We start from the raw sequence: 46,390 nt of genomic DNA, 5'->3' as shown, positions 1-46,390 counted from the left end.
ACCGACCTGTTCCCCATCATGGAACTGGGCACCTCGGCCAAGATGCTGTCCATCGTGCCGCTGATGGCCGGTGGCGGCATGTACGAAACCGGTGCCGGCGGCTCGGCGCCCAAGCACGTGCAGCAGCTGGTGGAAGAAAACCACCTGCGCTGGGATTCGCTGGGCGAGTTCCTGGCGCTGGCCGTGTCGCTGGAAGACCTGGGCCTCAAGACCGGCAACACCAAGGCCAAGGTTCTGGCCCAAACGCTGGACGCCGCCACGGGCAAGCTCTTGGACAACAACAAGAACCCTTCGCCCAAGACCGGTCAGCTCGACAACCGTGGCAGCCAGTTCTACCTGGCCCTGTACTGGGCACAAGAGCTGGCAGCGCAGACGGACGACGCCGCGCTGGCCAAGCTGTTCGCCCCGCTGGCCAAACAACTGGCCGACAACGAGCAGACCATCGTGGCCGAGCTGGCCGCCGTGCAAGGCGCGCCTGCGGACATCGGCGGCTACTACCAGCCCGACATCGCCAAGCTGGATGCCGTGATGCGCCCCAGCGCCACGCTGAACGCGGCGCTGAAGAGCGTGGCGGCCTAACCTGCTACCGGCGCGGATGAGTGAAGGTTTGGGTCAACTTGCCTGACTATGTACACACCTCAGACACCTCTCATCCATCCGTTCGGGCTGAGCTTGTCGAAGCCAGGGCTTGCCAAGTACGTGCAAGGCTTCGACGGGCTCAGCCCGAACGGGGTTATGGGTGTGAAGTCTGAGGCAGGTCACCCATCAGGCAAAATTGGCCTCTAGCGCTTATTCAACAAGCGATAACAGCTATTAATTCAATAGCACAAATACAAAAGCCCCGCTGCTCTCCAGCGGGGCTTTTGTGTCTCTGGCGCCAGCCTGCCTACGGCCGTTCGCGGTCCGGCACACGGCTGGAGAGTGGCGCAGGCACGTAGGCTGGCAGAAAGGCACAGCCCTTGCCAAACCCCTCCTCGTAGGCCGGGCACTGCTGGGCGATGCCCTCGGGCGTGGGCTTCACGCCTTCATCCACCCAGCGCAGCAGCGCCGCCATCAGCGCGGGATAGGTGGGGTCGCTCAGGTAGCTGTGGCCGCTGTGGCGCGTGAAGGTCTGCACCAGCCGCGCGCTGCTGCCCGCCTTCTCCATCGTGGCCTTGAACTGCGCATCCAGCTCAGCAAAGGCCGTGGGGTCGTCAACGCCCTTCACGGTGAGCACGGGCACGGGGATGTTTCCGGTGGGGTCCGTGTCCTCGCCAAAGCGCGCCACGGCCTGTGGGTCAGCCCGGTAGCGCAGCACGCCTGCATTGAGTGCCGCGTCGTCCGGCGAGCCCTTGTAGGCCACGCCCCGATTGCCAAAAGGGCTGGCCCCGCCAGTGCGGTGCTGCGCCACGTCGCGGAAGTGGAACGTGGCCCAGTTCATGTGGCCCTGGATGGAGCTGGCGGGGATGCGGATCACGTCCACAATGGTCTGGACCTTGCGCTGCTGCTCGGGCGTGCGCTCCGCCGCGGGCTTGTTCAGCGCCAGGCATTCGTTCAGCCGCGCCTGCAGGTCGGCCTGCGCCATGGCCGAGTCGCGCGGCAGGCCGGTGTTGAGCGGGTACTGCACCTCGGTGGGCCGGGGATGGTTGTTGCACAGGTACTGGTAGACCACACGCAGATCGGTGCGGAAGTCATACGAGCGTGTGCCGCCCGCGAGCACGCCGCTGGTCAGCAGCACCGCGTCATACGGGCGCTTGCCATCGGCCGTGCGCTGGAACATCTCTGCCCCCCTGGCCGCCACGCTGGCGCCCCATGATTGGCCGTGCAGGATGGTGCGCTGGGGCTGGGCCACCTGCTGCACAAAAATCTGCCGCAAGCGCTCCGTGTCCTCAGCCGCTGCGCGCACCTCCACCCCACCTTGGCGAAAGCTGCTGCCCGCCCAGGCATAACCCGCGCGCACCATGATGTCCCAGCGCTCCAGGTCCTGCACCGATCGCTCCATCCGGGGCGCCCCCAGCGCCGGGCCGCCGTGGGCATGCAGCACCAGGTGCCGGTTCCACTGGTGGGGCACCGCGATCATGTAGTAGGCCCCGGCCGAGTCCTGGCCCGAGAGGCAGCGGGCGATGGATGTGATGTCTTTGGGGCATGGCGTGGCGGCGGGTGCGGCTTCCGACACCGCCTTGGGCTGGGTCGATACCGGGGCGCAGGCGGCCAGGAAAGCCGTGGCCAGGGCGGCGGCCACCGTCGTCAAGCGCGGCCAGGTGGAATGCGGCTGCAATGCAGTCATAAGGGTCTCCGTTGAATGGGTCATCGTGGGCCGGGCCACGCTGCATCGTAAAAACGGTGTTGCCGTCCGTCAATTGGACAGACCCGGCCCATGGCAACGTCCAAAGTCAGAAACGGAATTCCCAAAGAAAAAGGCTGCCCGGTCGAGCCCCAGGCAGCCTCACGATGCACCCGCGCTGGCCCCGGTAGGGCCAGCAATCAATACATCGCCGCGCTTCAGTTGTTGCCCATGGCAATCCCTTCGCGGCGCGGGTCGGCCCCACCCGCATAGGTGCCCGCGCCGGGGTTGCGTGCCAGCAGGCCCGCGTTGCCGTTGGGCCGCAGGCCATTGAACACCGCGCCGTGCAGGCCGCTGGTGAAGCTGCTGGTCTGCGCCACGGTGTGGCCGCGCGCCTTCAGGCCGTCGCGGATGGCGGCCGTGTCGATCACCGAGCCCGCTTCGATGGACGTGGTGGCGTTGGTCTGCGCGCCGAAGTTGGGCAGATTGATCGCCTGCTGCACGTTCAGGCCCCAGTCCGTCATGCCCAGAATGCTCTTGGCGGTGTACTGGATGATGGCGCTGCCGCCCGGCGAGCCGATCACGCCTTCAACATCACCCGAGGCGGCGTTGAAGATGATGGTGGGCGCCATGGAGCTGCGCGGGCGTTTGCCCGCCTGCACGCTGTTGGCAATGGGGTTGCCCGCTGCATCGGTGGCCGTGAACGAGAAGTCGGTGAGCTGGTTGTTCAGCAAAAAGCCGCGCACCATCTGCAGGCTGCCAAAGCCGTTTTCGATGGTCGTTGTCATGGACACGGCATTGCCTGCGTTGTCGATGATGGACAGGTGTGTGGTCGATGGCAGGGCCAGCGAGTTGTCCTGCCCCTTGGCACCGCTCACCCCCGGCGGCGTGCCCGCCACGGGCGTGCCGATGGTCTTGCTCATGCTGATGAGTTTGGCGCGCTCCTTGAGGTAGTCGGCATTGATCATGCCGGCCTGGGGCACGCTCACGAAGTCGGGGTCGGCCACATACAGCGCGCGGTCGGCGTAGGCCAGGCGGTAGGCCTCGGACACCACGTGCACCGAATCCAGCGTGTTGGGCTTCATGGCTGCCAGGTCAAAACCCTGCAGCAGGCCCAGGGTCTGCAGCACCGCAATGCCGCCCGAGCTGGGCGCGGGCATGCCACACACGCGGTACTGCACGCGGTACACGCCACACACGGGTTCGCGCACCTTGTGGGTGTAGCCGCTCAGGTCATCGAGCGCGAGCTTGCCGGGGTTGGTGGGGTGGCTGCTGACCTTGGCCACGATGTCCTTGGCGATATCGCCCTTGTAGAACACGTCGGCGCCGCCCGCCGCAATGGCTTTGAGCGTGGCCGCGAGTTCCGGATTCTTCAAGACGGTGCCGGTGGCCTTGGCCGTGCCGTCGGCATTGAGAAAGTAGCTGGCGCCGGGCTCGCCCTGGGCCTTGATGCGAGCGGCCGACCCGGCGATGGACACGCTCATGCGCTGCGAGATCGCAAAACCTTCTTCGCTGAGCTTGATGGCGGGCTCGAACAGGTCCTTCCATGGCAGCTTGCCGTGCGCCTTGTGCGCGGCTTCGAGCATGCGCAGCACACCGGGTGTGCCCACCGACAGGCCGCCGTCCACCGCGGTCAGAAAGGCCAGCGGCTTGCCGTCGGCACCGATGAACAAATTGGGCGTGGCCGCCTTGGGGGCCGTCTCACGGCCATCGTAGGCCAGCAGCTTGTTGGCGCCCTTGTCAAAGTGCAGCATGAAGGCGCCGCCACCAATGCCCGACGACTGCGGCTCCACCAGGTTCAGCACCATCTGCACCGCAATGGCGGCGTCCGTGGCCGTGCCGCCCTTGGCAAGGATCTCCACGCCCGCCTTCACGGCCAGCGGGTTGGCGGCAGACACCATGTCCTTGTTGGCATAGCTGATGGCCTTGGGGGTATAGCCCGACGGCGGCTCTGGCGGGACGTATTGCTCCACCGGCTCGGGCATGGCCACTGGAAGGGTGGGGCCGTCGTTGCCGCCACAAGCGGCCAGCACGGCCAAAGCGGCAATGCTCAGGCCCGTGGCGTAGGGATTGCGTCGAAAGACAGAAGCCGTCATGACTGAAACTCCTCACAATAGGACAGGAATAGGGAGAACGGGCCACAGAGGTGCGGCGTGCGGCACACCCCGTACCGCGATGGGAGGCGGGCCGCAGTTTCCGTGCCAGAAATGCCCTTCCAGTATGTGACACAGGCAAGAAAATTGTTTTGCTTTTATGCCCTGGTTGCCGTCGAATAGGAGAAACGATTTCTGCAATTAGCGATGAAACAGAATCTGGATTCCATTGACCGCCAACTGCTGGCCTTGCTGCAGCAGGACGCCGAAACCCCGCTGGCCGAGCTGGCCGACGCGGTGAACCTCTCCAACACCCCCTGCTGGCGGCGCATCCAGTGGCTGCGCGAGAAGGGTTACATCACCCGCCATGTGGCCCTGGTGGACCCGCGCAAGGTCAACGTGGGGGTAACGGTGTTCGTGGCCATCAAAACCAACCAGCACCACCAGCAGTGGTTCGATACCCTGCGCGACGCGGTGATGGACATCTCCGAGATCGTCGAGTTCTATCGCATGAGCGGAGATGTGGACTACCTACTGCGCGTGGTGGTGCCCGACATCCGCGCCTATGACGCGGTCTACAAACGGCTCACGCAGGCCGTTGCGCTGTCGGACGTGAGTTCGAGCTTTGCGATGGAAGAGCTCAAGTTCACCACCGCGCTGCCGCTGAACTACGCGCAGTAGCGGCCGCCGCGCGGAGTCCGCCGCTTCAGTATTTGCCCATGTAGTCGCGCTTGCCCAGCTCCACGCCGTTGTGGCGCGCCAGGGCGTAGGTCGTGTTCACGTGGAAGAAGAACTGCGGCAGGCCGTAGTGCAGCAGGTAGTGTTCGCCCACAAACTGCTTTTCGCGCGGCGTGCCGGGCTGGATGGTGATCTGGCGCGTGGCGGCGTCGGCAAACGCGGCCTCGGGCAGGCTTTCGACAAACGCCAGCACGGTGTTGATGCGTTCATTCAGATCGGCAAAACCGGGGCGCTCGGCGTCGGGGAAAGACGGCACCTCCACCCCTGCCAGGCGCGCCGCAATGCCCTTGGCGAAGTCGCAGGCAATCAGCACCTGGCGCGCCATCGGAAACATGTCGGGGAACAGCCGCGCCTGCAGCAGCGCGTCTGGTTCGATCTTGCGTGCCGTGGCATGGGCCTCGGTCTTGGCCAGGATGTCCTTGAGCGAGCCCAGCATCTGGCGAAAAACGGGGATGCTGGCGTTGTAGATGGAGTGCGTCATGGGTTTTTTAGGGGGGTATGGGGAGCGTTTGGAAGTGAGGAAGCAATGGTGGGCCGTGTAGCCACGGCGATTGCAACACAAGCCCGCCGCGCGCGTTGGGGCGCGCACAAAGCCCCTGGCGCAGCAGTCAGGCGGCCGCCCCCACGGGCCGTGCGGCTGCCCGCGCCGCCACGCCCACACCCACCAGCGCGGCCGACACCACGCTCAGCGCCAGCGTGACGGCCGAGCCGTAGAAGATGCCCGAAGTCATGCCGTGGTCCAGCATAGCGCCAAACACCGGGGCCGCCAGGCAAAAACCCAGGTCCAGGCCCGAATACACGGTGCCATACACGCGCCCCGTGGCGCCGGGCGGCGCGGCGCGCTTGATCAGCATGTCGCGCGAGGGGCCCGCAAGGCCCGTGCCCAGCCCCGCCACCGAGGCCACCACCACTGCCGCCATGCCGGGCAAAAACCCCATGCCCACCGCCACCAGCAGCACGGCAGAGCCCAGCAGGCACACCGAGATGATCTTCTCGAGCCGCTGCACACGCCCCACCAGAAAGCCGCCCACCAGCATGCCTACCGCGCCACACAGCATGTAGCCGGTGACCACCATGGCCGTGATGCTCAGCGGCAGGCCGTACATGGTCTGCAGCGCGGGGCTGGCAAAGCTCTGGATGGCGCTCAATGCGCAGGTGCTCCAGAAGAAGAACGAGAAACACAGCCACACCGAGGGCAGCTTGAGGAAGGCCATGGGGTGCTCGGGCTTGGCCGCCGCGCCACCCTTGTGGGCCTGGTGCGCCCACTCGCCCTGGCGGTCGTCGATGGCGTCGCGGTTCCAGACCATGATGGCCAGCACCGCCAACGCCAGCAGCGCGCCACACAAGCAGGCCGTGCGCCACGAGCCCGTGGCCGTGGCAATGCCCGCCATGAACACCGGCGCCGTGGCCCAGCCCAGGTTGCCGCTGATGCCATGCACCGAAAAGCCATGCCCCAGGCGTGCTGGCGACACGCGCTTGTTCAGGATGGTGAAGTCCACCGGGTGGAAGGGCGCGTTGCCCAGCCCGGCCAGCGCCGCCGCCAGCAACAGCCCGGTATAGCCCTGCGCCGTGCCTGCCGCCAGCCCCGCCGCCGCAAAACTCGACAGCGCAAAAAACATCACCGGCCGCGCACCCACGCGGTCCACCAAAAAGCCCGACAGCGCCTGGCCCACGCCCGAGATCACAAAAAACACCGACACCAGCAGCCCCAGCTCGGAGTAGCTAAAGCCGAACTCGCCGATCAGCCACGGAAACAGCGGCGGCAGCAACATGTGAAAGAAGTGCGAGCTGCCATGGGCCAGGCCGATGAGGCCGATGGTGCGGGCGTCCTGCCGCAAGGGAACGGGACTGGCAGCGTTGGCGGGGGAAGAAAGGGTCATGGGTGGAATCTTAGGCAGATGCGCCTCGGCAGGTTTACGATAGGCAGACAACTTTTGTCGCAAACATGCCAACCCCTGCCACCGAGCACTTTGCCCCCGAGGTCGTGCCCCGCCCAAAACACGGAACGCCGCGTGCGCTGTCGTACGTGGGCTCGCTCACGCCCGAGCTGTTCGTGCCCACCACCGCGCGCCCGGTGCGCGCCAAGCTGCGCTGGCTGGCCGCCGACACCCAGGTCATGCCCCACAGCCACCCCTGGGCGCAGGTGGCGATCTCGACCACGGGCGTGATCCGGCTCACGGTGAGCCACGGCACCTACATCGTGCCGCCCTCGCGCGCGCTGTGGATTCCGCCCGGCGTGGAGCATGCCGTGACCATGGTGGAAGACGCCGATTTGCGCACGCTGTATTTCCACCAGCCGCGCGGCCGGTGCGGGCCTGGCGCGCTGGGCCAGGGCCACCGTGCCAGCGAGGCCACCCAGGCCTGGCGCCAATGCCGGGTGCTGGAGGTGTCCGACCTGCTGCGCGCCCTGGTGCGCGAGATGCCCACCGCACCCGACGGCGGCCCCGCCATCACGCCCGCCGAGCGGCTGCGCGAACAGCACCTGAGCGCCCTGGTGCGCGACGAGCTGGCCCGCGCCGCCGCCGTGAAGCTGGGCGTGGACCTGCCCCAGGACAAGCGCCTGCGCCACCTGTGCGAGGCCGTGCTGGCCGACCCCACGCGCCACGAAACCCTGGCCGACTGGGCGCAGGACACCGGCGCCAGCCCGCGCACCGTGGCCCGGCTGTTCCGCTCGGAACTGGGCAGCACCTTCACCCAATGGCGCCAGCAAGTGATCCTGGCCAAGGCCGTGTCGCTGGCCGCCGGGCGCATGCCCATGGGCCAGATCGCCGCCGAGCTGGGCTACAGCCCCAGTGCCTTCAGCGCCATGGTGCGCAAGTCGGTGGGGCAGCCGCCGGGGCGGTTTTTGGGGCAGCAAGGGGCGTAGCAGCCACCATGCCTGGCCACTTCAAAAATGATAGCTATTGGCGCTTGATATATAAGCGCCAGGCCCTGTTTTCATCGCATTTTTTGGGCTCAAAACGGCCTGCACAGGCATGGCGCGGGCGCGTGAACTCGCGAAAACTCGGGTTTGTCTGTACTTTTGGCCGTCTAAACAGGTTTTACCGCCCGTGGAATAAGCGCAAGCAGCTATTATTCTTGACAAGATCAAGCCGCCATTCCAGCACTGGCAACTTGCGTTGCAGGCAAATATTGGGCACTTTCCGCCCATGCGATGGAATAAATCGGCGCACATGCTGCTCTTGTACGCATGATCCAGACCTCGGAGTCTCGTTACAACCAGTGGGTGCGTGAGCACTACCGCTTCCTGCTGCGCAGTGCCTGGGCACTGACGGGTTCGCGCGCACAGGCCGAGGATGTGGTGCAGGACTGCTTCACCAGCGCCTGGAAAAACCGCAAGCAGCTGCGCGACCCGGCGCTGGCGCGCGCCTGGCTGTTCCAGATCATGCGGCGCCACGCGCTGCGCCACATGGCGCCACCGCCCTTGCAGTCGCTCGACGACGAAACCGCCATCGAGCCAGGCAGCGCCGTGCACGACGACAACAGCCTGGACGACCAGCTCGACGTGGTCAAGGCGCTGGCACGCATCGCCCCCATCCACCGCGAGGTGCTGGTGCTGTTTTATTTTGACGACATGCCCACCGCGCAGATGGCCGAGGCGCTGGAAGTGGCGCCCGGCACCGTGCTGTCGCGCCTGGCGCGGGCCCGCGAGGCGCTCAAGGCCGCGCTGCGGCCCGCGCCGGCATCCTCCCCCCCATCGCCGCACACGGCGCCCAAGCTACGCAGCGTCTGACATATGCCTGATCTTCGCCCTCCCGACAGCAGCTTCGACCTGCGGGCCCGTGCCGAACTGGCGCTGGCCTTCGACCCCGGCGAGCCCCCGCAGCACCTGTTTCGCCACACGCCGCTTCTGGCGCGGCGCGGCGTGCGCGGCAGCCTGGTGGCCTTGCTGCTGGCCGCCACCGGCACCAGCGCCGTGCTGGCCATGCGCCCGCCTGCCCTGGTGCGCGGCGCCATCGAGCACGAGTATTACGAGCGCACCCTGCGCGGCGAGTTCATGGACGCATCCACGCTGCTCCAGCACCTGGGGCTGGGCGATGCGCAGGCCGTGCCGGGCTACCCGCAGCTGATGCGCCCCTGCGACATCAACGGCCACCTGGCCTACCACCTCACCTCGTTTTTCGAAAAAGGCGGCATGGTCACCGTGTTCGCCTTCGACGCCCCCGTCATGCTGCGCGAGGACAGCGGCGGCTGGTGGGGCAATGTGTATTGGCGCGTGATCGCCTCGCGCGATGGCAAGCCCCTGGTGCTGGTGGCGCAAAAGAAAGCCGCGCTGGCCGTGGCGCAAAACGCCTTGGCACCGCCCGCGCAGTAGATAACAACGTAGCAACGCCGCCCCGCCTGGCGACGATCCCTTTCCAACCCTGACTCACTCACCCAAAGGAGACACGATGACCATTGCTTCCCACACCACCATGCCCCGCCGCAGCCTGCTCACCGGCAGCGCTGCCGCACTTGCCGGTGTCGGCCTCGCCACTTGGGGCCGGGGCGCACACGCGCAGGCTGCCGCCGCCAAGCCGCTGCCCGCCGCTGTCAGTTGGAAGAATCCGGCCGACGTCATCGTGCACAGCGCCTCCACCGTGGAGACCAAACGCAGCGCCTTCGGCACGGGTGCCATCACGCCCAGCAACCAGCTTTACCTGCGCAACAACCTGCCAACGCCCGACGCCTCCATCGTTGCCGACCGCGACGCCTGGGAAGTGAACGTGACCGGCGTGAAGAACCCGCGCAAGCTCACGCTGCGCGAGCTCAAGGCCATGGGCCTGGAGACCGTCACCATGGTGCTGCAATGCTCGGGCAACGGCCGCGCCTTCTTCCCCAGCAAGCCCAGCGGAACGCAGTGGACGGTGGGCGCCGCAGGCTGCGTGGTCTGGAGCGGTGTGCCCATGCGCGCCGTGGTCGAGGCGCTGGGCGGTGTGGTCGAAGGCATGCGCTACATGACCAGCACGGGCGGCGAGAAGCTGCCCGACGGCATTGACCCCAAGAGCATCATCGTCGAGCGCTCGGTGGCCGCCGCCGCCCGGCAGGACGCCATGTTGGCCTGGGAGATGAATGGCGAGCCGATTCCACTGGCGCACGGCGGCCCCCTGCGCATGATCGTGCCGGGCTTCCAGGGCGTGAACAACATCAAGTACGTCAAGCAGGTTGCCTTTACCGAGAACGAAAGCGACGCCAAGATCATGTCGCACGGCTACCGCCTGGCGCCCCTGGGCGGCAAGGGCGACCCCAGCATGCCCTCGGTGCAGGAGATGGGCGTCAAGTCCTGGATCAACTCGCCGCTGCCCGAAGACGGCACGCTGACCGCTGGCGGCGTGGTGCAGATCTTCGGCGTGGCCTTTGGCGGCGTGCACGCCGTCAAGGGCGTGGAAGTGTCGATCGACGGCGGCAAAACCTGGCAGCAGGCCCGCTTCATCGGCCCGGACCTGGGCAAGTACGCCTGGCGCCAGTTCGCCCTGGCCGCGCGCCTGCCCGCAGGCAACCACATGCTGGTCAGCCGCGCCACCGACACCGCGGGCAACACGCAGCCCGAGGCGCGCGTTGAAAACCTGCGGGGCTACAACAACACCAGCTGGGCCGACCACGCGGTCACGGTCACCGTGGCCTGAGCAGGCTGGGCGCCCTGGTATGGATTGGCGGCATTCAAAAACATCCATCCGTTCACGCTGAGCTTGTCGAAGCGCCGCGCGAGGCTTCGACGGGCTCAGCCCGAACGGGTTGGATGGATCGAACCCACTCCGGATGAATCGCCAGGGCGCTCAACGTCTTCTCCCCTTCCCTCTCCTTTGCACAGCTGCGCAATCCGCGCATCGTTTGATCATTCTTCTTTTCTCTCCAAAAACAACCATGCACCCCACCCGCCAAGCCCTTCCCCTGTTCCACCGGCTGCGCGTCCTGACGGCGCCCGCACTGCTGCTGACCGCCGGTCTGGCGGGCATGGCGGCCCACGCTGCCGACGACGCCGCCCAAATGGCCCTGGGCAAAAAGCTCTTCACCACCGCCACCCCCGCCTGCGCCATCTGCCACACGCTCAAGGACGCAGGTGCCGAGGGCGCCGTGGGCCCCGTGCTGGACGAACTGCAGCCCGAAGCCAGCCGCGTGGCCAAGGCCCTGCGCGACGGCGTGGGCAGCATGCCGTCCTTCAAATCCAGTTTGACCGAAGCACAGATCGCAGCGCTGGCGCTGTATGTCTCCAAAGCCAGCCGCGGCGGCAAATAGGCAAGCCCCGTTGGTGAACTAGGCGGTGGCCCGGTTCTGAGCTAGGTCCATCGCAAAACGGCCGTGGCCCACGGACCAGTCGGAATAGTCGTTTTCGTGCATGAAGATGAACACATCGGCCGGGGCCACGCCTGCCGTGGCCTGCAGGTTGTGCGCGATGGCGGCGTACAGGGCGCGTTTCATCGCATCGCTGCGCCCGCGCCGCAGCGTGATCTCGACCACCACCACGCGGTCGGAGCGGGCCACGCCGTTGAACGTGGGGCTGCAGGCAAATTCGCCGGGCGCATACCCCGCCACCATGTTGAACAACTCGTCCGGCGGCATGCCGATGCCGTCCACCAGCGCCTGGTGGATGCCTTGCACGATGGCATCGCGCGTGGCAGCAGGGGTGTCGTGGGGGACGTTGGTGCGGATAAAAGGCATGGGCTTCTCCTATGTTCTTTCAAGTTAAATAATTCAATGAGCAGCAAGCTCTACATTTCAGACAAATTTGCCTAGTAGCGCTTTATTGAAAAACGATTGTTGCTATCAATTTGTGATCTGAAAAGCGATGAATTTTCCGCATCTATGTGCCATAAAATCACATAGATGAGCCACCGCCTCCCCCCACTGAGCGCCTTGCGCGCGTTCGAGGCCGCCGCCCGGCTGGGCCGCATGACGGCGGCGGCAGACGAGTTGTCGGTCACGCCCGGCGCCATCAGCCGCCAGGTGCGTCAGTTGGAGCAACACCTGGGCGTGCCCCTGTTTGACGGCAGCAAGGCCCGCCCCACCCTCACCCCGGCAGCGCATGTGCTGCAACCGGTGCTGACCACCGCGTTTGCCCACATCGCCGACGCCGTGCGCGAGATCAGCGACCACAGCCAGGGCCCGCTGGACGTGGCCTGCTTCAGCACCTTCACCGTCAAGTGGCTGATCCCCCGGCTGTTCGACTTCCAGACGCGGCACCCAGGCATCGAGGTGCGCCTGCGCACCACCGACGCCGGCCCGGATGCCCCCCCCCTGCAGGGCGACCTGGCCATCACCGCCGAAGAGGCCACCGAGGCGCAAGGAGCCCACCAGGAACAACGGCGGTTGTTCCCAGAACACCTGGGCCCGGTGCTGAGCCCCGAACTGGCGCAGCAGATGGCGCTGCACCAGCCCGCCGACCTGGCCGACCCGGCCCTGCAGCCCCTGCGCCTGCACACCCGCACGCGGCGCAACGCCTGGGCCATGTGGGGCGCCGCAGCAGGCGCCACCGTGCCGCCACCACCGCAGGCGGCCCCGGAGTTTGAGCATTACTACTTCACGCTGGAGGCCGCCGTGCGCGGGCTGGGCATCGCCATCGCCCCCTGGCATCTGGTGATGGACGACATACAGGCGGGCCGCCTGGTGGCACCGCTGGGGTTTGTGGCCTCGGGCTACGACTACGTGCTGCACCGCCGCGCTGGTGGCCCGCTGCACCGCCTGGATGTGTTCTGTGCCTGGCTGCAGGCACAGGCCGCGGCCACACCGGCACCGCCTACAGCCGCCAAACTACGGTAACAACGGCCCGCACAACCCGGCGGCCGGGGGATGCGCAGGGTAACGTGCCCACTGTTCTGTCCAGGCCCACACCTGCTGCACGCCGTCCACGCCCTCCCCTCCGGCCACGCGGCGCTGCAGGCCGTGGTCTGCGCCGTCCAGCCGCCGCACACAGAAGGGCGCGGTGCGCACCGAGGCCCGCTCTGCAAAACGCGCATAGGCAGCGGCAGGCACCAGCGCATCGTTGCCGCCCCATACCTGCAGCAGAGGCCAGGGGCCGTTGATGAGGGGTTTGGCCACCGGCCAGTTCCACAGGTCGCGCCAGTAGCCCAGGCTGCGCCCTTGCACCACGGTGCTGTCGGGCCGGGTGCCCGCCACCATCTGCGCGAGCGCGGCCCAATCGCCCTCCACCCCCAGGCGGCGGGCTTGCAGCGCACCGGCCTCCTGCGGGTCCAGCCCGCTGGCGGACAGCAGCACCAGGCCCGCCAGGTGCGGCACCTCGGGGGCCAGCGCGGGCAGCAGTTCGGCCCCTTCTGAGATACCGACCAGCCACTGCGGCAGCGCAGGCTGTCCCTGGCGTTGTTGGGCGTCGGCACGCAGGGCCGCACGGGCGTGGGCAAGCCAGGTGGAATGGCGGTCTTGTTGCACAAAGCTGCGCGCGCAATCGGCAGGCGCAGTGCGGGCTTCGGGATCGACCCCAGGTTTGTGCAGCACCAGCACCTGGGCGTGCAGCAGCCCGGCAAAGTAGCGGTCGGCAAACGGCCCCAAGCCCGCGCACCCCGAGCCGGGCACCACGATCACGCGGTAGCGCAGGGGCGCCACGCGCTCGCTGCGCTGCAGGGCCCACAGGCTTGCCCCGCCCTCGCCGGGCAGCGCGATGGGTTGAAAAGCGCTGGTGGGCGCTGTGGGGGTGGTGGACGATTCCGACTCCGTCGTCACGGCGCAACCCGCAAGCCCAACGCCCACCGCTGCGGCCAGCGCCACCCGCCCAGCCCACCGCCGCGCCCCCATGAAAAAGGCCAGCACGGGGCTGGCCTTTAGCGATGGGGCTGCTGTGACGAAACGGTGCGCCACGGCGTGCAACATCGGCGCGCTTCTTACTTGAGGATCAGCACCTGCTCAGGCTGCTGGGGCTGCGGCATGGGCTGGCCGCCTTGCTGGTACACCGCCGGGGGGCGCACGCCGCGCGCCAGGTTGGCATCGCTGTAGCCCAGTTGCATCGCCAACTGCTGGTACACGTCTTGCGCGAGCGACAACGAGGTCTCGCGCATCACCTTGGCGCGGTTGGGGGGGGCGATGTCGCCACGGATCGACAGGATCTTGGTGTCGTTGCCTTCGCCCTGGGCGGAGAACGCGGCCTTGATCTCGTAGGTCTTGGTGTTGATGAGCGAGAAATCGGTGAGCAGTTGCAGGCCGTACTGGCGCGTGGCGCTGGTGGTGCCCTGCAGGGGCGAGAGCGCGTCGGTGAAGTCGATGCTCGACACCACGCCGAACAGCACGTAGTCGGCGCCGTTGAACTCGCCCTTCTTGATGCGGCTGATCACGTCGGCCACCTGGGGCTGCGCCTGGGGCGTGGCCATCTTGCCGCCCTGCACCTGGTTAAGCACCTGCTCGGCCTTGCTGGCCTGGGGCTTGCCCGCGTCAAAGCCCTTGCCCTGGATCAGGCGGAAGTAGGTGCCCTGCAGGATGGCGCCCTTGATGTCGTTGGTGTAGCCACCCAACTCGCGCTGCTCGATGTAGCTGTAGCGGCCCGCCACGTAGGTGCCGCTGGCCTGCTCGGACGCCTGCATGTTGTGGCTGCCCGAGTGCGAGCCCGAACCGCCGTAGGGGCCATGGCTGTAGCCGCCGCTGGCGCTGCCGCCCGCGCTCATCTGGCTGCTGCGCTGGTAGGTGCCCGCCATGAAGTACTCGGACACGCGCTGCGCGTAGGCCAGGTCGGTCACGGCGATCTTGGGCGCCGCGCCCGGCTGCTGTGCCTGGGCGGTGGCGCCCCAGGCCAGGGTGGTGGCCGCGATCACGGCCAGGGCCGTGTGGAGAGTGGTTCTGCGTTGCATGTGATGCTCCTTGTGAGCTAACGGAAAGTCATGAATTCATCGAGCGATGTGCGCCTTCGCCCCTACATCCTTCGAAACTGGCGCGGCCCAAGCCAGCGGCCGCCGTGCAAGGGCCGCCCCGCCGCACTGGCGGCGTCCCCCTTCCCGCGCGCAGCGCGAGAGAAAGGGGGAAGCGGCGCAGCCGCTCAGGGGGTTACCTCTTACTCGTCTTGCGAATCTCTTTTTCGTCCTGCCATTCGATCGTGCCTTCCTGCACGTCAAACAGCTTGAGCGTGAACTTGTAGTACACGTCCTTGGTCGCGTTGTTCTGCTTGACGATGCTGGTCAGCTCGCCCTCCATGGTGTACTTGGCGGCGGTCATCTGGCCGACCTTGGCGGTGGTGCCCTGCTTGTACAGGCCGCTCTGGTTTTGGCGCTGCAGCTCATCCACGCCCTGCTGCATTTCGTTGATGGAGCGCACGAAGCGCACCTTGCCCGACTTGACCAGCGCGGTCTGGATCGAGCTCATCACGTTGGTGGTGTCGATGTACTCGCTGGTCTTGTTCTTCACGGTGGAGATCGTCACCGTGGGGCGGCCCTGGAAGATGCCGGTTTCCAGCAGGCCGCCGGTCATCTTCTCGGCAATCATCTGCAGGTCAGTGGAGCCGAACTCGTTGGTCACCAGCTCGACGGCCTTGGCGTCGCCGTAGTTGACCTGGCGGTCAAAACGCACGGTGGGCGAGGACAGGTTCTGGCAGGCCGTGAGGGCCAGGGTGCTGGCGGCAAAGGCCAGGATGAGCGCGCTGCGCTGGATGCGGTTCTTGGTGGTCATGGTTTTCAACTCCTGATGCGGGTTCGCGTTCGGATCAGTTAGAACTGTTCGGGCTGAGCGCTCCGGCAGGCTCAGCGTGAACGGATGGGTTTTCTCTACGAAGCAATGGCAGCGCTTCAGCGCGGCTCTACGTTCATTTCCAGGCGCAGGTCGACCGCAGCGCTGGTGGGCGCCACGCTCTTGACGGTCTGCTGGCCCAGGCCGAGCACGGTCATCTGCTTCCAGGACTCGCCGTCGCCCACCTGGTTGCCCACGTTGTCCAGCCACTTGAAGCGGTAGAACACGGTGCGGTCGGTGCGGCCCATGTTGGACATGTCGGCCTGCACCACCAGGATGTCGTTCTTGCGCACGATGCGCATCTCGCGCACGGCGATGCTGTTGGCTTCGCCGCGCAGGGCGACCTTGGCGGCCACGGCCAGTGGCGTGGCCGGGTCGTGCGTCTGGGCACCTGCGCCGGCACAGGCGGCCAGCGTCATCAGGGCCGCACACGCCACGGCGGGGATGGTCAGAGGGGAAAAACGGGTACGCATGCCAAAGACTCCTTGGAAATCGTCAAAAAAGGGCCGACTCAGTTCTTGGCGGCCGCCGCAGGCGTGGCCGACGTGGGCTTGACCACGGACTTGGGAACGGTGCGGCTGCGGTTGGTGGCGGTGGTACTGCGTGCAGGCGCTGGCGCTGCGGCGGGCTCTGGCGCTGCAGGCGCCGCGACCACGGGTGCAACCGCGGGCAATTGGCCCAGCATGGCCACGTCACCGATCAGCACGCTGTTGTCATACATGCGCAGCGGCACCAGGGCATATTGGCCGTCGATCTTGATGGGCTGGGGCAGTGCGCGGCCGTTCACGCTGACCACATGCTCGCCGGGCGGCAGATAGCCACGGGCCACATACACGCGTCCGGGCAGCATGCGCCACATGCGGTCATCGGTCTGCTCGGTGGCCACCGAAGCCGCCGCACCAATCAGGCCGCCGATCAGGCCGCCGCGTTTTTGCAGCTCGTTCTGCAGCACGCCCTTGGCCACGGCGCGGGTGATGCTGCGCGTCACCATGCCAGGCATTTCGTCCTTGAGCGCGCGGCGCGCCATCACGTTCACGTCCACCACCTTTTCGAGCTTGAGATGGGAGCCAGCGGCGGAGACGGTGGTCAGCAGCGCATCCCTGGAGGGCTCGATCACGGGGTAGGAAAGGCTGGCCGTGACCACGCCGCTGCTTGTGGGCACGGGGATGGTGAAGGCCTTGGGCTTGCGCGCGGGGGCGTCACCGGCTTCGACGATGAAGAGCACGTCGGTCATGCGCTGGCGGCGCTTCCAGGTGAAGCCCGAGCGGGTATCGAGGCCGCGCAGGCCTTCTTCGAGCACGCCGGTTTCGGGCTTGAGTTCGATGGCCTTGCGGTAGCCAGGCGCAGCCAGGCCGGGCTCGTTGAGCATTTCGTACAGGAAACCGGCCAGGTAGTGGGAGAGGGCGTTCTGGTAGCCGTTCTTGAGGGCCAGCACCTCGGGGTCGTTGAGGGTTTCGACGGGGTAGCCGTTGAGCTCTTTGCCACCCGACGTGGCGCCCTTGGACTTGGCTTCTTCTTCCGCCGCCAGGGTTTCCTTGGCGCGGAACTCGGCAATGATGGCCTCGCGCTCGTGCGTGCGCTTGATGTCCACGCGGGCGTTTTCGAAATCGCCCACGGCCATGCGGTTGAGCGCCAGGCGCGTGGTCACCCACACTTTTTCGTAGTCCTGGCCCTCATAGGTCTTCAGGCGCTCGCTGATCAGCGCGGCGCCCACGGTGCCCATGAGTTTGGATGGATTGGCCTTGGCCGTCTCTTCCCATTCCTTGACCCGGTTGTCGGCCAGCAGGAAGGCGTTGGTGCTGTCGGGGTAGCGGCGGTCCATGCGCAGCAGCTCGCCGCGTTCCATGTTGTACAGCAGGGCCGTCTTCTCTTCTTCGGTCTTGGCCGTGCCTTCGAGTTGCGCGATGGCAGCGGGGATGCCGCCGCTGCGCCCGGCGCTCTGCATGTCGGTGGCCAGCTTGTCGTGGCTTTGCATGGTGGCGCAGCCGGTCAGGGCGGCGCTCAGCGCCAGCGCGCCCAGCAGGCGCGGGCGGAAGACGGACGTTGGGGTGGTGGTCATGGATGCTCCTTGCAGCTCAATCGGTTACGCACCAGAAAACCCCGGCGATGCTCTTGCGCGCAATGGCTGTGCACCATGGGCGCACGGCAGTGAATGCGTACGCCACGGATGCCCTGGCTGCTGTCTGCAGGACGAGAAGGCCGGTCAAGGAAGGCGTTGGCAACACGTGCGCCCCCTCCCGGCGCTTGTGCGTGCGGCTTGCAGCCCCCTGTGGCTGTGAGTTTCTTGGTTGTTTTGTATGGGTTTGTAGCCAAGCCGCAATGTAGCAAAAGCTTGTATCTTTTCTGTAACCGCGCGCATGGGTTCCCATGCATGAATGACACCGTGCGCATGCGTGTACAGGGCTGCGCATGTCAGTTCTCCGCGCTATCGAGCGGCATGCGGTAGAGCCACACGATCCGCCCGCCCGGCGCGCGCAATTGCGCGCTGGGCAGCACGCCCGGAACCGCGAACTCCAGGCTCACCAGCCAGGCGCCCGGCGCGAGTTCGGCCTGGGCCTTGGCGGCGGCGCGGGCCATGCTTTCGGGGCGCTGGAACAAATAAACCATGTGGTAGGGGCTCCAGTCGGCCTTCCACATGTCAGCACGCCGCACCCGCGCCCAGGGGCACCGCAGGGCGCACAGCAGGCGCAGCGGCCAGCTCCATTCCAGCCCTTCCAGTTGCGCGACGGGGTAAGCGTGGCGCAGCGCTTTCAGGCCATCACCCAGGCCACAACCGGCATCAAGCACCCGCGCGCCCAGCGGCAGCGGCGCCTGCACGGCCAGGGCCTGCAGCGCGTGGCGCGGCGTAGGGAACAGCGGCGCATCGCGCCAGGCATTGAGGGGGTAAACCAGCAACAGCAGCGACAAGGGCACCAGCCATGCCCAAGTGGGCAGGCTGGCCGCGCCGAGCAGCGCCAGCGACAAGGGGAAGCCCGCCGCGATCAGCCCGCGCCGCCACCAGCTGCCCCCCAGCACGCTGGCTGCCGTGCCCACCAGGCACGCCACCAGCAAGGCGGCCACCGGTGGCACCGCACGCTGCAGCGCCACAAAAATCAGCCATGCGCAGGCCCACGCCATCAGCGCGGGCAGGGGCCAGGGCATGCGCAAAGCGGTCATCATGTCATCGACATCTCAGCGGTTGAGCAGGCCACGCAAGTCGCACAGGCCAGGCGACAAATTGACGAAGGTCAAAACGCAGCGCGAAGGACTCATGGGGCAGGCTCCAGAGGGTGGACGGATCACCCGGCAAACCTTCATGGACCACAGGGCAGCGTTGCTGCACTGGAGAGGCCTTGCGGTCAACCCGGGTGTGTTGAACGCAGCGCAGTGTAGGCCCCGCGCAGATGCATTTTGCCTGCGTAAGTTACCCGTGGAAACGGCTTGTGTGCGCTATTTCACGCATTGGGCCGCGAGGGGGCCCACAGGCACGGCGGCTGCCCTGCCCTCTCGCCCGGCGTTCAGCCTCCGCCGCGCAAACGTTCGATCAAACCGTTGAGCGCTTCGAGCGATCCGAACTGGATCGCCAGCTCGCCCATGTCTTCCACACGGCCGTGGCGCTTGACGCGTTTTTTCACGCGCACCTCGACCTCGGCCATGAGCAGGTCGGAGAGCTCTTCTTCCACCCGCTTCAAGTCGCGCGACTTTTCCTTCTTGGGCTTTTGGGGCACCAGGCTGAACTCGGCGCCGATCTTCTTGACCAGGGCCTCGGCCTCGCGCACCGACATTTTCTTGGCAGCGATCTGGTTGCCCGCCGTGATCTGTGCGGCCCGGTCCAGCGCCAGCAACGCACGCGCATGGCCCATGTCGATGTCGCCCGCCATCAGCATGGTCTGCACGGGCTCAGCCAGGTTCAAGAGGCGCAGCAGGTTGCTGGCGGCACTGCGCGAGCGGCCCACGGCCTGGGCGGCCAGTTCGTGCGTAAGGCCGAACTCGCGCACCAGGCGCTGCAGGCCCTGGGCTTCTTCGAGCGGGTTCAGGTCTTCGCGCTGGATGTTCTCGATGAGCGCCATGGCGGCGGCCGACTCATCGGGCACGTCGCGCACCAGCACCGGCACCTCGGCCAGCCCCGCCAGGCGCGAGGCCCGAAAGCGCCGCTCACCCGCGATGATTTCGTACTTGCCCGCATGCTCGCCACCCGTGAGGCGGCGCACCAGGATGGGCTGCATGATGCCCTGGACCTTGATGGATTCGGCCAGCTCGTACAGCGCGCCCTCGTCCATGCGCGTGCGCGGCTGGTACACGCCGGGCACCAGTTCGGCCAGCGGCAGGCTGCTGGGCAGCCCGGCCTCGGTGGCCTGGGCCTGTTCCACTTTTTCTGCGACCTTGGGGCCGAGCAAGGCTTCGAGGCCGCGGCCGAGGCCCTTGGGTTTTTTGGTGACCATGGTGTGCTTGCTTTCTCAGGTGGCAGGCTGCGCGTAGCGCGCCAGCCGCTCGTCGAGCGTGCCGGTGTGCAGCTCGAACAGGTGGTTGTCAAAATCGTAGAAGTACAGCGACTGGCCCTCGCCCTCCACGCGCGGGCGTGGTGCACGCACGTCGGCTCCAATGCGTTCAAGGCGCTCGGCGTAATGCGCCAGATCGTCGGCATCCACGGCAAAGGCGGTGTGGCGGTAGCTGCGCTCAGCCGGAGGCTCCCCTTGCATGGCGGCAATCCAGACGCCGCCGAGCACGAAAAACTTCTCCGGCGAGAGCGAGAACGCCTGCGCGGCGCTGTCATACACCTCACGCGCACCCAACCCCTCGCAGAAGAACCGCGCCGCGCGCTCCAGGTCGCGCACGATGAAGGTGATGTGGCTGATGCCGCGCACGGTCATGGTTGAGCAGGGACGTCAGCGCCTTGGGCGACTATCTGCATCAACCAGCCATGCCCCTCATCCCAATCCCCCAGCCCCGATTCGGCATTGATGTGCCCCCGGTCGCCAAGGTCGGTAAAACGCGCGCCCCAGGCCTGGGCAAAGCCCTGGGCCCGTTCGAAGCGGCAATACGGATCGTTGCGGCTGCCCACCAGCAGGGCCGGGAACGGCAGCGGCTGGTGGGCGATGGGTGCCCAGCCGTGGATCTGCGCGGCCAGGTCGGGCTGCTCCACGTCGCCGGGGGCCACCAGCAGCGCGCCCACCACACGGTGGGCGTTGGGCGAGTGCGCTGCCCACCAGGCGGTAAGGATGCAGCCCAGACTGTGCGCCGCCAGCACCACGGGGCCGTCGGCGTCGACCACGGTTTCTTCCAGCCGGGCCGACCAGTCGCCGCGCAGCGGGCGCATCCAGTCGTGCTGCTCCACGCGGTGGTAGGCGTGGCGGACCTCCCACAGGCTTTGCCAGTGGCCGGGGCCGGAGTTCTGCCAACCGGGCAGCAGCAGGATGTTGGAAGCCTTCATTGCTACTAATTTGATAGCTGTTAGCGCTTATCCATCAAGCGCTAGGTGCCATTTTTGCCATGGAAGACGCTGCCGCAGGCATGGTATGCACCCGCTCGACCATCTCCTGCGCGAATTCAACAAAAGCCTGGCTGCCCTTGGCCGATGGGTCGAACACCACACCCGGCAGCCCGTAGCTGGGCGCCTCGGCCAGGCGCACGTTGCGCGGGATCACGCTGTTGAACACCTTGTCGCCAAAGTGGCCCTTGAGCTGGTCGCTGACCTGTTGCTGCAGCGTGATGCGCGGGTCGAACATCACACGCAGCAGGCCGATGATCTGCAGGTCGGCGTTGAGGTTGGCATGCACCTGCTTGATGGTGTTGACCAGGTCGGTCAGCCCCTCGAGCGCGAAGTATTCGCACTGCATGGGCACGATCACGCCGTGCGCGCTGCACAGGCCGTTGAGCGTGAGCATGGAGAGCGACGGCGGGCAGTCGATGAGCACGAAGTCGAAGTCGCCATCGGCCTCGGCCAGCGCGGCTTTCAGGCGCTTTTCGCGGTGCTCCAGCGCCACCAGCTCCACCTCGGCACCCGCCAGCTCGCGGTTGGCGCCCAGCACCCAGTAACCACATTTGTCCGACAGCACGGCCGCCTCTTTGACCGAGGCGGATTCGAGCAGCACGTCATACACCGTCAGATCCAGGCTGCGCTTGTCCACGCCCGAGCCCATGGTGGCATTGCCCTGGGGATCCAGGTCCACCATCAGCACACGCTGGCCGATCTTGGCCAGCCCGGCGGCGAGGTTGACAGTGGTGGTGGTTTTGCCAACGCCACCCTTCTGGTTGGCAACGCAAAAGATTTTGGCCATGAGGATGCAGCAGTCCGTGTTGTTGTTGTCGTTGTTTTAATTGGAGATGGCCAGCTTGATGCCAAAGCCGACGAGGAAGACGCCCGCCACCTTCTCCAGCACGCGGCTGATGCGCGGGTTGGCACGCATGCGCTCGGCCAGGTGGTGCGTGAGCAGCACGGCGACCAGGCCGTAGATGAAAGTCAGCGCCGCCACGGTGGCCGCCATCACGCCAAAGGTCAGCAGCCCCTGGTGGCGGGCCGGGTCCACAAACAGCGGGAAGAACGCCATGTAGAACACGATGGCCTTGGGGTTGAGCAAGGTGATCAGCCCCGCCTGCTTGAAATAGTGGCGCGGCTCAATGTTCAGAATGGGTTGCGCGCCAGGCTTGGCCGTGAGCATCTTGAACCCCAGCCAGGCCAGGTAGGCCGCGCCCAGCCACTGCACCGCATGGAAGGCCGTGGGGTAGGTGGCCAGCAAGGCCGCCACACCGGCCACCGCCGCCCACATCAGCACCTGGTCGCCCGCGATCACACCCAGGGTGGCCGCCATGCCGCCGCGCACGCCGCCCTTGCTGGTGGAGGTGATGAGCGCCAGATTGCCGGGGCCTGGAATGAGCAGGAACAACACAATGGCGGCGACAAAGGCGCCGTAGTCTGCGATGCCGAACATGGGTCACCCCTTTGATTGGTTGCACTTTTCTCGAAACAACTTCATGGGAATATCTCCCAATCCACTGACTCGTTCGCCCTGAACAGAAACCGAGTACCGCATATCGGCCGAAGCTCCCTCAAAGAAAACAACCGTGCCATCACCACGGATCACATTGTCTCTTGGGTAGTAGCTCGCAGAAGGATATTCATCTCCAACCGCGTATTGAAATCGCGTCCCTGGTGCATGTTTCAAAATTTCTGCAATGACTGCTTTTTTGCGCCCATCTGTCGCGTCTTCGAAGCGCGTGACAACAATGACGGTGGCACGCTCAATTTGCTTTTCAAGCGGTAGATCATGCAGCGAGGGTAGTAGCTCGGTGCGCACTTCATTCGTGGCCCCAGGCGCACCTGGCAGAGATGAGCCAAAGTAAATCGTCTTACCGTCAGAGCCAATGGGCGGTGTTATCAGCGCTGAGGCCAAGAGCCAACCCAGAAGTCCTACAGCGACAAAAAAACCCGATCCAAACACAAAACCGTTGAAGAACTTTTTCAGCATGGTGCGCGCCCCATCCTTGGACTTAGGAGGGATGAGTGTAATCGGCCATCTGCGCGCTCCGACAATGCATCCAGATGATGCAGCGCTCGGCGTCGAGGCCGGGCACGGTGAGTTGTTCCACGTGAAACACCTGCACACCCACAGGCAGGGCGGCGATCTCATCGTCGGGGTGTTTGCCCTTCATCGCCAGCCACACGCCATGGGGGGCGGCCAGCGCGCTGCGCGACCAGGTGACGAAGTCAGGCAACGAGGCAAAAGCACGGCAGCTGATGATGTCGAACGGCGTGGTCAGCGTCTCGACCCGTGCATGCACGCCGTGCAGGTTGCGCAGCTTCAGGGCCACCGCTGCTTGCTGAATGAACGCGGCCTTTTTGCCCACCGTGTCCACGCAGCTCACATCCACATCCGGGCAGCAGATGGCAAACACCACACCGGGCAGGCCACCGCCCGAGCCCACATCCAGCAGGCGCACAGCCGCCCTGCCCTCACCCGCCAAGGCCGCCACATGCCGGCGCAGCGGCGCCACGGCCGCCAAGCTGTCGAGCAGATGGTGCGTCATCATCTCCTGCGGGTCACGCACGGCCGTCAGGTTGTAGACCTTGTTCCACTTTTGCAGCAGGGCCAGGAAGTCCATCAACTGGGTGACCTGGGTTTCGCTCAGCCCCAGGGCCAGGGCTTCTGCGCCCGCCTGCAACTGCTGGCGCAGCGTGTCGTTGCCGTTGTTGTTCACTGCCAGGGTCATCATGCCGCCACTTCACCTTCTGCCTTGGCGGGCACGGTGGTGAACTCCTTGAACCCGCCCTTCTTCAAATGCACCATCAGCAGCGAGATCGCCGCCGGGGTGATGCCTGTGATGCGTGAGGCGTGGCCCAAGGTTTCGGGGCGGTGGCGGCTGAGCACCTGGCGGGCCTCGATGCTCAGGGCCGTGACTTGCATATAGTCCAGATCGGGCGGCAAGCGGAGTTTCTCGAAATGCGCGGCACGCTCCACCTCGTCCTTCTGGCGGTCAATGTAGCCCGCGTACTTGGCGGCAATCTCTACCTGCTCCAGCACGGGCGCGCTCAGGTCGCCCAGGGTTTCACGTGAAACATCGCTGGATGCGTACTTGCCACCATCCATGGACATCAGGTTGGTGTAGCCCACATCCGGTCGGCGCAGTAGCTCGAACAGGTTGTATTCATGCTCGATGCTCTTGCCCAGCACACGCTCGGACTCGGCGGCGGGCAGGCTGCGCGGGTTCACCCAGGTGGCTTTCAGTCGCTCTGTTTCACGTGAAACTGCATCACGTTTGCGGCTGAATGCGTCCCAGCGGGCATCGTCCACCAGGCCCATGCGGCGCCCGGCTTCGGTCAGGCGCATGTCGGCGTTGTCCTCGCGCAGTTGCAGGCGAAACTCGGCCCGGCTGGTGAACATGCGGTAGGGCTCGGTCACGCCCTTGGTGATGAGGTCGTCCACCAACACACCCAGGTAGGCCTCATCGCGGCCCGGCAGCCAGGGCGCATCGCCCCGGCATTGCAGCGCGGCGTTGATGCCGGCAAACAAACCCTGGGCCGCTGCCTCTTCGTAGCCGGTGGTGCCGTTGATCTGCCCGGCAAAAAACAGGCCCTGGATCTGGCGCGTCTCGAAGCTGCTTTTCAGCGAGCGGGGGTCAAAGTAGTCGTATTCGATGGCGTAGCCGGGGCGCAGGATGTGGGCGTTCTCCAGCCCCGGCATGCTGCGCACCAGGTCGTACTGGATGTCGAACGGCAGGCTGGTGCTGATGCCGTTGGGGTAGAACTCGTGTGTGGTCAGGCCCTCGGGCTCCAGGAAGATCTGGTGGCTGTCCTTGTCGGCAAAGCGGTTGATCTTGTCTTCCACACTGGGGCAATAGCGCGGGCCCACGCCCTCGATCTTGCCGGTGAACATGGGGCTGCGGTCAAAGCCGCTGCGGATGATCTCGTGCGTGCGTTCGTTGGTGTGGGTGATCCAGCAAGGCATCTGGCGCGGGTGCATGGCCGCATGGCCCATGAAGCTGAACACGGGCACGGTGCCCTCGTTCACGCCACCGGGCATGCCGTCGCCGGGCTGCTCTGTGCATTTGGAGAAGTCGATGCTGCGCCCGTCCAGCCGGGGTGGCGTGCCGGTTTTCAGGCGGCCCTGCGGCAGTTGCAGCTCCTTAAGGCGCGCCGACAGCGACACTGCAGGCGGGTCCCCTGCCCGGCCTGCCGCGTAGTTGTTCAGGCCCACATGGATCTTGCCGTCGAGAAAAGTGCCCGCCGTCAGCACCACGGTGCGAGACCGGAAACGAATGCCCACCTGCGTGACGGCGCCCACCACGCGGTCGCCCTCCACCATCAGGTCGTCCACCGCCTGCTGGAACAGCCACAGGTTGGGCTGGTTCTCCAGCATGCGGCGGATAGCGGCCTTGTACAGAATGCGGTCGGCCTGCGCCCGCGTGGCGCGCACGGCCGGGCCCTTGGAGCTGTTGAGAATGCGAAACTGGATGCCGCCCTCGTCCGTGGCCAGCGCCATGGCGCCACCCAGCGCATCCACCTCTTTCACCAGATGGCCCTTGCCGATGCCGCCAATGCTGGGGTTGCAGCTCATCTGCCCCAGCGTCTCGATGTTGTGGGTCAGCAGCAGCGTTTTGCTGCCCATCCGCGCAGCGGCCAGCGCGGCCTCGGTGCCTGCATGGCCACCGCCGACAACGATCACATCAAATTCCTGGGGGTACAACATGGGGAACACTCCGGGGCCTGGCGGGCCCGATAATCAAAACACCCGGTGCGCGCGGGCACCCTGTCAAAGGCGCCGCACACCGGCCCTGCTGGAGGTGGGCGCACTTGGCGCCCCAGCAGGCAACCCGCGATTTTCCCACTTTGCGCAGGCCGTGTCTGTTTCCAGCCCCCTCACCCTCTTCCTGACCGACTTGCTTGGCGCTCCGCCTCCGGCTATGGAGACTTGGTGGGCGCGCGCCGAACGGCGCTTGCTGGAGCGCGGCCAGCCCCTGCTGCGGGCGGGCGAACACTGGCGGCACCTGTGGTGGGTGGAGCGCGGCGCGCTGCGGCTGTACTACCTGGACCGCGACGGGGCCGAGTCCAACAAGAACTTCTTTCTGGACGGCGCCCTGTGCTGGCCCATCACCCCCACACTGCGCCAGCAGCCGGTGATGTTTCACGTGGAACCATTGGAAGACAGCGTGGTGTGGGCCCTGCCCCTCCCCGTCGATCCAGGTGAGCCGCTGCCCAGCGCGGGCTGGGCACCCTGGGCCGCGCTGGAGCACCGGGTGCTCGGCGCGCTCCTCGACGGCAAGATGCAGCGCGAGCAGGAATTTCTGCAGCTCAGCGCCCGCCAGCGCTACACCCGCTTGCTGGAGCAACACCCGCAATGGGCCGAGCGCATCGCCCTCAAGCACCTGGCCTCGTACCTCGGCGTGACCGATGTGTCGTTGTCGCGCCTGCGCAGCGAGATGGGGCTTATCAAAGGATAAGGCGGGGGGCACGGGCCTTCGGCAGAGTGCGGGCATCGCTCCTACCAGTCCCGCCCATGACCATCCACCCACACGCCCACAACACACCGCCCCAGCACCTCTCCCTCCTGCCCCACACCCTTGCCGTGTTGTGGCTGGGCCTCATGGCCGGGTTCTTCGGCACCTACAGCGCCAACGTCAACCTGGCCCTGCTGCAGATGGACGGCGCCACCTACGCCACCGTGCAGTCGGCCTTCAACCGCAACGTGCGGCACGCCCTGTTCTTTGGTCTGTTCTTTGGCCCGCCCTTGTGGTGTGCGCTGGCCATAGGCACGGCTTGGCGTGAACGCCGCAGCCTGTGGTGGCGCCTGCTGGCCCTGGTCGGTGCGGCCTACCTGCTGGGCATCGTGTTCTTTACCCAGCAGGTCAACCTGCCCCTGAACTACACCACCGAAGCCTGGAACCCCCAGGCCCTGCCCGCCGACTGGGCCCAGGTGCGCGACCAGTGGAATGCCGCCAACCTGTGGCGGGCCTGGCTCAGCCTGGGGTGTTTTGCTGCGGCGCTGGGCACGCTGGTGGGGCGCCTGGCCGGTCGCCGCATGCCGGGCTGACGTGGGCAACGCTGGCCGCCGCCGTCCCCCGCGCAGCACAGAACCAAAAAACCGCACCACGCTCCCCGCTTGCAGGATTCCTGCCGCCCGCCTGTGCTCCAATCGCAGGCACCATGCCCAACACCACCCCCAACCTCCTCATCTTCGCAGGCAGCACCCGCCAGCAATCCTTCAACCGCAAACTGGCCCACGCCACCGCCGCCATCGCACGCGATGCAGGCGCCACGGTCACGCTGCTGGAGCTGTCGGACTTCGACATTCCGCTCTACAACGCCGACCTCGAAGCCCAGGGCACACCAGCCGATGTGATACGGCTCAAAGAGATTTTGTGGCAGCACCCCGCCTGGGTCATCTGCTCACCCGAGTACAACGGCAGCTACACCGCCCTGCTCAAGAACACCATCGACTGGGCCTCCAGCCCCGTCAAGGGCAACCCCGACTGGCAAGACGGCGGCAAGAGCTTTCGTGGCAAGGTGGTGGGCATGCTCAGCGCCTCGCCCGGCGCCCTGGGCGGCCTGCGCTCGCAAAGCCACCTGGCCCCGCTGCTCATCAACGCCGAATGCTGGCTGGCCCCCAAGGCCTTTGCGCTGGGCTCGGCCGGCAGCGCGTTTGACGACACCGGCGCCCTGGCGCAGCAAGCCCACCGCGACCGCGTGCGCGCCGTGGTGGACCAGGTGCTGTGGGCGTCCAGCCGCTTGCACGGCAACGGCGCCACAGGCCAGTGATCAGGCATATTTAATCAAAACAGGCTCTACCGCTTATCCAACAAGCGGGAGCAGCTATACAAAAGATAGTGACTATCCCCCATGCAATGCCGCCCCGGCTGCGGCGCCTGCTGCACCGCCCCCTCCATCAGCTCGCCCATCCCCGGCATGCCGCAGGGTAAGCCTGCAGGGGTGCGCTGCATTCAATTGGGGGACGACGCACGCTGCCGCATCTTTGGGCAGCCAGAGCGGCCAGCGGTGTGCGGCGGGCTGATGCCGTCGATGGAGATGTGTGGGGAGAGCGCGAAAGAGGCCACCCTGTATCTGGGGCGGCTGGAATGGCTGACGCAACCGGACTGAACCACAGGCACCCCCGCCCCTCCGGAAGCAGCCCAATGCGGTACGCCTCTGGCTGGCAGCCGCTGCCTGCTACTTCATCGAGTGCAGCCCGACCTTGTTCCCCTCGGTGTCCACAAAGTGGGCAAAAAAGCCGAAGTCGTTGCCAATCTCTGTCTTGGGCACTGCCACCCGCCCGCCCGCCTGCTCCGCCCGCGCGAGCATGGGGGCCAAGTCGTCCCCACCATTCAGGTACACCAAGGTCCCGCTCTGCGAAGGCGCCCCGCCCTCACCGTGCACGATGGCACCACCCACGGCATCTGGATCGGTCGACAACATGCCCATGGTGATGGGCCCCATGGCCATCGGCGCAATGGTGATGCCCAGCACCGTCTCATAGAAGGTCTTGGCGCGGGCGAAATCGGTCACGGGTATCTCGAACCAATTCAATACATGGGCCATATGGTTCTCCTGGGGGTTGGGAAATGAAAGTCCGCACGGGAAATTAATTCTCGCGCAGAACCGAAGCCATGTATAAATAAAACCAAGTGCCAAAGCGCTACTGTCACAAACCGGTGGTCCCCCACGTCTTGGTCTTGCACCCAACCGGAAGACTCCCACCGCCATGACGCTTAACCCATCCCCCACAGCCACCGACCCCTTCCCCACCCTGCGCCCGCGCCTCTTTGGCATTGCCTACCGCATGCTGGGTGTGCGCGCCGATGCCGAGGATGTGCTGCAGGACGCCTGGCTGCGCTGGAGCCGCACCGACGCCAGCGTGCTGCAGTCGGCCGAGGCCTGGCTGGTGACGGTGGTCACGCGCCTGTCCATCGACCGGCTGCGGGCACTCAAGGCCGAGCGTGAGGCCTATGTGGGCTGGTGGCTGCCCGAGCCGCTGGTGGAGCTGCACGACGCGCACACCCCCGAGTCGGCTGCCGAGCTGGCGGGGGAGCTGTCGGTGGCTTTTATGTACGTGCTGGAGCGCCTGGGGCCCGAGGAGCGCGCGGCGTTTTTGCTGCGCCAGGTGTTTGACTACGACTATCCCGAAATCGCCGCGCAGCTCGGCAAAACCGAGGCCGCCTGCCGCCAGATGGTGCATCGCGCCAGCGAGCGGGTGCAGCAGGCGCGCACGCGTTTTGAGGTGCCGCACAAGGTACACCACCAGTTGCTGCAGCGCTTCATGCGGGCCGCCCACAGCGGCGACCGCAGCGCCATCGAGGCGCTGCTGAGCGAAGACGCGCAGCTCATTGGCGACGGTGGCGGCAAGGTGCCCTCGTTCCCCAAGCCGCTGGTGGGGCCGTTTCGCATCGCCAACCTGTACTGGGCGCTGTTCCGGCGCCTGGGTGCGCAGGTGGTCTATCGCATGGCGCTCATCAACGGAGAGCCGGGGCTTCTGCGTTATATGAACGGGCGCATCGAGTCGGCCCAGGCTTTTGTGACGGATGGCGAACGGATCGTGGCGATCTATGCGGTGCGCAATCCGGACAAGCTGGTGGGCATTCCGGCCATGCTGGACGGCAGCGTGTCGATTGGCGAATAGATCGGCTCCATCTGTCACAACGCGACGCGGTGGCGCGTCTTGAAGGACATGGAAGGCGGCTGCGGGCTCGCATCGCCTTGCAGACCCCGTTCACGACCCTGTTGTCGTCCATCCCTTCGCCCAGGAGCTTTCCATGCCTCAACACACCGCCCGCCTCCCCTACCACCAGCTGTCTTCCAAAGCCTTCATGGGCTTGGTGAGCCTGTCCGAGACCATAAAAAAAGGCCCGCTGGGCACGCGCCTGGCCGAGCTGGTGTTCTTGCGCGTCTCGCAGATCAACGGCTGCGCCTACTGCATGGACATGCACTGGAACTACCTCATCAAGGACGGCATGGAGCCGCGCCATCTGAACGCAGTGGCTGGCTGGCGCGAAGCGCCGTTCTTCAGCGACCGCGAGCGCGCAGCCCTGCGCTGGGCCGAGATCATCACCGCCACGCCCCACAGCGACGCCAGCGACGAAGAGTTTGCCCAGCTGCAGGCAGCATTCACCGAAGCCGAAATCTCCGAGCTGAGCTTTGCGATTGCGGCGATCAATGCCTGGAACCTGGTCAACGCGGGCATGCGCACGCCGATTCCTGAGACTCCGGCCGTGTAATTTCAAGCAAAAATGGCCGCTACCGCTTATCTATCAAGCGCTAGCAGCTATTGTTTTTATAGCAAATCAAATTCAAGCTACAACCCGCCTGTGTAGCCTGCCTGACAGTGCCCCGCGCGGCAGCGGCCTACAGTGGTGCCTCCCACACCCACTACAACGGAGACACCCCCATGCTCACCATCCCCTCCCTGCAAGGCAGCGTCAGCCCCGAAGAATGGCAGCTGCGCTGCGACCTGGCCGCCTGCTACCGGCTCGTGGCGCTGTATGGCTGGAGCGACCTGGTCTTTACCCACATCAGCGCCAAGCTGCCCGAATCGGTATCGGGGCCCGAGCACCAGTTCCTCATCAACCCCTACGGCCTGATGTTCGACGAGATCACGGCGTCGAGCCTCATCAAAGTGGACATGCAGTGCAACAAGCTGCACGAATCGCCCTTCCCCGTGAACCCGGCGGGCTTTGTGATCCACAGCGCGGTGCACGAGGCCCGGCCCGAGGCGGGCTGTGTGCTGCACACCCACACACGCGCTGGTGTGGCCGTAAGCGCACAAAAGGGCGGTGTGTTGCCCCTCAGCCAGCAAAGCACCTTCGTGCTCGCCTCGCTGGCGTACCACGAATACGAAGGCGTGGCCTTCCGCGACGAAGAAAAGCCGCGCCTGCAGGCCGACCTGGGCGAGGCCAACTTCCTCATGCTGCGCAACCACGGGCTGCTCACGGTGGGCAAAACCATTGCCGATGCGTTTTTGTCGATGTACACCTTCGAGAACACCTGCCGCATCCAGATCGACGCGCAGGCCGGTGGCGAGCTGATTGCCGTGAACCCGCAGATCGTGAGCGGCGTGGCCCAAGCCATGCGTGTGCAGACCGGTGGACTGGGTGGCGCGTTTGCCTGGCCCGCGCTGCTGCGCAAGGCGCAACGCGACCTGCCAGGGTACGACAGCTAAAACACCCCGACGCCTGCACAAAACCGGCGCGGCGAATAGCATCGGCAGCTCCGACGTTGTTTTCAAGGACCGATCCATGAAGCTCTACTACTCCCCCGGCGCCTGTTCCCTCTCGCCCCACATCGCCCTGAACGAAGCGGGCCTGGCCTACACCCCCGTGCTCGCCAGCACCAAGAGCCACAAGCTGCAGGACGGCACCGACTTCTACACCATCAACCCGCTGGGCTACGTGCCGGTGCTGGAGCTTCCCAACGGCGAACGCCTGCGCGAAGGCCCGGCCATCGTGCAGTACATCGCCGACCAGGTGCCCGACAAACAACTGGCGCCCGCCAACGGCACCATGGCACGCTACCGACTGCAAGAGTGGCTGACCTTCATCGGCACCGAGGTGCACAAGGGCTTCAGCCCCCTGTTCAACCCCGCCTCGCCCGAAGAAACCAAAACGATGGCCCGCGACAACCTGCGCAAGCGCCTGCAATGGGTGGACGGGCAACTGGCAGGCAAGCAGTACCTGATGGGCGACCAGTTCACCGTGGCCGACGGCTACCTGTTCACCGTGACCAACTGGGCCAAGCTCACCCATGTGGACCTCTCCGGCTTGGACCACCTCGTCGCCTACCGCGAACGTGTGGGCGCCCGCCCCGCCGTACAGGCGGCGATGAAGGCCGAAGGTTTGCTCAAGTAACGCTACAGCGGGCGCTGGCGCCACGCCACCAGCGCCCCCAGCCACAGCGCGCAGGCTGAGAACACCAGCCCGCGTGCCAGGCCCCCAGGGCCGTCGGCGATCCAGCCCACCACCGTGGGCCCCACGATCTGCCCGGCTGCAAACACGATGGTGAACGCGCTGATGCCACTGGCCCACAGCGCCTGCGGCAGGTTGTGGCGCACCAGGGCCGTGGTGGAGGCCACCACCGACAAAAACACCCCGCCAAACAGCAGGCCCGAGGCCAGCACCACCGGCCAGGCCCCTGTGAGCGCGGGCAGGATGGTGGCCACGCCCAGCAGCGCATTGAGCCGCGCCAGCGCCTCGCCGCCCCGGCTGCGGTCCAGCAACCCCGCCCAGATGCGCGACGACAGCACCACGGCCAGCCCCAGCAAGGCATAGAACAGCGTCACCTCGCCCCCACCCCGGCCCTGCTCGCGCAGCAGCGCCACCACAAAGGTCATGTAGCCGATATAACCCACGCCAAACAAACCATAGCCCAGCAGCGCCGGGGCCAGCGCCCGCCAGCGCACACGCTCGGGTGGGGCCGCTGCAGGGGCAGCACCGGCCGCCGCTGGCGCCGCCAGCGCCGCACCCAAACCATTCAAAACCCGCGCTGGCCACAGCAACGCCACCGAGGCCAGCGCGCAAGCCGCTGCCAGCGCCCACCAGGCCCAGGTCCAACTGTGCGGCGCGGGGGCCACCGCCAGCACGGCGGGCACCAGCAAAGCCGACAGGCTGATGCCCCAGCCCGTGCCCCCGTAGTACAGCCCCAGCAGCAAGCCGCTGCGCCCCGGCACCTGCGCCCCCAGCCGCGCGGCCAGCAAGCCCCCGGCCACAAACACCAGCGCACTGGCCCCACCGGCCAGCAGGCGCTGAGCCAGCAGCGGCACCGCCTGTGTAAAAAACCCGCTGAGCGCCATGAACACCGTGGCCATCACCGCGCCCGCCACCAGCACGGCGCCCGGCGCCATGCGCCGCAGCAACAACGGCGTGGCCAGCGCACCCAGCAGATAGCCCAGCGCGTTCACCGTGTTCATGGCCCCCGCCAGCGTGTACGACCAGGCCAGGTCTTCGCGCATGGGCGGCAACAGCAAGGCATAGGCAAAACGCGTAATGCCCAGCGAGATGGCAGCCCCCATCGACAAAGCCACCGCCAGCCACAGGCTGCGCAGGGGTGACAGCAGGGACGGCGCCGAGGGCGCGATGGATGCGAAGGAAGATGGTGGCACTGGCATGGCGACCCATTCTCATGCAATGCCGCACATCGGGTGCAAGACCGCCGCCAAGGCCCTCGGTTAACACAAAACCGGAGCCTTTGTTGACGCCAGTGTGCTGCACGTCTTGCGCTGCAGCAGTAAGCTTTGTGGCTGCCTTTGTGGCCCTTGTTGTTGTTGTTGTTCCAAGAACTCTTTCAGGATCTCCCCATGACCTCTTTGTTCGAACCTGTCCGCGCGGGCGACCTCCAGTTGGCCAACCGCATCGCCATGGCACCGCTCACCCGCAACCGTTCGCCCGAGGCCATCCCCACCGACCTCGTGGCCACCTACTACGCGCAGCGCGCCAGCGCCGGCCTCATCATCTCCGAGGCCACGGCCATCAGCCCCCAGGCGCAGGGCTATGCCGACGTGCCCGGCCTGTACGGCACCGAGCAGCTCGATGGCTGGAAAAAAGTGACCCACGCCGTGCACGCGGCGGGCGGCAAGATCGTGGTGCAACTGTGGCATGTGGGCCGCGTCTCGCACACCGCCCTGCAGCCCGGCAACGCCCACCCGGTGGCCCCCTCGGCCATCCGCGCGCACACCAAGACGGTGCTCATCAAAGACGGTGTGCCGGTGTTCACCGAAACCTCCGAGCCCCGCGCGCTGGACGCCGAGGAGATCCCCGGCATCGTGCAGGACTACCGCCATGCCGCACGCAACGCCATCGCGTCGGGCTTTGACGGCGTCGAGATCCACGCCGCCAACGGCTACCTGATCGACCAGTTCCTCAAAACCGGCGCCAACCGGCGCACCGACGACTACGGCGGCAGCATCGAAAACCGCGCCCGCTTGCTGCTCGAAGTCACCCGCGCCATCGCCGAGGAAATCGGCGGCGGCCGCACCGGCATCCGCCTGTCGCCCGTCACGCCCGCCAACGACATCGTGGACGCCGACCCAGAGCCGCTGTTTGACTACGTGGCCCGCGAGCTGGGCGCACTGGGCCTGGCCTATGTGCACATCATCGAAGGCGCCACCGGCGGCCCGCGCGAGGTAGAGGGCCGCCCGTTCGACTACGCTGCGTTCAAAGCCGCCTACCGCGCAGCGGGGGGCCAAGGCGCCTGGATGGTCAACAACGCCTACACCCGCGAGCTGGCCGAAGCCGCGCTCGCCCAAGGCGCCGACATCGTGGCCTTTGGCCGCCCCTTCATCGCCAACCCCGACCTGGTGGCGCGCCTGAAAGCCAACGCACCGCTCAACGAATTGAACCGCGCCACGCTGTATGGGGGCGGGGCCGAGGGGTATACGGACTATCCAGCGCTGGGTGCCTGAAAAGAGCCGTGTACTGCCTGGTGCTCCCGCAGCGAGGGCGTTCGCGCCTCAGTGGGAAGTTGCCTCAACCCATTCATGCCGTTCGGGCTGAGCTTGTCGAAGCCGTGCGCGACGCTTCGACAAGCTCAGCGTGAACGGTTTTCTATTTTCAGACAATGTGCAACGTGACGCCAGGAACTCACCCCAGTCCAATCGGGCTGGGCGCCCGCATCACGATGCGGGTGAACAAACGGTCATAGGCCACGTCGCGCGGCTTGCCAGGCGCCAGCGGATTGGTGTTGGCGGCAAAAGCCGCGTCCATGGCAGCCCAGTCGTCTGCGTCCAGGCACCGCTGCGCGGCCGGGATCACCACGGTTTCCTCCACGCGCATGTGCTCCAGGTAAAAGTGGATGTAGCGCTCCAGCGCCTTCGCAAAGGTATCGCGGCGCGCATTGCCCATCAGCTCCCAGCCCAGCAACAGGTGCTGCAGCTCGCGCACGGCGGCCTCGCCGCCCGCGTGGTCGCGCTCCAACTGAAAAATGGCTTCGGCAGCCTCGGGCGAGCGCTCAGCCACCTTGGGAAACAGCCACTGCGACTCTTTGGGGTGGTGCTGCCGCTCAGGAAACTCGTCGATATAGAACAGCATGGCGCGCACCACGTCAAAAAACGCGGCGGGCTCGTCGCCCGGCCCCTGGTCCAGCATCAAACGCAGCGATTGCAGCACCGCGGCCAGCGATGCATGCTCCTCGCGGATGGTTCGCAGACTGATCGACGACATGGCGCGCTCCCCAGGTTGGACAGACAGAGCCCAAGAGTGCCACGCGCCGCCCCGCGCGCCCATGACGCAGGTCAATAAGAGCAGATGAAAACCGCCAAGCCGGCGGGGGCAACCATCAGCGCGTCAGCCGCGCCTGTGCGTGGCCGGAGGCTTCCTGGGCCAGCCGGAACTGCTGCACCACCCGCGACAGGCGCGCCGCCTGCTCACGCAGCGAATCTGCGGCGGCGGCGGACTCTTCCACCAGCGCCGCGTTCTGCTGCGTCATGCGGTCGATCTCGCCCACCGACTGGTTCACCTGGCCAATGCCAGCCGACTGCTCGGACGCGGCAGAGGTGATCTCGCCAATGATGTCACCCACGCGCTGCACGCTGCTCACGATGTCCTTCATGGCCGTGCCCGCTTCTTCCACGTTGCGCACACCGCCATCCACCGCCGTCACACTGCTCTGGATCAGGCCCTTGATGTCGCTGGCCGCCGCCGCCGAGCGCTGGGCCAGGTTGCGCACTTCGCTGGCCACCACGGCAAAACCCCGGCCCTGCTCGCCCGCCCGCGCGGCCTCCACGGCGGCGTTGAGCGCGAGGATGTTGGTCTGGAAGGCGATGGAGTCGATCAGGCCGATGATGTCGCCGATCTTGCGGCTTGACGCCGAGATCTCGTGCATGCTGGCCACGGCCTGCTGCACCACGCCGCCGCCGTGCGTGGCCATCTGCGAGGCCGATGCCGCCAGTTGGTTCGCCATCTGCGAGGACGACGCGGTCTGCTGCACGGTGGAAGTGAGCTGCGTCAGCGAGGACACGGCCTCCTGCGCGTTGCTGGCCGTTTGCTCGGTGCGCTGCGACAGGTCCTGGTTGCCGGTGGCGATCTCCTGGCTGGCCGTGGCGATGTTGCCGCTGGCGTCGCGCACCTGCGCCACCAGTGCGCCCAGACCCTGCTGCATGTCGCGCAGCGCGCGCTGCAGGTCGGCCACTTCGTCCTTGCCCTCGGCGGCGATGTGCTGCGACAGGTCACCACCCGCAATCGCCTGCGCCATCTTGCGCGCATCTTCCAGCGGGCGGCAGATGGAGTTCATGTTCAGCAGCGTGGTGGGCACCACCACCGCCACCGTGATCAGCACGGCCAGCACAAAGAGCCATTTGGTCTGGTCAGACACCTTGCCCTGCTGCGCGACCGACTGCGTGACTTCGTTGCGCAGCACCTCGTCGAGCTCACCCATGAGCTTGTCGGCCAGATCGAACTCGGCCACGGCCTTGCCGCTCATGCGGTTGGCAATGGTGGCCGTGTCATAGCCGCTGGCCTCCAGTTGGCGCGCCACATGGGCGAACAGATCCTTGTAGCTGTCGAGCTTGGTGATGATGTTGCGCACCACCACGTTGTCGGCATCCTCATCGCCCGTGAGGAACTTGCCCGCGATCTTCTTGGCCTTGTCGTGGCTGGCGAGCCACTTGGCGTGCGCGGCCTTCACGGCCTCGGGCTTTTCGTAGGCAATGATCATGTCCTTCTCGTGCTGGCGGATGGACCCCATCTCGCTGTGCAGATCGGCCATGGTGCTTACCTTGACGAAGGCGCTGTCCATGAAGTTCTGGCTCATGTCGTGGATGCGGAACATGCCCAGCATGCCCGCACCCCCCAAAAGCCCCAGCAGGCCCAGCACCACGGCAATGGCGCCCAGCATGCGCATGCGTATGGTGAACTGCCGCATGAGCGAGAAGAGATTCATGATCTGTCGTCCTTCGTATCGGGTATGTACACGCCGCCGGCCACCAAGCCCCAGGCGCCTGCTGAATTGCAAACAAGTGTTGCAGTTTGCCAGACATACGCAACGCGGACGTACGTGTTTCTCACATCCGCCAGCGCTTGAGCAACAGCGCATTCGCCATCACGCTGACCGAGCTGAGCGCCATGGCCGCGCCGGCCACCACCGGGCTCAGAAAGCCCAGCGCCGCCAGCGGAATGCCCGCCACGTTGTAGGCAAAGGCCCAGAACAGGTTCTGGCGGATCTTCATCACCGTGCGGTGCGAAATATCGAGCGCCGCCGCCACCAGCATGGGGTCGCCGCGCATCAGCGTGACGCCCGCCGCGTGCATGGCCACGTCGGTGCCATTGCCCATGGCCATGCCTACGTCGGCAGCCGCCAGTGCCGGGGCATCGTTCACGCCGTCGCCCACCATTGCGACGATGTGACCCCCACGCTCCGCCGCTGCGCTGGGTCGCTGCCCGCCATCCCCCTGTTGCAAGGCAGCCACCTTGGCCGCCTTGTCGCCTGGCAGCACCTCGGCCATGACTTCGCCAGCGTCCGGGTTGAGCCCCAGGCGCCGGGCCATGGCCTCGGCAGCACCCCGGTTATCGCCCGAAACCATCACGGTGCGGATGCCCCGCGCCTTCAGCGCCGCCAGCGCCTCGCGCGCACCGGGCTTGGGCTCATCGCCAAAGGCCATCAGCGCGCGCAGTTCCCACCCTTGTGTGGTGCGTTGCGCCACAGCGGACACCGTGGCGCCTTCGCGTTGCAAAGCCTCTGCACGGTCTGCCAACGGGCCGAGCTGGACACCCAGCTCCTGCATCCAGCGCAAGCTGCCCACCAGGATGCTCTGGCCGTCCACCTCACCCTCGGTGCCACGCCCCGGCACGGCGCGCACGGCGTCGGGCTGTGGCACCACCAGCGCGCGGTCTTGGGCCGCAGCCCCCACGGCGCGCGCCAGCGGGTGTTCGCTGCCGCTTTGCACGGCGGCCACCGCCGCCATCACTGCGGCACCGTCCAGCCCCGGCACCACCTCGAACGCCGTCAGCCGGGGCTGGCCCACGGTCAGCGTGCCGGTCTTGTCGAAGGCCACCACGTCCACCTTGTGCGCCAGCTCCAGCGCCTGCGCATCCTTGATCAAAATGCCGTGTTTCGCCGCTACGCCCGTGCCCGCCATGATGGCCGCTGGCGTGGCCAGGCCCAGCGCACAGGGGCAGGCAATCACCATCACGGCCACGGCATGGATCAGCGCAGCCTCCATGCCCACGCCCGCCCACAGCCAGCCCAGCAGCGTGGCCAGGGCCACCACCAGCACCACCGGCACGAAGATGGCAGACACCTGGTCCACCAGGCGCTGGATGGGCGCCTTGGCGGCCTGGGCGTCCTCCACCAACCGGATGATTTTGGCCAACACCGTCTCGGCCCCCACGGCCGTCACCGCCATCACGATGCGGCCGTCGCCGTTGATCGAGCCGCCCGTGAGGCTGGCCCCCACATCGCGCGCCACGGGCAGGGGCTCGCCGGTGAGCATGGATTCATCCACCTGCGTATGGCCTTCGTGCACCGTGCCATCCACCGGGATGCGCTCACCCGGCCGCACCACCAGTTGGTCGCCCACCATCACCTCGGCCACGGGCACGTCCACCTCGCCCTCTTTGGAGAGCAGGTGCACCATGTCGGGCCGCAGAGCGTGCAGCGCACGGATGGCTGCGGTGGTTTGGCGCTTGGCACGCGCCTCCAGCCACTTGCCCAGCAGCACCAGCGTGATCACCACGGCCGAGGCTTCAAAGTACAGGTGCGGCGCGTGCCCCCCGGGCGCCGTGAGCCACAGCCACATCGACAGGCCCCAACCCGCACTGGTGCCCAGCGCCACCAGCAAGTCCATGTTGCCCGACAGCGCCTTGGCCGCATGCCAGCCCGCCTTGTAAAAACGCGCCCCCAGGATGAACTGCACCGGCGTGGCCAACACAAACTGCACCCAGGCGGGCAGCATCCAATGCTGGCCAAACAGGTCGCCGATCATCGGCAGCACCAGCGGCGCCGACAGCAGCAGCCCGATGCCCACGGGCAGAAAACCCGCCCAAGGCGACAGGTTCTCAGGTGTGTCCTCCTGCCCCGCCGCGCGCGGCTCGTAGCCCGCGTTGCGCACCGCGCGGCGCACCAGCGCCTCCATGCCCGCTGCATCGGCACCGCTGGCAAAGGCAATGCGCGCAGACTCCGTCGCCAGGTTGACTGAGGCCTCCTGCACGCCCGGCACCTTGCGCAGCGCACGCTCCACACGGCCCACGCAGCTTGCGCAGGTCATGCCTGAGATACCCAGGTCCAGCGAGTGGACTGACTCGGAAGGGGTGGTGATGGTGGTGGATGTGTTCATGACCAGGATGGTGATCCTTGACGCGATGGCAAGGTCAAGCATTGATACGGATCAACCCTCACATCATGAGTGTCTTGGGCGCCGCTTGACTCTGCCACGATGTCAAGCTTCACCATAGGCACAGGTCAAGTCACAGGACGACGCCATTCCACCACCCTCTTCTTCCAAGGAGTCTTTCATGCAAACCACCACCACCCTCCAAGTCCAAGGCATGACCTGCGGCCACTGCGAGCGCACCGTGACCCAGGCCGTGCACCAGGTGGACCCCAACGCCCAGGTGCGCATCGACCGCGCAAGCGGCAAGGTCGATGTGGACAGCACCGCGCCGCGCGAGGCCCTGGCAGCCGCCATTGCCGAAGAAGGCTACACCGTGGCCGCCTGAACATGGCCACAGCTCGCCACCAGGCCGTTTCGCCACACGCCACCACCGTCTGGCCCGTGCCCATCGGCGTCGCCGCCCAGCGCGCAGGCATCTCGGCGCGCATGGTGCGGCACTACGAATCGCTGGGCCTCATCAGCGGCGTGGCCCGCACCGACAGCGGCTACCGCCAGTACACCGAGGCCGACGTGCACGCCCTGCAGTTCATCCGCCGCAGCCGCGACCTCGGCTTTTCGATGGAAGAAATCGCCGAACTGCTGGGCCTGTGGCACGACCGCAGCCGCGCCAGCAGCCAGGTCAAGCGCATCGCCCAAACCCACATCGACGACCTGAGTGAACGCATCGCCCAGATGCAAGCCATGCAGCGCACGCTGCAAACGTTAGTGTCCTGCTGCAAGGGCAATGACCGGCCGGAGTGCCCCATCCTGGATGACCTGGCCGCCGGGCAGGCGGAACACAGCAGCCACGAGATTTTTCGCAAAACGCTATCAAATAAATAGCTGCTAGCGCTTATTCATCAAGCGCTAGCAGCCAATTTCTCTTAATTTTTGACCTGGCAGAGCCCGTCAAACCCCGCTGGAGCGCGCCGGGGTTTTGGTTTTTCCGCCCGCAGCCCTGCGCCGGGGGCTTGGAACCGAAACGGCATCCGATGTAGCGGCCTTTTTTTCTGTGCGCCGCAGCACCCCATCACACAGCGTGCCGATGCACTGCTGCGCCACCTGCTCGGGCGTGTACTCACCACCCGGTTGGTACCAACGGCCGATCCAGCTCAGGGCGCCTGCAATCACAAACGCCGTCATCTTCGGGTCGCAAGGTTGCAGCGATCCTTCCGCCACGCCCTCGGCCACCAGGCGGCGGAACGCCTGGTCGATGGCGGACTTGAGGCGGCGCAGCTCCTTGCGGCTGTCGGGCGGCAACTGCTCGTCGCCTACGCGGATCAGGCACATGCCGAAGTCCTGCGTAACGATGCGCGCATAGACTTGCATGCAGGTCATGAGCTGGTCGATGGCCTTGCCACCCGCCGCGCGCGAGGCATCGATGCCGTCGAGCATCATTTCAAGGCCCTTGCTCACGCACTGCAACAGGATCTCGTCCTTGTTCTTCACGTAGTAATACAGCGTGGGCTTGGTCACGTTCAGGCGCGCGGCAATGTCGTCGAGCGAGGTGGCGTGAAAGCCGCGTTCGTTGAACAACTGCGCCGCCGCCGCCAGCACGGCGTTGCGCTTGGCCTCGCGCTGGCGCTCGCGGTGCGACACGGGGACCCAGGGCGAAGCCGCAGCGGTCAGTGCTTCTTCGGGGCCGGCGGCCTGGGCAGGAGCCAACAGGGCTGTGGACGAAGGCTTGGAGGCCGCGCGCTGGGTGCTGCTGCTGTTCGTGCTGCTTTTGCTGCTGCGTCGGGGCGATGCCGCTTTGGCCTGGGGCATGGGGGGCGATTCCTCGGGAAAGTACGGATGCTGAATGGGGTGGCGGCTTCCAAAATCTACTCACGAGTAAATAGTTTACGCACAAGTAGGAAATTTCTACAGGGTCTGCGAGAAATTTCTGTTCAGAAGCTGCGAACAACCCGTATTAGAAAGCCAATGGAGACAACCCCTTCCGGCCCCTCTGCTGCCACGCCCCTGCTTGAAGTGCAGGGCGTCACCCTGGCGTTCGGTGGCGTCAAGGCGCTCACCGGCGTTGGGTTTGACGTGATGCCCGGCTCCATCACCGCCGTCATCGGGCCCAACGGCGCGGGCAAAACCTCGCTGTTCAACACCATCTCGGGCTTTTACCGGCCCAGCCAGGGCTCCATCCGCTTTCAGGGGCAAGACATCACGCGCATCCCCGCGCCGCAGCGCGCCAAGCTGGGCCTGGGGCGCAGCTTTCAGAACATCGCGCTGTTTCGCGGGATGACGGTGCTCGACAACATCAAGCTCGGCCGCCATGCGCACCTGAAAACCAATGTGCTCGACGCACTGTTCTACCTGGGCCGCGCGCGCCGCGAAGAGGCCGAACTGCGCCGCGACATCGAGGAGCGCATCATCGACTTCCTCGAAATCGACCACATCCGCCACGCGCCCGTCTCGGCCCTGCCCTACGGCCTGCAAAAGCGCGTGGAGATGGCCCGCGCCCTGGCCATGCAGCCACAGATCCTGATGCTGGACGAACCCGTGGCCGGCATGAACCGCGAAGAGACGGAAGACATGGCGCGCTTCATCCTTGATGTGCGCGAGGAATGGGGCGTGACGGTGCTCATGGTCGAACACGACATGGGCATGGTGATGGACCTGTCGGACCACGTGATGGTGCTCAACTTCGGCCAGGTCATCGCCCAGGGCACACCCGCCACCGTGCAGGCCAACCCCGAGGTCATCCGCGCCTACCTGGGTGCTGGCGATGTGGGCGACCTGCGCGCCAAGCTGCGGGCCAGCAGCCACCCAACAACCCCACAGGGAGCCGCATGATGGATTGGGCCTACCTGTTTGAAATCAGCCTCACCGGCATCGCGGGCGGCGGGCTCTACGCGCTGGCGGCCCTCGCGTTCGTGATGGTCTACAAGGCCACGCGCGTGGTGAACATCGCCATTGGCGAAATGCTGATGGTGGGCGCCTACCTGTTCTTCACCTTCGCCGCCACGTTTGCACTTCCACTGTGGCTGGCCATCCCCGCCGCCGTGCTCGGCACCGGCCTGCTGGGCGCGGTGATCGAGCGCACCATGATCCGCCCGCTGCTGGGCGAGCCACCCATCTCGGTCTTCATGGTCACCGTGGGCCTGGCATCCGTGTTGGTGGGCCTGGTCGAGATGATCTGGACAGCCGACCAGCGCCGCCTGCCCGACTTCATGCCCAGCCAGCCCATCATGGTGGGCGACGCTTTCCTCGCGCCCAAGGTGTTTTGGGGCGCGGTGATTGCCATCGTGTTCATCGCAGCGGTGCTGGTGGTGTTCCGCTTCTGGCGCGGCGGCGTGGCCCTGCGCGCCACGGCCAGCGACCAGGCTGCGGCGTACTCGGTGGGCATCAACGTGCCGCGTGTGTTCTCGCTGGCCTGGGTGGTCTCGGCCATGATCGCCGCCGTCTCCGGGATCATCGTCGGCTCCATTGGCGGCATCTCGTCCAGCATGGGCGTGTTCGGCCTGTCGGTGCTGGTGGTCGTCATCGTGGGCGGGCTCGACAGCGTGCTGGGCGCGCTCATCGGCGGCGTGCTCATCGGTTTGATCGAAGCACTGGCCGGGGCCTACCTGGGCGGCGAATACAAGCTGCTGGCCACCTTCATTGTGCTGGTTGCGGTGCTGCTGGTGCGGCCCTATGGCCTGTTCGGCACCCACGAGATAGAGAGACTCTGATGCGCATCGGAACCCTCAAGGAAACCTACATCGCCGACGCGGCGCTGTTCGACTCGCGCACACAGAAGGTCTGGCTGGCCGTGGGCGCCGCGCTGCTCGTGCTGTTCCCTTTCATGGCCAGCGACTACTGGCTGTACCTGGCCTGCCTGGTCAGCATCAACGTGGCCAGCGCCACGGGGCTCAACATCCTCACGGGCTACACGGGCCTGGTGAGCCTGGGGCAGGCCGCCTTCATGGGCCTGGGCGCCTACACCGTGGCGGTGCTGGAAACACGCGTGGGCACGCCGTTCATCCTGAACCTGCTGGCCGGGGGCTTCGTCGCCATGCTGGGCGGCATCGTTGTGGGCATTCCATCGCTGCGCGTCAAGGGGCTGTACCTGGCGATCGCCACCATTGCCGCATCGTTCATCGCGCACTTCATCTTTGCCAACTGGGGCTTTACCGGCGGCACGGGCGGCCTGAGCGTGCCGCCCGCCAAGCTGTTCGGCATGCCGCTGGAAACCTCGTTCCGCCTGTACTGGCTCATCGTGCCTGTCACCGTGCTGATGCTGCTGGGCGCGGCCAATTTGTTTCGCACCCGCATAGGCCGCGCCTTCATCGCCATCCGCGACCGCGACATCTCGGCCGAGGTGCTGGGCATTCCGCTGCTGCGCTACAAGCTGTTGTCGTTTGGCCTGTCGTCGTTTTACGCTGGTGTGGCGGGCGGGCTGTGGGCGTATTTCTTTCGCGTGGTCACGCCCGAGAGTTTTCCGCTGCTCATGTCCATCTTCTTCCTTGCGGCCATCATCGTCGGCGGCATGGGCTCCATCCTGGGCGGCATCCTGGGCGCCGTGTTCATGACCATGGTGCCCGAGCTGCTCAAGCTCGTGGTGGGACTGCTGCCGGGGGGTGCTGAACTCACCGTGTTCCTCTCGCCTGTGCGCACCGTCATTTTTGGCCTGCTCATCATCGGTTTTCTCGTCTTCGAGCCCCATGGCCTGGCCGAAGTGTGGCGGCGCATCCGCCGTTTCTTCCATCTCTGGCCTTTCAGAAACTAAACCCATAGGAGACAACCGTGGACACACAACGCACTTCCTTCCAGCGCCGCCACCTGCTGCTCGGTGCCGCAGGCGCCGCCGCACTCACCAGTCCGCTGTCGGTGCTCGCGCAGTCGGGCGAAGACATCGTCATCGGCGGCTCCATCCCGCTCACCGGCGTGTTCGCCTTTGCGGGCGTGGGCATCAACGCGGGCATCGGCGACTATGTGAAGATGATCAACGACGCGGGCGGCATCAAGGGCCGCAAGATCAAGTACGTGCCCGAGGACACGGGCTACAAGGTCGATGTCTCGGTGGCTGCGTACAAGAAGATCACCAGCCAGAACAAGGTCAACCTCTACTACGGCGACTCCACGGGTTTCTCCAAAACAATCAACCCCGAGCTGGAGCGCGCGGGCACCACGCTGATGGCCGGGGCCTCGTTCGCCAGCGAGCTCAACGACCCCAAGAAGTACCCCAACCAGTTCCTCGTGGGCCCCGACTACACCGAGATGTTCGGCATCCTGCTCAAGCACATCGCCAAGGAGAAGCCCGGTGCCAAGGTGGCCTTTGTGTATTCCGACTCCGAGTTCGGACGCGACCCCATCGAAAAAAGCGAGGCCGAGGCCAAGAAGCTGGGCCTGTCGGTGCCCGTCAAGATCATGACGCCCGCAGGCAGCGTGGACGTATCCACCGAGGTCATCAAGCTGCGCCGCGCCGCGCCCGACTACACCATCTTCCACGGCTACATCCTCGCACCCATCCCCGAGTTCATCACCCAGGGCAAACAGCAGGGCATGACCAGCAAGTGGATGGGCACCTTCTGGACCATGGACAGCTCCACCGTGATGAAGATGGGCGAGGCCGCCGACGGCTTCATGGGTGTGATGCCCTACCGCTACTACTACGACACCGAGAAGGCGCCGATGCTGGAGAAGATCCGCGCCATGCGCCCCGAGTACCAGAGCACGGCCTACATCCAGGGCTTCCTGGCCGCCATGCTGTTCATCGAATCGGCCAAGCGTTGCCTGGATGCGGGCAAGCCGCTGGACGGCAAAAACCTCAAGGCCGCGCTCAACAGCCTGAAGGACTTCGATACCGGTGGCCTGATCGGCGTGCCGATCACCATCAGCGGCAACTCCATCCCCGTGGGGCGCGTGTACCGCGCCGACATGAAGGCGCAAAAAATGGTGGCCGCGTCTGACTGGATCAAACTCTGACCCTGCCTCTGCCATGACCCAGCAAGCCCCCGCCAACGTCCTCGAAGTCAACAACATCGAGGTCATCTACAACAAGGTGGTGCAGGCCCTGCGCGGCCTGTCGCTGGCCGTGCCGCGTGGGCAGATCGTGGCGCTTTTGGGCAGCAACGGGGCGGGCAAAAGCACCACGCTCAAGGCGGTGTCGGGCCTGCTGGCGCTGGAGGACGGCACGGTGGAAAGCGGCAGCATCCTCTTTAACGGCCAGCCCACGGCAACGCTGGCGCCGCAGCAACTGGTGCGCAACGGCCTCAGCCACGTGATGGAGGGCCGCCGCGTGTTTGAAGACCTCACGGTCGAAGAAAACCTGGTGGCCGCCACCTACGCACTCACGGGCCGCAGCGGTGCGGTGCCAGACTTTGACTTGGTCTACAGCTACTTCCCACGCCTGCACGAGCGGCGCAAGGGCCTGGCGGGGTATCTGTCGGGCGGCGAGCAGCAGATGCTGGCGATTGGCCGCGCGCTCATCGCACAACCTCAGCTCATCTTGCTTGACGAGCCCTCACTGGGCCTTTCCCCGAAGTTGGTGGAAGACATCTTCACCATCATCGCGCGCATCAACGCCGAGCGTGGCACCAGCATGCTGCTGGTGGAGCAGAACGCCACCGTGGCACTGGCCGTGGCACACCAAGGCTACATCATGGAGAACGGCAAGATCGTGATCGACGGCACGGCCGAGCGCCTGGCGAATGACCCCGATGTGCGCGAGTTCTACCTCGGCATGGGTGGTGGTGGCGAGGCGAAAAGCTTCAAAGACATCAAACATTACAAGCGCAGAAAGCGCTGGTTGTCATGACTCTTCCCGACCTCACCCTGCCCCAGATGCTGCGCGAACGCGCACGCACCGATGCCCGGCGCATCGCCATCCGGCAAAAGGACTTCGGCATCTGGAAGCCCTTCACCTGGGCGCAGTACCACCGGCGCGCCAGCCACTTCGGCCTGGGCCTCAAGGCGCTGGGCCTGCC

At 66.1% G+C, this 46,390-nt stretch carries 50 protein-coding genes (1 of these 50 running past the window's edge); 25 read left to right on the top strand and 25 right to left on the bottom strand.

What is annotated here, in order from left to right:
• On the top strand, positions 1–579 hold a 579-nt coding region (locus Q0105_RS05625; RefSeq protein WP_298209608.1), incomplete at its 5' end, for an NADP-dependent isocitrate dehydrogenase.
• Between the two features lie 307 nt (positions 580–886).
• Here the strand turns inward: Q0105_RS05625 and Q0105_RS05620 are convergent.
• Positions 887–2,266, bottom strand: a complete 1,380-nt coding sequence (locus Q0105_RS05620; RefSeq protein WP_298209606.1) for a hypothetical protein — start codon at positions 2,264–2,266, stop codon at positions 887–889.
• A 215-nt stretch (positions 2,267–2,481) separates the two neighbouring features.
• Entirely contained in the window at positions 2,482–4,359 is a 1,878-nt protein-coding gene (ggt, locus tag Q0105_RS05615; RefSeq protein WP_298209604.1) for a gamma-glutamyltransferase, read from the bottom strand.
• A 204-nt stretch (positions 4,360–4,563) separates the two neighbouring features.
• Between ggt and Q0105_RS05610 the strand changes: the two genes are divergently transcribed.
• Positions 4,564–5,037, top strand: coding sequence for an Lrp/AsnC family transcriptional regulator (locus tag Q0105_RS05610; protein ID WP_298209603.1), 474 nt, complete (start codon positions 4,564–4,566; stop codon positions 5,035–5,037).
• A 25-nt stretch (positions 5,038–5,062) separates the two neighbouring features.
• Here Q0105_RS05610 and Q0105_RS05605 read toward each other — a convergent pair whose 3' ends face one another.
• Positions 5,063–5,575 carry a DUF1993 family protein gene (locus Q0105_RS05605; protein ID WP_298209600.1) on the bottom strand — a complete coding sequence of 171 codons (513 nt, stop codon included), beginning with the start codon at positions 5,573–5,575 and terminating at the stop codon, positions 5,063–5,065.
• 127 nt (positions 5,576–5,702) lie between these two features.
• Positions 5,703–6,974 carry an MFS transporter gene (locus Q0105_RS05600; protein ID WP_298209599.1) on the bottom strand — a complete coding sequence of 424 codons (1,272 nt, stop codon included), beginning with the start codon at positions 6,972–6,974 and terminating at the stop codon, positions 5,703–5,705.
• A gap of 65 nt (positions 6,975–7,039) precedes the next feature.
• Here Q0105_RS05600 and Q0105_RS05595 point away from each other — a divergent pair, with 65 nt between their 5' ends.
• The 5 genes from Q0105_RS05595 to Q0105_RS05575 all read left to right on the top strand — a co-directional run bounded on the left by Q0105_RS05595 (position 7,040) and on the right by Q0105_RS05575 (position 11,310).
• Complete coding sequence (locus Q0105_RS05595) at positions 7,040–7,960, top strand: helix-turn-helix transcriptional regulator (RefSeq protein ID WP_298209597.1); 921 nt, start codon at positions 7,040–7,042, stop codon at positions 7,958–7,960.
• A gap of 324 nt (positions 7,961–8,284) precedes the next feature.
• Positions 8,285–8,827 (top strand): RNA polymerase sigma factor, encoded by a 543-nt coding sequence (locus Q0105_RS05590; protein WP_298209595.1) that lies wholly within the window; start codon positions 8,285–8,287, stop codon positions 8,825–8,827.
• Positions 8,828–8,830: 3 nt separating this feature from the next.
• Positions 8,831–9,409 carry a hypothetical protein gene (locus tag Q0105_RS05585; RefSeq protein ID WP_298209593.1) on the top strand — a complete coding sequence of 193 codons (579 nt, stop codon included), beginning with the start codon at positions 8,831–8,833 and terminating at the stop codon, positions 9,407–9,409.
• A gap of 82 nt (positions 9,410–9,491) precedes the next feature.
• Positions 9,492–10,700: a sulfite oxidase gene (locus tag Q0105_RS05580; protein ID WP_298209621.1), complete on the top strand. Its 1,209-nt coding sequence runs from the start codon at positions 9,492–9,494 to the stop codon at positions 10,698–10,700.
• Between the two features lie 328 nt (positions 10,701–11,028).
• Complete coding sequence (locus tag Q0105_RS05575; RefSeq protein WP_298209618.1) at positions 11,029–11,310, top strand: cytochrome c; 282 nt, start codon at positions 11,029–11,031, stop codon at positions 11,308–11,310.
• Between the two features lie 18 nt (positions 11,311–11,328).
• Here Q0105_RS05575 and Q0105_RS05570 read toward each other — a convergent pair whose 3' ends face one another.
• Positions 11,329–11,733, bottom strand: a complete 405-nt coding sequence (locus Q0105_RS05570; RefSeq protein WP_298209591.1) for a tautomerase family protein — start codon at positions 11,731–11,733, stop codon at positions 11,329–11,331.
• Positions 11,734–11,898: 165 nt separating this feature from the next.
• Between Q0105_RS05570 and Q0105_RS05565 the strand changes: the two genes are divergently transcribed.
• Complete coding sequence (locus Q0105_RS05565) at positions 11,899–12,831, top strand: LysR substrate-binding domain-containing protein (RefSeq protein WP_298209589.1); 933 nt, start codon at positions 11,899–11,901, stop codon at positions 12,829–12,831.
• Here the strand turns inward: Q0105_RS05565 and Q0105_RS05560 are convergent.
• From Q0105_RS05560 to mnmG, 14 genes are all read right to left on the bottom strand, one after another.
• Complete coding sequence (locus Q0105_RS05560) at positions 12,823–13,896, bottom strand: alpha/beta hydrolase (protein ID WP_298209587.1); 1,074 nt, start codon at positions 13,894–13,896, stop codon at positions 12,823–12,825. The two genes, Q0105_RS05565 and Q0105_RS05560, sit on opposite strands and share 9 nt — an antisense overlap.
• 11 nt (positions 13,897–13,907) lie before the next feature.
• Positions 13,908–14,864, bottom strand: a complete 957-nt coding sequence (locus Q0105_RS05555; protein WP_298209585.1) for a hypothetical protein — start codon at positions 14,862–14,864, stop codon at positions 13,908–13,910.
• 193 nt (positions 14,865–15,057) lie between these two features.
• Positions 15,058–15,675 carry a penicillin-binding protein activator LpoB gene (gene lpoB / locus Q0105_RS05550; protein ID WP_298209584.1) on the bottom strand — a complete coding sequence of 206 codons (618 nt, stop codon included), beginning with the start codon at positions 15,673–15,675 and terminating at the stop codon, positions 15,058–15,060.
• Positions 15,676–15,791: 116 nt separating this feature from the next.
• Entirely contained in the window at positions 15,792–16,205 is a 414-nt protein-coding gene (locus Q0105_RS05545; RefSeq protein WP_298209582.1) for a YcfL family protein, read from the bottom strand.
• Positions 16,206–16,243: 38 nt separating this feature from the next.
• Positions 16,244–17,791 carry a hypothetical protein gene (locus Q0105_RS05540; RefSeq protein WP_298209580.1) on the bottom strand — a complete coding sequence of 516 codons (1,548 nt, stop codon included), beginning with the start codon at positions 17,789–17,791 and terminating at the stop codon, positions 16,244–16,246.
• A 353-nt stretch (positions 17,792–18,144) separates the two neighbouring features.
• Positions 18,145–18,891, bottom strand: a complete 747-nt coding sequence (locus Q0105_RS05535) for a class I SAM-dependent methyltransferase (RefSeq protein ID WP_298209578.1) — start codon at positions 18,889–18,891, stop codon at positions 18,145–18,147.
• A gap of 338 nt (positions 18,892–19,229) precedes the next feature.
• Positions 19,230–20,153: a ParB/RepB/Spo0J family partition protein gene (locus Q0105_RS05530; RefSeq protein WP_298209576.1), complete on the bottom strand. Its 924-nt coding sequence runs from the start codon at positions 20,151–20,153 to the stop codon at positions 19,230–19,232.
• Positions 20,154–20,168: 15 nt separating this feature from the next.
• Positions 20,169–20,582, bottom strand: a complete 414-nt coding sequence (fosX, locus tag Q0105_RS05525; RefSeq protein WP_298209574.1) for a FosX/FosE/FosI family fosfomycin resistance hydrolase — start codon at positions 20,580–20,582, stop codon at positions 20,169–20,171.
• The gene (locus Q0105_RS05520) at positions 20,579–21,142 is read right to left on the bottom strand and encodes an alpha/beta hydrolase (RefSeq protein ID WP_298209573.1); all 564 of its coding nucleotides are present in this window, start codon (positions 21,140–21,142) and stop codon (positions 20,579–20,581) included. Before Q0105_RS05520 ends, fosX begins: the two co-directional genes overlap by 4 nt.
• Before the next feature lie 34 nt (positions 21,143–21,176).
• Positions 21,177–21,989, bottom strand: coding sequence for a ParA family protein (locus Q0105_RS05515; RefSeq protein WP_298209571.1), 813 nt, complete (start codon positions 21,987–21,989; stop codon positions 21,177–21,179).
• Positions 21,990–22,025: 36 nt separating this feature from the next.
• The gene (locus tag Q0105_RS05510; RefSeq protein ID WP_298209569.1) at positions 22,026–22,640 is read right to left on the bottom strand and encodes a LysE family transporter; all 615 of its coding nucleotides are present in this window, start codon (positions 22,638–22,640) and stop codon (positions 22,026–22,028) included.
• A gap of 3 nt (positions 22,641–22,643) precedes the next feature.
• The gene (locus tag Q0105_RS05505; RefSeq protein WP_298209567.1) at positions 22,644–23,177 is read right to left on the bottom strand and encodes a hypothetical protein; all 534 of its coding nucleotides are present in this window, start codon (positions 23,175–23,177) and stop codon (positions 22,644–22,646) included.
• A 22-nt stretch (positions 23,178–23,199) separates the two neighbouring features.
• A complete protein-coding gene (gene rsmG, locus Q0105_RS05500; protein ID WP_298209616.1) occupies positions 23,200–23,919 on the bottom strand; it encodes a 16S rRNA (guanine(527)-N(7))-methyltransferase RsmG in 720 nt (239 codons plus the stop codon).
• A complete protein-coding gene (gene mnmG, locus Q0105_RS05495) occupies positions 23,919–25,895 on the bottom strand; it encodes a tRNA uridine-5-carboxymethylaminomethyl(34) synthesis enzyme MnmG (RefSeq protein WP_298209565.1) in 1,977 nt (658 codons plus the stop codon). Before mnmG ends, rsmG begins: the two co-directional genes overlap by 1 nt.
• 214 nt (positions 25,896–26,109) lie before the next feature.
• Between mnmG and Q0105_RS05490 the strand changes: the two genes are divergently transcribed.
• The 4 genes from Q0105_RS05490 to Q0105_RS05475 all read left to right on the top strand — a co-directional run bounded on the left by Q0105_RS05490 (position 26,110) and on the right by Q0105_RS05475 (position 28,300).
• Positions 26,110–26,646, top strand: coding sequence for a Crp/Fnr family transcriptional regulator (locus Q0105_RS05490; RefSeq protein WP_298209563.1), 537 nt, complete (start codon positions 26,110–26,112; stop codon positions 26,644–26,646).
• 56 nt (positions 26,647–26,702) lie between these two features.
• Positions 26,703–27,236, top strand: a complete 534-nt coding sequence (locus Q0105_RS05485; RefSeq protein ID WP_298209561.1) for a DUF1772 domain-containing protein — start codon at positions 26,703–26,705, stop codon at positions 27,234–27,236.
• Positions 27,237–27,349: 113 nt separating this feature from the next.
• On the top strand, positions 27,350–27,961 hold the full coding sequence (locus Q0105_RS05480; protein ID WP_298209559.1) for an NAD(P)H-dependent oxidoreductase: 612 nt from the start codon (positions 27,350–27,352) through the stop codon (positions 27,959–27,961).
• An 81-nt stretch (positions 27,962–28,042) separates the two neighbouring features.
• A complete protein-coding gene (locus tag Q0105_RS05475) occupies positions 28,043–28,300 on the top strand; it encodes a YkgJ family cysteine cluster protein (protein ID WP_298209558.1) in 258 nt (85 codons plus the stop codon).
• A gap of 69 nt (positions 28,301–28,369) precedes the next feature.
• On the opposite strand, the gene Q0105_RS05470 is transcribed toward Q0105_RS05475, so the two are convergent.
• Positions 28,370–28,738 (bottom strand): VOC family protein, encoded by a 369-nt coding sequence (locus tag Q0105_RS05470; RefSeq protein WP_298209556.1) that lies wholly within the window; start codon positions 28,736–28,738, stop codon positions 28,370–28,372.
• 163 nt (positions 28,739–28,901) lie between these two features.
• Between Q0105_RS05470 and Q0105_RS05465 the strand changes: the two genes are divergently transcribed.
• The 4 genes from Q0105_RS05465 to gstA all read left to right on the top strand — a co-directional run bounded on the left by Q0105_RS05465 (position 28,902) and on the right by gstA (position 32,037).
• Positions 28,902–29,816, top strand: a complete 915-nt coding sequence (locus Q0105_RS05465) for an RNA polymerase sigma-70 factor (protein ID WP_298209553.1) — start codon at positions 28,902–28,904, stop codon at positions 29,814–29,816.
• Between the two features lie 133 nt (positions 29,817–29,949).
• Positions 29,950–30,411, top strand: a complete 462-nt coding sequence (locus tag Q0105_RS05460; RefSeq protein WP_298209551.1) for a carboxymuconolactone decarboxylase family protein — start codon at positions 29,950–29,952, stop codon at positions 30,409–30,411.
• 170 nt (positions 30,412–30,581) lie between these two features.
• Entirely contained in the window at positions 30,582–31,352 is a 771-nt protein-coding gene (locus tag Q0105_RS05455; protein ID WP_298209549.1) for a class II aldolase/adducin family protein, read from the top strand.
• A 76-nt stretch (positions 31,353–31,428) separates the two neighbouring features.
• Complete coding sequence (gstA, locus tag Q0105_RS05450; RefSeq protein WP_298209547.1) at positions 31,429–32,037, top strand: glutathione transferase GstA; 609 nt, start codon at positions 31,429–31,431, stop codon at positions 32,035–32,037.
• Between the two features lie 2 nt (positions 32,038–32,039).
• Here the strand turns inward: gstA and Q0105_RS05445 are convergent, their stop codons facing one another.
• A complete protein-coding gene (locus Q0105_RS05445; RefSeq protein ID WP_298209614.1) occupies positions 32,040–33,197 on the bottom strand; it encodes a YbfB/YjiJ family MFS transporter in 1,158 nt (385 codons plus the stop codon).
• Between the two features lie 285 nt (positions 33,198–33,482).
• On the opposite strand from Q0105_RS05445, the gene Q0105_RS05440 reads away from it, so the two are divergent.
• A complete protein-coding gene (locus Q0105_RS05440) occupies positions 33,483–34,586 on the top strand; it encodes an alkene reductase (protein ID WP_298209545.1) in 1,104 nt (367 codons plus the stop codon).
• A gap of 178 nt (positions 34,587–34,764) precedes the next feature.
• Here the strand turns inward: Q0105_RS05440 and Q0105_RS05435 are convergent, their stop codons facing one another.
• From Q0105_RS05435 to Q0105_RS05425, 3 genes are all read right to left on the bottom strand, one after another.
• Positions 34,765–35,343, bottom strand: a complete 579-nt coding sequence (locus Q0105_RS05435) for a hemerythrin domain-containing protein (protein ID WP_298209543.1) — start codon at positions 35,341–35,343, stop codon at positions 34,765–34,767.
• A gap of 115 nt (positions 35,344–35,458) precedes the next feature.
• A complete protein-coding gene (locus tag Q0105_RS05430) occupies positions 35,459–37,060 on the bottom strand; it encodes a methyl-accepting chemotaxis protein (protein WP_298209540.1) in 1,602 nt (533 codons plus the stop codon).
• Positions 37,061–37,181: 121 nt separating this feature from the next.
• Positions 37,182–39,452, bottom strand: coding sequence for a heavy metal translocating P-type ATPase (locus Q0105_RS05425; protein ID WP_298209538.1), 2,271 nt, complete (start codon positions 39,450–39,452; stop codon positions 37,182–37,184).
• A gap of 178 nt (positions 39,453–39,630) precedes the next feature.
• Between Q0105_RS05425 and Q0105_RS05420 the strand changes: the two genes are divergently transcribed.
• Both Q0105_RS05420 and cueR read left to right on the top strand, forming a co-directional pair.
• Positions 39,631–39,834: a cation transporter gene (locus Q0105_RS05420; protein ID WP_298209535.1), complete on the top strand. Its 204-nt coding sequence runs from the start codon at positions 39,631–39,633 to the stop codon at positions 39,832–39,834.
• 2 nt (positions 39,835–39,836) lie between these two features.
• The gene (cueR, locus tag Q0105_RS05415) at positions 39,837–40,331 is read left to right on the top strand and encodes a Cu(I)-responsive transcriptional regulator (RefSeq protein WP_298209533.1); all 495 of its coding nucleotides are present in this window, start codon (positions 39,837–39,839) and stop codon (positions 40,329–40,331) included.
• A 66-nt stretch (positions 40,332–40,397) separates the two neighbouring features.
• On the opposite strand, the gene Q0105_RS05410 is transcribed toward cueR, so the two are convergent.
• Positions 40,398–41,255 carry a TetR/AcrR family transcriptional regulator gene (locus Q0105_RS05410; RefSeq protein ID WP_298209531.1) on the bottom strand — a complete coding sequence of 286 codons (858 nt, stop codon included), beginning with the start codon at positions 41,253–41,255 and terminating at the stop codon, positions 40,398–40,400.
• 156 nt (positions 41,256–41,411) lie between these two features.
• Here Q0105_RS05410 and Q0105_RS05405 point away from each other — a divergent pair, with 156 nt between their 5' ends.
• The 6 genes in view from Q0105_RS05405 to Q0105_RS05380 are tightly spaced (at most 17 nt apart) and all read left to right on the top strand, a layout consistent with a single transcriptional unit that may run on beyond the window.
• Positions 41,412–42,275: an ABC transporter ATP-binding protein gene (locus tag Q0105_RS05405; RefSeq protein WP_298209528.1), complete on the top strand. Its 864-nt coding sequence runs from the start codon at positions 41,412–41,414 to the stop codon at positions 42,273–42,275.
• A complete protein-coding gene (locus tag Q0105_RS05400) occupies positions 42,272–43,153 on the top strand; it encodes a branched-chain amino acid ABC transporter permease (protein ID WP_298209527.1) in 882 nt (293 codons plus the stop codon). The genes Q0105_RS05405 and Q0105_RS05400 overlap by 4 nt, the downstream gene beginning before the upstream one ends.
• Positions 43,153–44,190, top strand: a complete 1,038-nt coding sequence (locus tag Q0105_RS05395; RefSeq protein WP_298209525.1) for a branched-chain amino acid ABC transporter permease — start codon at positions 43,153–43,155, stop codon at positions 44,188–44,190. The genes Q0105_RS05400 and Q0105_RS05395 overlap by 1 nt, the downstream gene beginning before the upstream one ends.
• 17 nt (positions 44,191–44,207) lie before the next feature.
• Positions 44,208–45,389 (top strand): ABC transporter substrate-binding protein, encoded by a 1,182-nt coding sequence (locus Q0105_RS05390; RefSeq protein ID WP_298209523.1) that lies wholly within the window; start codon positions 44,208–44,210, stop codon positions 45,387–45,389.
• Positions 45,390–45,402: 13 nt separating this feature from the next.
• Complete coding sequence (locus tag Q0105_RS05385) at positions 45,403–46,221, top strand: ABC transporter ATP-binding protein (protein ID WP_298209522.1); 819 nt, start codon at positions 45,403–45,405, stop codon at positions 46,219–46,221.
• On the top strand, positions 46,218–46,390 hold the 5' portion of the coding sequence (locus tag Q0105_RS05380) for an AMP-dependent synthetase/ligase (RefSeq protein ID WP_298209520.1). It continues 1,627 nt past the right edge of the window; the window shows 173 of its 1,800 coding nt (coding positions 1–173); its start codon is at positions 46,218–46,220; the stop codon falls past the right edge of the window. Before Q0105_RS05385 ends, Q0105_RS05380 begins: the two co-directional genes overlap by 4 nt.

The organism is Acidovorax sp., assembly GCF_027492855.1.
Classification (GTDB): domain Bacteria; phylum Pseudomonadota; class Gammaproteobacteria; order Burkholderiales; family Burkholderiaceae_C; genus Acidovorax.
Note: the sequence above shows the minus strand (reverse complement) of the source record. Positions and strands in the feature narration are given on the sequence as shown.

Excerpts from the sequence above, each read along its gene's own strand:
- Q0105_RS05620 (WP_298209606.1), bottom strand. The coding sequence starts at position 2,266 with ATGACTGCATTGCAGCCGCATTCCACCTGGCCGCGCTTGACGACGGTG.
- ggt (WP_298209604.1), bottom strand. The coding sequence starts at position 4,359 with ATGACGGCTTCTGTCTTTCGACGCAATCCCTACGCCACGGGCCTGAGC.
- Q0105_RS05610 (WP_298209603.1), top strand. The coding sequence starts at position 4,564 with ATGAAACAGAATCTGGATTCCATTGACCGCCAACTGCTGGCCTTGCTG.
- Q0105_RS05605 (WP_298209600.1), bottom strand. The coding sequence starts at position 5,575 with ATGACGCACTCCATCTACAACGCCAGCATCCCCGTTTTTCGCCAGATG.
- Q0105_RS05600 (WP_298209599.1), bottom strand. The coding sequence starts at position 6,974 with ATGACCCTTTCTTCCCCCGCCAACGCTGCCAGTCCCGTTCCCTTGCGG.
- Q0105_RS05595 (WP_298209597.1), top strand. The coding sequence starts at position 7,040 with ATGCCAACCCCTGCCACCGAGCACTTTGCCCCCGAGGTCGTGCCCCGC.
- Q0105_RS05590 (WP_298209595.1), top strand. The coding sequence starts at position 8,285 with ATGATCCAGACCTCGGAGTCTCGTTACAACCAGTGGGTGCGTGAGCAC.
- Q0105_RS05585 (WP_298209593.1), top strand. The coding sequence starts at position 8,831 with ATGCCTGATCTTCGCCCTCCCGACAGCAGCTTCGACCTGCGGGCCCGT.
- Q0105_RS05575 (WP_298209618.1), top strand. The coding sequence starts at position 11,029 with ATGGCGGCCCACGCTGCCGACGACGCCGCCCAAATGGCCCTGGGCAAA.
- Q0105_RS05570 (WP_298209591.1), bottom strand. The coding sequence starts at position 11,733 with ATGCCTTTTATCCGCACCAACGTCCCCCACGACACCCCTGCTGCCACG.
- Q0105_RS05565 (WP_298209589.1), top strand. The coding sequence starts at position 11,899 with ATGAGCCACCGCCTCCCCCCACTGAGCGCCTTGCGCGCGTTCGAGGCC.
- Q0105_RS05560 (WP_298209587.1), bottom strand. The coding sequence starts at position 13,896 with ATGTTGCACGCCGTGGCGCACCGTTTCGTCACAGCAGCCCCATCGCTA.
- Q0105_RS05555 (WP_298209585.1), bottom strand. The coding sequence starts at position 14,864 with ATGCAACGCAGAACCACTCTCCACACGGCCCTGGCCGTGATCGCGGCC.
- lpoB (WP_298209584.1), bottom strand. The coding sequence starts at position 15,675 with ATGACCACCAAGAACCGCATCCAGCGCAGCGCGCTCATCCTGGCCTTT.
- Q0105_RS05545 (WP_298209582.1), bottom strand. The coding sequence starts at position 16,205 with ATGCGTACCCGTTTTTCCCCTCTGACCATCCCCGCCGTGGCGTGTGCG.
- Q0105_RS05540 (WP_298209580.1), bottom strand. The coding sequence starts at position 17,791 with ATGACCACCACCCCAACGTCCGTCTTCCGCCCGCGCCTGCTGGGCGCG.
- Q0105_RS05535 (WP_298209578.1), bottom strand. The coding sequence starts at position 18,891 with ATGATGACCGCTTTGCGCATGCCCTGGCCCCTGCCCGCGCTGATGGCG.
- Q0105_RS05530 (WP_298209576.1), bottom strand. The coding sequence starts at position 20,153 with ATGGTCACCAAAAAACCCAAGGGCCTCGGCCGCGGCCTCGAAGCCTTG.
- fosX (WP_298209574.1), bottom strand. The coding sequence starts at position 20,582 with ATGACCGTGCGCGGCATCAGCCACATCACCTTCATCGTGCGCGACCTG.
- Q0105_RS05520 (WP_298209573.1), bottom strand. The coding sequence starts at position 21,142 with ATGAAGGCTTCCAACATCCTGCTGCTGCCCGGTTGGCAGAACTCCGGC.
- Q0105_RS05515 (WP_298209571.1), bottom strand. The coding sequence starts at position 21,989 with ATGGCCAAAATCTTTTGCGTTGCCAACCAGAAGGGTGGCGTTGGCAAA.
- Q0105_RS05510 (WP_298209569.1), bottom strand. The coding sequence starts at position 22,640 with ATGTTCGGCATCGCAGACTACGGCGCCTTTGTCGCCGCCATTGTGTTG.
- Q0105_RS05505 (WP_298209567.1), bottom strand. The coding sequence starts at position 23,177 with ATGCTGAAAAAGTTCTTCAACGGTTTTGTGTTTGGATCGGGTTTTTTT.
- rsmG (WP_298209616.1), bottom strand. The coding sequence starts at position 23,919 with ATGACCCTGGCAGTGAACAACAACGGCAACGACACGCTGCGCCAGCAG.
- mnmG (WP_298209565.1), bottom strand. The coding sequence starts at position 25,895 with ATGTTGTACCCCCAGGAATTTGATGTGATCGTTGTCGGCGGTGGCCAT.
- Q0105_RS05490 (WP_298209563.1), top strand. The coding sequence starts at position 26,110 with ATGGAGACTTGGTGGGCGCGCGCCGAACGGCGCTTGCTGGAGCGCGGC.
- Q0105_RS05485 (WP_298209561.1), top strand. The coding sequence starts at position 26,703 with ATGACCATCCACCCACACGCCCACAACACACCGCCCCAGCACCTCTCC.
- Q0105_RS05480 (WP_298209559.1), top strand. The coding sequence starts at position 27,350 with ATGCCCAACACCACCCCCAACCTCCTCATCTTCGCAGGCAGCACCCGC.
- Q0105_RS05475 (WP_298209558.1), top strand. The coding sequence starts at position 28,043 with ATGCAATGCCGCCCCGGCTGCGGCGCCTGCTGCACCGCCCCCTCCATC.
- Q0105_RS05470 (WP_298209556.1), bottom strand. The coding sequence starts at position 28,738 with ATGGCCCATGTATTGAATTGGTTCGAGATACCCGTGACCGATTTCGCC.
- Q0105_RS05465 (WP_298209553.1), top strand. The coding sequence starts at position 28,902 with ATGACGCTTAACCCATCCCCCACAGCCACCGACCCCTTCCCCACCCTG.
- Q0105_RS05460 (WP_298209551.1), top strand. The coding sequence starts at position 29,950 with ATGCCTCAACACACCGCCCGCCTCCCCTACCACCAGCTGTCTTCCAAA.
- Q0105_RS05455 (WP_298209549.1), top strand. The coding sequence starts at position 30,582 with ATGCTCACCATCCCCTCCCTGCAAGGCAGCGTCAGCCCCGAAGAATGG.
- gstA (WP_298209547.1), top strand. The coding sequence starts at position 31,429 with ATGAAGCTCTACTACTCCCCCGGCGCCTGTTCCCTCTCGCCCCACATC.
- Q0105_RS05445 (WP_298209614.1), bottom strand. The coding sequence starts at position 33,197 with ATGGGGGCTGCCATCTCGCTGGGCATTACGCGTTTTGCCTATGCCTTG.
- Q0105_RS05440 (WP_298209545.1), top strand. The coding sequence starts at position 33,483 with ATGACCTCTTTGTTCGAACCTGTCCGCGCGGGCGACCTCCAGTTGGCC.
- Q0105_RS05435 (WP_298209543.1), bottom strand. The coding sequence starts at position 35,343 with ATGTCGTCGATCAGTCTGCGAACCATCCGCGAGGAGCATGCATCGCTG.
- Q0105_RS05430 (WP_298209540.1), bottom strand. The coding sequence starts at position 37,060 with ATGAATCTCTTCTCGCTCATGCGGCAGTTCACCATACGCATGCGCATG.
- Q0105_RS05425 (WP_298209538.1), bottom strand. The coding sequence starts at position 39,452 with ATGAACACATCCACCACCATCACCACCCCTTCCGAGTCAGTCCACTCG.
- Q0105_RS05420 (WP_298209535.1), top strand. The coding sequence starts at position 39,631 with ATGCAAACCACCACCACCCTCCAAGTCCAAGGCATGACCTGCGGCCAC.
- cueR (WP_298209533.1), top strand. The coding sequence starts at position 39,837 with ATGGCCACAGCTCGCCACCAGGCCGTTTCGCCACACGCCACCACCGTC.
- Q0105_RS05410 (WP_298209531.1), bottom strand. The coding sequence starts at position 41,255 with ATGCCCCAGGCCAAAGCGGCATCGCCCCGACGCAGCAGCAAAAGCAGC.
- Q0105_RS05405 (WP_298209528.1), top strand. The coding sequence starts at position 41,412 with ATGGAGACAACCCCTTCCGGCCCCTCTGCTGCCACGCCCCTGCTTGAA.
- Q0105_RS05400 (WP_298209527.1), top strand. The coding sequence starts at position 42,272 with ATGATGGATTGGGCCTACCTGTTTGAAATCAGCCTCACCGGCATCGCG.
- Q0105_RS05395 (WP_298209525.1), top strand. The coding sequence starts at position 43,153 with ATGCGCATCGGAACCCTCAAGGAAACCTACATCGCCGACGCGGCGCTG.
- Q0105_RS05385 (WP_298209522.1), top strand. The coding sequence starts at position 45,403 with ATGACCCAGCAAGCCCCCGCCAACGTCCTCGAAGTCAACAACATCGAG.